Source organism: Beduini sp., from assembly GCF_047239305.1.
Classification (GTDB): Bacteria; Bacillota_I; Bacilli_A; order Erysipelotrichales; family Coprobacillaceae; genus Beduini.
Window position 1 is genome coordinate 1 of sequence record NZ_JBKTEM010000001.1, and the last position, 57,671, is coordinate 57,671.

Consider the following 57,671-nt stretch of genomic DNA (forward strand, 5'->3'; position numbering starts at 1 on the left):
CTTTTTTTGTGTTGAGGAGAGATAGATTTCTACTCATTTTAGTGTACTATTTCTCCTTTTTTCGTATAATTAAAGGCAATGGGGAGGAAATAAAAGATGGATAAAAAATATTTTTTCTTTGATATTGATGGTACATTGACAAATAAAGCAACCGGAGAAATTATTCCTAGTGCAAAAAAGACTATTCGCTTATTACAGGAGAATGGACATTTTGTTTGTATAGCGACTGGTCGTGCTTATTATAAGACAAAAGCATTTGCGAAACTGGCAGGAATCCACCATATCGTCAGTAATGGCGGTGCTGCTTTAACGATCAATGACCAGTTGATAAAGAATTGCCCATTAGAACATAAAAAGGCGGTTTCTTTATGCTGTGAGGCAGAAAAAGCAGGATTTGGTATATTAATAGCTACTGATGATAATATTGACGTGAGAATGAAAAATATGCGTTTTATAGAGCAAGTTGGATTTAGAAAGGAACCGACACGTTATTTTTTAGATTCTAATCGTTCTTATGAAGAATATGAGAACATCTATAAAATTTATATTGCGATTCCTAAAGCAAAAGAAAATGAACTGAGTTTGTTAGATACAGTGGGACATATTCGTTTTATTGAAGACTATTTAACATTTCAGCATGACAAGAAAGATCTAGGCATCATCGAGATGATCCAACTAGTAAACGGTAATTTGAATGACGTTGTAGTCTTTGGCGATGATTATAATGATTTAGTTATGTTTCAAGATGGCTGGACTAAAATTGCGATGGGGAATGCTTGTGATACATTGAAAAAGAAAGCTACGTTTGTTACAAAAGCAAACACTGAAGATGGCATTGAATTTGCCTGTCGACATTTTGGCTGGATAAAATAAAAGTCTTTGAACCTGTTTGGCTCAAAGACTCCTTTTTTTATTTTTCTTTTTTAGGATCGGTCGCGATTTCTTTAACTGAAGAAACTAATCCAGCTAATCCCTGAATTTCACTTGGAATAATAATCTTTGTGGCTTCTCCTTCAGATAATTTTTCTAATGCTTTATATCCTTGTAATTGTACATAAGCCGGCTGTGGTGATGCTTCATTGATATAAGCAATCCCTTTTGCCTGTGCTTCAAAAACTAAACGTAAGGCTTCGGCTTCACCAGTCGCTCTTGTAATCTTAGCTTCTTTATCTGCTTCGGCACGCAGGATAGTGGATTCTTTTTCCCCTTCTGCTGTTAAGATCGCTGCTGTTTTCTTACCTTCTGCCTGTAGAATAGCTTCACGTCTTTCACGTTCAGCACGCATTTGTTTTTCCATTGCCTCTTGGATGTCACGTGGCGGAATAATATTTTTAACTTCAACACGGTGTACTTTAATTCCCCATGGATCTGTGGCTTCATCAAGAATACTTCTCATCTTTGCATTGATAAGGTCACGTGATGTTAAAGTTTCATCTAATTCTAAATCCCCAATAATGTTACGCAATGTTGTTGCGGTTAAATTTTCAATTGCATTAATAGGTCGCACAACACCATAAGTAAATAATTTTGGATCGGTAATCTGGAAATAGACAACGGTATCAATCTGCATCGTAACGTTATCTTTGGTGATTACCGGCTGTGGTTCGAAATCAACCACTTGTTCTTTTAAAGAAACACGATTGGCAACACGATCAAAGAATGGAATGAGGATGTGTATTCCAACGTTGCAAGAACGATTGTAAGCCCCCAGTCTTTCTACGACATAGCAGTTTGACTGTGGAACAATACGAATCGTTTTTGCGACAATCATGAGACCAATTAAAATAACAATGGCAACTAATACAATGGTAATAATTTGTCCTGGCATATAACTCTCTCCTTTATACTTTCTTTACTACTAATTTTACACCATCTATGGCTAAGATTTCAACATGAGTTCCTGCTTCGATGAAATCTTTATCAAGCGAAATCGCACTCCAGGTACTTCCCATGACTTTGACTTCCCCTTTAGTGTCCTCTTGAATCTCTTTTGTCACTAACCCTTGTTTACCGATTAAACGATCAGTGTTAGTATGAACAATATTCCCCGTTAAATACTTTTTCGCGATCGGTCTTGTGATAATGAAAGACAGCACCGTAATCACTAAACATACAATAATCTGTACGATTAGATCAAAGCCTAAGAAATAAGCGATCAAAGCACCTAAACTACCTAAACTGATCCAAATGCTGACTAAATCGATTGTGACGATTTCAACAATGACTGATAAAATTAAAATAACTAACCAAATGGTCATTTAGACCCCTCCCTTATAACTGCACAATTAATATTTTATCCTTCTCATTGAAGCGGGCATCATATTTAATACCGTTTTGAGCAGTAAAATCAATGCTGTATAATTCTCCAATAGAGCGAATAAATGTTTTATTGCTTATTCTACCGTAACTTTTACCAATGGATATTTTATGCAATTGGCTAGGGGGATAGACCCCTAAATCGATCTCGTCTTTTGTAATAGGCTTGATGGCAACCTGCTTGAGATCTTCATCAATACCTAATAATACATATCGTATGTCAGCAAAATTTTCACAAGCGACTTTATTTAATGTCAAATTGGACTCATAAATGGTAACCGTAGGTGTTGCGATATCATTTTTAATCCATTTAAAATTCATTTTATCACCTTCTTCAGTATTATTATATTATTTAAATTATTTTTTTGCAATATATTATTTAACTAAATCTTAGTAATTTCTATTGAATTTTGGTATACTATTAATGATTAGGAGGGGGTTGCTGTGTTCAAAAAAGGATTTTTGTTGTTTTTAGTAGTGATGATTGCCGGATGCAGCCTTACAAGTAAAAAAACATATTCAGATTTTAATGTGAAATTCTTTTATCGGGATTCCTGCGGCTACTGTGAAGCCTTTAAGGAGTATGCGATTCCAGCCTTAGAGAAAGAATTTAAAGAAGCGATTCATATCGAATATTATAATATGGATGACGAAGCCGCCATGACGATCTATAATGATATTTGTGATCAGCTTTATTTTTTTGATGAATCTTATCGAGGGGATGCCCCGCTTTTTGTAATGGACAATGAGTTTGCTTTGCTGGGATATGCCTCGGGAGAAGAAAAAGAACTGATTCGAGATATTAAGCATGCTTTAAATAATGAAGAATTGGGCGATAGATTATCAGCTTACAGATGGGAGTTTACACTATGAAAAAATGGTTATTAAGCATCGTGGCTTTATGCTGTTTGGTCAGCTTAAGCGGATGCACATCGGCACCGGCTGAAGGTGAAGAGAAAATCAATATTACAGTTTTTACGGTCAGCACCTGCAGCAACTGCAAAGCGTTTAAAGAATATGCCATACCGGCATTGGAAAACGAATTTGGCGATCAGCTGGTTTTGACACTCAAGGATCTTGATGACGATGAAAACGGCGCACTCTATGATGAAATTACAAGTCAGTTAGTGGATTACGATACAGTATATTCACGCATGGTACCCTTCATTGTCGTAGAAGATTACTTTGCTGTCTTAGCCTATAACAAAGGTGAGGAAACAGCTTTAATTAGTGACATAAAGGCGGCTAGAGATGGGAAACCACTGGGGGATACATTATCTAACGGAAGATGGCTATTTAAAAAATAAGGAGGATATACAGATGGCTACACCACATAATGAAGCAAAAGAAGGAATGATTGCGAAAACAGTTTTAATGCCGGGAGATCCGCTGAGAGCGAAATTTCTGGCAGAAACCTATTTGGATGATGTCGTACAGTTTAACGGTGTACGTAATATGTTAGGGTATACAGGGAACTACAAAGGAAAACCGGTATCGATTATGGGATCCGGAATGGGAATGCCGTCAATTGGCATTTACTGTCATGAACTTTATCAATTCTATGGTGTTGAAAACATTATTCGTATCGGCTCATGCGGCGGATTAAAAGAGGATGTTCATTTGCGTGATATTATTATTGTGCAGGGAGCATGTACAGATTCAAACTTTGCTGCCCAATATCAATTAAATGGAACCTACAGTGCAATCAGTTCTTATTCTTTATTGGAAAAAGCAGTGAACTTTTCAAAAGCAAAACAGTTAAACTACCATGTAGGCAATGTCATTGCATCGGATTACTTTTATATGGCAGAGGGTGGATCTAACCTGAAATGGGCTAAAATGGGATGTCTGGGAGTCGAAATGGAATCTTATGCATTGTTTGCTACAGCGGCCTATTTAAATAAGAAAGCATTAACTTTGCTGACGGTTTCAGATTCTTTGGTAACCAGTGAAGAAACGTCTGCAGAGGAACGAGAAAAAACATTTACAGCAATGATGGAAGTTGCTTTAGAGATTGCGTGTGATGAAGCATAAAATAGCGTTCTTTGATTTTGATGACACGCTTTTGCCGCAGGATTCCATGAAACGCCTGATTTATTTTTGTTTAAAGCGTCATCCATGGACTTTTATCTATTTATTTAAAATGGCTTTTTTAGGAGTTTTGTATGGGATAAAAGTGATTTCTTTTATTCCCTTGAAACAAGCTATTTTATTTCCTTTAAATCATTTAAGTGAAAAGGAACTGGAACAGTTTTATCAGGAATGTTTGATTCCCCATTATTACTTAAATGTAGTCGATGAATTAAAACAAAAAAAATCAGAGGACTATCTGATTTATCTTGTTTCTGCTTCTCCGGAAGTCTATTTAAAATATACGGATCTTCCTGTTGATGTGATTATCGGGACAAAAACATTAAGTAAAGATGGAAAAAATACCAGCAAGATTATTGGGGAAAACTGCAAGAGTGAAGAAAAGGTAAGACGTATACATGAAATCTTAAAGGAAAAGAATATTGAGATCGATTATGACAATTCTTACGGCTATTCGGATTCACTCACGGATATGCCTATGTTAAAGCTGGTGAAGCATCGCATTCGCATAAATAAAAAAGATGGCTCAATGAGCCAATTTGAATAGGTGGTAAACACCTATTTTATTTTTGATCCAAATCAAGAAACAACAACATAATGTTGATGATCCCAGAAATACCAACAACGATATAGATCAATGAAGTTAAAAATGTACTAGTTCCAAAAATCATTTCAACTAAGTTGAAAGCAAATAATCCGATTAATCCCCAGTTGATTGCTCCGATAATAGTGAAGACTAATGCAATTTTATATAAAATATTCATTGTGTTACCTCCTTTTAAAACTATTATGGCTGTTCATTTGTATTTTATTCAGTCATAACTGCAATTTTTAAACATATAATGAACTGCATAGAAAGGTGGTTATTATGAAGAAAAAGATTATTATTGGAATTGTCATTGTCTTACTTGCCGGCGGTGGTTTCTGGTTTTATAAAAGCAAAACGGGAACATCGGATGCTAAAGCAAAAAATCAGTTAAGTGATTTAAACAGCTATCATTTAGAAGCCAATATGGAAATGACCATAAACGATGAACTAAAGACTTATAAAGTGGATGTTGATTATTTGAAAAAAGATAGCGATTTATTCAGAGTTAATATTTATGATAAAACGCTTAACCAGTCTCAAATTATTATTCGCAATGCAGATGGTGTTTTTGTTTATACACCAAGTATGAATCAGGTTTATAAGTTCAAGAGTGAATGGCCTTATAACAGTGATAAACCTTACATCTATCAAACTTTACTTTCTTATTTTGATAAAGAAAATAAAATTGAAAAAACTAAAGATGGTATGATTTTAAGAAGTGCAGTCGCTTATCCGCATGATGAAAAAATAGTATCACAGGAAATTAAATTTGATAAAAACATGGTGCCTGTTTATATTTCATTGTTTGATGAGGATGAAGCGGAACATGTAAAAGTAGAATTTACAAAAGTAAGCATCAATGAAACCGTTGATGAATCATTATTTAACGTAGAACAATTATCTGCCAGCCAAACTGCCTCAAATCTGACAGATGATTTTCCTTTAATGCCGTTAGAATTATTAGGCACACAGTTAGCAGAACAGCAGGAATGTTCCATCAATGGAACAACGACGCATATTTTGCAGTTCAGCGGCGATAAAGCATTTACTTTGATTCAGTCTTTAGATCAGCCAAGTGATACACTGCAGACGATTGATACCTCTGCTGAACTAGTGGATTTAGTAGGCGGTGTTGCTATGTTTGAAAACAATCAGCTTAAATATCTTTATCCTGGTCTGACTTGCAGTGTTTATTCAGAGACAATGTCAAAAGCTGAAATGATCGAAGTAGTCAGCAGTTTACAAAACGAAGTATTAAAATAAATTATTGCTTTGACAGGCGTTAAGCATTGGTATATCATAGTCACTGAGGTGTTAAATATGAATTTTTATCGAGACACAAGAGCGACTGTGGATTTAGATCATCTACTTCATAATATTGATGTGATATATAAAAAAAGCCAAAAACCATTGATGGCAGTATTGAAAGCCAATGCTTACGGTCATGGGGATCAGGCAGTAGCCAGTGTATTAGAAAATCATTTGGCGATTGCAATGTATGGGTTAGCAACGATTAAAGAGGCGATTGATTTAAGAATTGCCGGTGTGAAAAAAGAGATGCTGGTCATTGGACCGACACGCTGGGAGGATGCGAAATATGCTGCTGTTTATAATGTAGCATTGACCGCCTACAGCATGGATTATATTCAATCATTAGTAAAAGAAGAATTTACTAAGCCGTTAAAGCTGCATATTAAATTAGATACCGGGATGAATCGGATCGGTTTGCGAACTAGAGAAGAATTAGAGGAAGCGCTGCGTCTGATTAAGCAAAACAAAATGCTGAAAGTAACGGGGATCTTTACGCATTTTGGAGCGTCAGAAGAGGAAAATGAAACGTATGCACAACAATTGCAGCGTTTTAAAACAATGATTGAAGGGTATTCTTTTGAATATGTTCATGCGGATAATAGTGCTGGAACAATGTACCGCCATGATGATTTTACAAATTTGGATCGTCTTGGAATCGGGATGTATGGGGTGGATCCGAAAGGGAGAGAAAATAATGAACTAAAACCGGTCATGATGTTAAGCACAACTGTTTTGATGGTCAAACATATTAAAAAAGGGGAAAAGGTCGGGTATGGTTTTACTTATACTGCGGCTAAAGATGAATATGTCGCCACTTTGCCGATTGGCTATGCCGATGGCTTTATTCGTAAGAATCAAGGTCGTGAGGTGTATATTAACGGGAAAAACTATCAGATCATCGGACGTGTCTGTATGGATCAAATGATGGTTCGTGTGGACGAGACTGTGCAGGTTGGGGATTTGGTCGAAATCTTTGGACCGCATTTATCTATTGTCAAGATGGCAAAGGAGTTAGAAACAATTCCTTATGAAATTATGTGTTTGCTGACAGACCGCGTTGAACGAAGATATGAAAAAATAGAAGAATAAAGAAAAAGCAAGGAATATGATCCGATGGTCAGACTTCTTGCTTTATTTGCATTTAAGCACATCTTGACATTAGAGTCAATATGATAGGAATCCTGTTAATATAAAATGGTAGATTGTAACACAATAAGACATGGATATCCTAAAGAAGCATATTTTATCTAAATGACAAGTTTATGAATAAATAAAATGACGTGATATTTTCCAATCTTATTGTGTGTTTAAAGAAAGTGATCATACTAAAAATCCGACTGTTCAGCCGGATTTTTAGATAAACTAATTTTTACTTTTAGCATGACACTTAACACATTGACCCTCGATTGTTATATTAATCTTTTCCGCTTGGTGATCAATAGAATCGGCAATCTGTTGATAAATGTCCTCTTTAATGACGATATCATAAATTTCATTGCAAGATGAGCAAACAAAATGCACATGCGGTGTAATCGTTCCATCATAATGATAGGTTCCATCTCCGACATCTAATTTTAAGATATCCCCATTATCCGCTAAAAAGCCAAGGTTACGGTAAACAGTTCCGAGTGATAATTCAGGATACTTTTGTTTTAAAGTATAATAGACCTGATCCGCTGTTGGGTGATCGGTTCTATTCTGCAATTCTAAAAGTATCGCTTCACGCTGTTTAGAATAACGAGTTGTTTTCATAGCTTCACCACCAATCGATAATAGTTATCAATATCATAATATATAAATTTAGTGGCTTTGTCAATTCATTAGGTATATAAAGACTAAAAAGGCGGAAGCTAAAGCATGAAAACATCTAAAAAACAGATAGCTTTTAAAATGAAAAGGCGTATGATCCATTAATTGATAGACTTGTAGGAAAACGCTCAATCCACCAAAAGAAAGATAGAAAACACTCATTAAAAGTTTGATATGATATGAGTAGGCACTTCCGTTAAATAGAATAATGCCGGAGCTGAACTCCAAGGCGCCATTTAAAAATAAAATGATCTGTGAATTAAATAAATGAGATAAACTGATCAGAGAAACTTTACACACCAGCATGAAGCCGAAAATGTAAATAAAAGCAATCATGCATTCTTTTAAACTATCTTTGATGATATCAAAGATTTTATGCTGATAAATGGCTGAGGAAAACGGATACCAGGCATTACACCAGGTCATCTTTTCACTTTTTCCCTTTGAACTGATCAGAAAGTAAATAAGAGTAGGCAAAATATGGGCTAATTCTAAGATAAAGCCGATACGGATATCGTGGAAGATCGTCATCCCGACAAAATAGACAATAAAGCTAAACGAACCGTGATGAGCACATTTGACAAGCAGATCAGCTTCACGTTCATCAATCTGTTTAAGGGAATAGGCATTACTGATCATCTTCGCATTAGTAGGATATCCGCTTAAAATAGAAAAACAATAAATACTTAAAGCATTTCCTGACACTCGAAAGAAGGGACGGGAAATAAACTGCAGAAAAAAAGCAATGAGCTGGATCATCCCTACTTTTTGACAGATCGTAATGATCAGCATAAAAGGAAACAGGGTTGGAAAGAGCTGGTTAATGATCATATCTTTGACTTCTTTTGTGATGGTTACAATATCACTCATATGGAAAAAAGAAAGAAAAGATATGTAAAGGATAATGGATAAGATAAGGTAAATCTTTGTTTTTTTCATTATATCACCTATATTATAAATATGTTATAATGGGGCATATATGTATAAATGGAGAGAATATGGAAGCAATAATTATAGGCGTTAGTTATTTTGGTATGACATATGATTTAGAAGAATCAATGAGAGAATTAGAGGCATTGTGTGCGGCATGTGAGATTAAGGTTAAATATACATTAACACAGGCTTTAGACAAAATATCCGCTGCCACTTACATTGGTAAGGGAAAAGTAACGGAATTAAAAAATTTAACCGGGGATGTCGATCTCGTTATATTTAATGAGGAATTGAGTCCGATGCAGGTTAAAAATTTAACTGATATTTTAGAGATTGAAGTCAGTGATCGAACCGATTTAATCTTAAAAATCTTTGAATCACGAGCAAAAACCAATGAAGCAAAATTACAAGTTAAAATTGCTAAGTACAATTATTTATTGCCGCGTTTAGCGGGAATGAATGAAGATTTGGAAGGACAACAGGGCGGAAGCGGTTTTCGTGGAAGCGGAGAAAAGAAAATTGAATTAGATCGCCGCTTAATTCGCAATCAGCTAGTTAAAGCTAAGCACGATCTTGCTTTGATGGTCAAACAGCGTAAAACACAACGTATTTTAAGAGTACATCAGGATCAAAAAGTTGTCGCTTTAGTTGGCTATACGAATAGTGGGAAGTCATCATTAATGAATTACTTTGTTGAGCATTCAAAACTGAATGATAAAACGGTGCTGCAAAAAGATATGCTTTTTGCGACCTTGGAAACATCAACCCGCAAAGTAAAATTAAACAATAATAAGACATTCTTGCTGACAGATACAGTTGGGTTTATTAATCAATTGCCTCATCATTTGGTACAGGCATTCCGTTCTACTTTAGAAGAAGTAAAGGAAGCGGATCTGATTTTACAAGTGGTAGACAGCTCTTCTCCTTATTATCGTGAACACATTTCAGTGACAAATCAGGTATTGGAAGAGCTTGGCGTAGATCTAAATAAAATGTTGTATGTTTATAATAAGATTGACCTTAATAAATACGGCTTAGTGGAACCGTTGGATCCTTATGTTTTCATTTCTGTCAAAGAAGAAAAGAATATGGAAACATTGATGAAATCAATTGATCAGACACTCTTTGGCGATGATCATATTGTTGAGGTTATCTTGCCTTATTCATTGATGAATATCGTCTCTTACTTGCTGGATAATACACATGTATTAAATTACGAATATCTTGAAAACGGCATCTATATGAAAGCCGAGGTGTCAGCAAAAATGCAGGCATATTTAAAAAAATATTTTTTATTGAATTAAAGGTTGAAGTAAGATAGGAAATGTAATAAAATGGCATAGAAATTAGAGGGGGAATAACCATGAGACTTGCAGCAATTGAAGCGGGTGGAACAAAGTTTGTAGTCGCCATTGGAGATGAGTTTGGGAATATCATCAAACGAGATGCTTTCGCAACAACTTCACCGCAGGAAACATTTGAACATGTTTTTGAGTTTTTCGATGGCGAAGAATTTGAAGCAATGGGTATTGGGACATTTGGACCTATTGATTTAGATCCTCAGTCACCGACTTACGGATACATTACATCGACACCCAAGCCGAATTGGGGGAATGTGGATTTTGTAGGACCGTTAAAAGAACGTTATCAAGTGCCGATTGCCTTTGATACAGATGTCAACGGGGCAGCATTGGGTGAACTTTATTTTGGCAGTGCAAAAGGATTGGACAGCTGTTTATATCTTACTATCGGAACAGGGATTGGCGGCGGTGCTATTGTTGAAGGAAAATTGGTGCATGGATTGCTGCATCCGGAAATGGGACATATTTTATTAGCTAAGCATCAGGATGAAACGACGGACGGTTTCTGCCCATTCCATAAAAATTGTTTGGAAGGTTTAGCTTCTGGTCCAGCCATTGAAAAAAGATGGGGCGCTAAAGCTTATGATTTACCTGTTGATCATCCTGCATGGGAAATGGAAGGATACTATTTAGCAGAGGCACTGATGAACTTCATTCTCACATTGTCACCTCAAAAAATCATCTTAGGCGGCGGAGTCATGAAGCAAGCACAGATCTTTGGTTATATTCATCAATATGTTGTGGAAATGCTGAATGGCTATGTTCAAAAAGAAGAAATCCTGCATCATATTAAAGACTATATTGTTTATCCTAAATTGGGAGATAATGCAGGGATTTGCGGTGCGTTGGCATTAGCGATGCAAGCAGGGAAAAATGTTTAAATGAATCGACTTGAACAAGTACGCTGGAATCATCAGCATGGTTATAACTGCGCTCAGGCCGTTGCCTGTGCTTATTATGAACTGCTGGGGATTGAAGAATCTATTCTCTATCGCTTAGCTGAGGGGTTTGGCAAAGGACACGCTGTTCGCGGAACCTGTGGGGCTCTTAGTGGAGCTATCTTTGTTTTAAGTGCTTTAAACAGTGACGGTCAGGTAGGAAAAGCCAATACAAAATTATCCACTTATGACCTGGTCGAACATTATATCCATGATTTTTCTTTACAGCATGAATCCTATGTCTGTAAGGAACTTCTGGCAATACGTGCAAAAAAAGAAAGTGAGCTGCGTACGTGCACCGATGTCTGTGCCGCCGCTGCAGAATTACTAGAAAAATATATCAAGCAAGTGAATAGTTAATCAGCCGTGATTAACTATTTTTAATACGAGGGACCTATGAAAAATAAAAACGGGAATTTTTATGCACTATGTATTTTTTACTTTGTTTATTTTATGAGCAATGGGTTGCTTTTACCCTTTATCAATATCTATTTCGAAAAATTGGGTTTTAATGGGGCACAGATCGGACAGATCAATTCCGTTGCCTTGATTGGCTCTATGTTTCTTACTCCTTTATGGGGCATTATCTGTGATAAAACACGCCGCTATAAATCGATGATCGGTTTATCGATTCTTTTGACATTTGTTATTACCTATGTATTTTCTAAACAGACAGTTTACCCACTAGTTCTCATTACATCTATTTTTATGGTTTCTATTCGATCATGCACGATGCCAATCAGCGATAGTGTCTGTGTTACTTACTGCAATGAACAAGGAAGAGATTACGGTGTTTTGCGTGCAATCGGCTCATTTGGCTATGTAGTAGGCAGTGTCGTTATCACCAAAATCGCTGAAATGTTTGGAATGGATGGACCCTTATTTTTAATTTATTTGATGGCTCTATTTATTGCGATGGTGATCTTGATTCCTTATCCTAATGTGGAAATGAATAAAGAAACAAAAAGTGATAAAAAGCAAAGCAGTCTGTTTAAAGATTTAAAAAGCTTAATAAAAAATAAAAATTATATTTTCATTCTCGTTCTAGCTGTGTTTACCAATGTAGTCATGGATTCGGCAGGCGGCTATGTCGGCAATCATTTAGTCACAACACTTAAGCTGTCTTCTTCCTCAATGGGGACATATTTGCTTTTTGCGGTTGTGCCGGAAATTTTTTTTATCCTGGTTGTTTCACGTCTGATTCGTACTTATGGCTATAAAAAAGTATATGCGATCACTTGTTTGTCTCAGATTCTGCGCGGGGTTATCTATGCCCTAACCTCATCATTTCCGATCTTCCTTTTGACTTCTTTATGTCATATGTTCATGACCGGAATTGCCAGTGTCGGGCATATTCAATATATTAATCGCAGTGTGCCGGTCCGCTATGTGACAACAGCGATCACCTTCTATATGTCATTTTATATGATTGCTTCTGCAGTTTTTACTCAAATCTTTGGAATTGTCTACGATCAGCTTGGCAGCCGCTATATTTTTTGGCTGCTTGCCTTGATGAGCGTTATTGCGTTGGTAATTGTATTGACTACTAAACGTTTCAACATCGAAAGGAATGAAAGCTATGAATAGATTTAATGTCGACCAAGATAGTCCACTTTTGGCCTATCTTTTTGCCATCATGCCCAAACGTTCAAAAAAAGACGTAAAAAACTTATTATCTAAAAAAATGATCTTGGTAAATAATCAGATGCAGACCCAGTTTAATTATCCTTTAAAAAAGGGCGATGTGATTACGATAGGGCAAAGACAGGTACAGACGCATTTAGATATTCTTTATGAAGATCAGGAATTGATTGTGATAAACAAGCCTTCCGGGTTGCTTTCCATGGCATCGGAAAAGGAAAAAGAAAAGACTGCCTATCATCAGGTTCGTCAGTATTTAAAAGAAAAAGATCCCAAATCAATGATCTTCATTGTACACCGTTTGGATCAGTTTACTTCGGGTGTACTAATGTTTGCGAAAAATGAGAAAATTAAAAATATGTTACAGGAAAAATGGAATGATATTGTGACTAAGCGTGGATATCTTGCAATCGTCGAAGGAGAACTCAAGAAAAAACAGGGAACCATTCAATCGTATTTAAAAGAAACGAAAACACAGATGGTGTATTCCTCTCATGATCAAAGCGGAAAACTGGCAATTACACATTACCAAGTGAAAAAATCCAATTCACGCTACAGTTTATTGGAAATTTATTTAGACACTGGCCGCAAGAATCAGATTCGTGTTCACATGCAGGATTTGCATCATCCTATTGCCGGAGATACCAAATATAAAGCTAAAACAAATCCAATCGGACGTTTAGGTCTGCATAGTCATATTTTAGAGCTGATCCATCCGGTTACACAAAAGAAAATGACTTTTGAAGCGGCGATGCCGGAGAGCTTTAAACGTTTATTTTAGGAGGTCAGAAGATGGAAAGATTAATGTTAACATCAAGAGAAGATGAAACTAAGATTAGTATTATGTATTTGCCTGTGGAACATCCGATTGGCATTGTTCAGATCTGCCATGGCATGTGCGAACATAAAGAACGCTATATTCCTTTTATGGAATATTTAGCGAGCTTGGGCTTTGTATCTGTGATTCATGATCATCGCGGTCATGGGGAGAGTGCAGCTTCATTCAAGCAATTAGGTTATTTTGGAAAGGAGGGGGCACGTCATTTAGTAGATGATGTCTATTTAGTCACTCAGTATATTCAAAGACATTACCCTAATCTTCCGCTTTATTTGTTTGGACACAGCATGGGTTCTTTGATCGTGCGAAATTATCTGCAGTCCTATGAAAGCGTCTTATCCGGTCTGATTGTCTGCGGCAGTCCAAGTTATAATCAATATGTTGCAGTAGGAAAAATGCTGACTTCACTCATAATCAAATGGAAAGGTCCTTTTTATCGCAGTCGTTTTGTCAATCAGATGGCGTTTGGCTATTTTAATCACGGCATTAAGGGTGCTAAAAGTGAACATCAGTGGATATGTACAGATGAAAAGGTTGTCAAAAAGTATGATGAAGATCCATACTGCAACTTTATTTTTACGGTTGATGGCTTTCATGCTTTATTTACATTGATGGCACGAGCGTATAATAAAAACAATTATGCACCTAAAAATACGAAACTGCCGATTCTGTTTATCAGTGGGAAAGAAGACCCGTGTCTAGTCGATACAAAAAAGTTCTATCAAGCGGTAGAGCTATTAAGAACAGTCGGTTATCAGCATGTAGAGGCTACTTTATATGATGGCATGCGTCATGAAATATTAAATGAATTACAGCATCGAACTGTTTTTGAAGATATCGGTCAGTGGTTAAAAAGAAGCGCAAAGTAAACAGCGCTTTTTTAGTGCTTGCTTATTAGTTTAAGATAAGGAATATGCTATAATGGAAAATACGGAGGTGATCTTGTGAAGTTTATACATATAGGCGATTTACATTTAGGAAAGTGGATTTGCGGACATTCCATGATTACCATGCAAAAAGAAGTTCTGTTTGAACTTTTGACGATAATGGATCAGCAGGATATTCGCTTGCTTTTAATTGCCGGAGATGTTTACGATCGTTTGGTTCCCCCTACAGAAGCTGTGGAGTTATTTAATGATTTCTTAACGGCCGCTATTCGTCAGCATCATATTCAAGTATTGATGATCAGCGGGAATCATGACAGTGATGAACGCTTGAATTTTGCCAGTCAGCTATTGAAAGCAGAGGGGCTGTATATCGCTTCAAAATTACAGAAAAATTGGGAGACTTGTATATTAAAAGATGAATTCGGTGAAATTGAATTTCATTTATTGCCTTACATTAAGCCGTCTCAGGTTAAAGAGTTATATCCCGAAGTAAAAGTCAAGACTTATCAGGAAGCTTTGGAACATGTTATTTCTTTGCATCCCTTAGATCCGAAGCGCCGTCATGTTTTAATGACGCATCAGTTCGCTGCCGGAGGACAGCAGGTGCAAACCAGTGAGTCAGAAACCATGTTAAGTGTCGGTGGAAGTGAAGTGGTCGATGTTCATCTATTTGATAATTATGATTATGTTGCTTTAGGTCATCTGCATGCGCCTCAGGCAGTGTCACGTCAAGTTGTACGCTACTGCGGTTCATTGCTTCGCTATTCTTTTGATGAAGTTAAGCAGAAAAAAACAGTGTGCAAGGTAGAAATGAAGGAAAAAGGCAATACGGTGATTGAACAAATTACCTTGCATCCCACCTTAACCATGCAGAAATACAGCGGTTATTTTGCTGATTTCATGGATGAGACAAAAGGACTCGTCGAAAATAAACAGGATTATATTGCATTTGAATTGTTGGATCAAAGCTTAATTGCTAATGCAATGGATCATTTACGAACGTTGTATCCCAATGCTATGCAGCTTACATATAAGCAGCTGTTAAAAGAGTATGATGGCAAAAAAACGGTGGCAAATCTCCAGTTGGAAAAACAGGATGATTTTACATTGTTTAAAGAGTTTTATCAAACCATTCGTGACCATGAATTAGACGAAGAGAAAGCAAGCATCATTGAAAATATATTAGAAAAAGCAAAGGAGATAAAATGAAACCTGTACGATTAGAAATATCCGCTTTTGGACCGTATGCTTCATCAGTCACGATTGATTTTACTTTATTATATCAGGATGGATTATTTTTGATTACAGGCGCGACTGGAAGTGGAAAGACAACGATCTTTGATGCGATTACATTTGCCCTATATGGAGAAGCCAGCGGATCACTGAGGGAAGCAAAAAGTCTGCGCTGTGATTTTGCGGACCCTAAGCAGGAAACCTATGTCGATTTAACTTTTCAGTTCAAAAAACAGGTTTATCATATTCGCCGCAGTCCCCAGTATATCAAGCCGGGGCGCAAGACACCGATCAGTGCACAGGCAGAACTCACCATGCCTGACGGAAAGATTTTCAGCACAACGCGAGATGTCAACCAAGCTATTTCCACCTTGCTAGGCGTGGATGTCCTGCAATTTAAACAGATCGCTATGATCGCTCAAGGCGAATTTACACGATTGATTCATGCCAGCAGTGATGAAAAAGAAAAGATATTCAGAAGGCTTTTTGGCACTTATCACTATGATCGGTTTGAGATGTTACTGAAAGAAAAATATAATCAGTATAAACAAAAAATAGAATCGACTATGATTGCGATTGAAACTTTAAAGAAGCAAATTGATGAAGCATCTGCAGCACTTACGACAACAGCATTTATCGAAACAACAAAAGCAAAAGAGCTTGAGGTGAAAAAACAATTAGTTGTTCAAAATGAGGAATGGAATCAATTATTAAAGATTTTAGAAGAAAAACGTCAAAACTATGGCTGGATCGAAAAAAATAATACACGATTAGATCAGCTTGAAAAAGCGTTAGCTGAACAGTCTGCTTTACTCGTTTTGGAAGCAAAAATGAACCAGTGTCAACAAGAACTGACAGAGGCAAAAAAAGCCAATGAACTGATGCTTATTGAAAAGCAGCTTAATGAAGCGCAAAGACAATCGCAGACTTTACTGAATCAAGAAACCTTGCTTGAACAGGAAATAGTGCATTTAAATAAAAAAGCAGAGCAGATTGATAAGGCGTATTTGGCGGTACCGCAGCTTCAGCAGCAGGTACAGTCGTTGCATGTGGAATTAAAAAAATATCAGAATCAGCTGGAGAAGTTAACGCAGCTTAAATATCTGCAGACAAAAAGTCTGATTTTAGAAAAAGAGATTGCGCAGTGTCAGAGGATGCTTAAAGCGTTAGAGCATAAAAAAGAAAAAACTGCCCATGATGAACAGCTTTTAAAAGTATTTATTGAAGCCTCACAGGATGTAGAAATTCAATATTTTACATGTCAGCAGGATTTAAAAGAGATACAGACACAATTAGAGCGCCATAAGCATTTAGAGGAGTTAGAAAAAAAAGAAGCGGCAGCGCATCAAAACTATACAGTTCAGGCTTCGGTATATCAAAAAGAAGCCGATACCTATGCTTATTTGAATCAGCAGACTTTGCACTATGAGAATCGACTGATGTTGGAACAGGCAGGGATATTAGCACAGAATCTAAAAGAGAATGATCCGTGTCCGGTATGTGGCTCAACGCACCACCCAAAGCTGGCTGAGTTATCCGATCAAGATTTATCATCAGAGACTTTAAAGAAAATGAAAGCTGAATTAGAGATAGCGCAAAATCATTTACAGGAGACTTATCAGCAGGTTTTAAAAAAGAAGCAGGCGTTTGAAGAAATTCAGCGGCAAATTCAATTTGAGTGTGAAACGATGGAGATCTCCTTAAAAGAAAAGCAGTCTGACAAAGAGAACTTGATCGATAAGATGAAAGATTTAAACCATCAATTAGAAATCTTAGGCGAACTGAAAAAGGAAGTTAAACAAAAGGAAGTACAGCTTCAGCAGCTTTTAAAAGAAATGGAAAACATTCAGCAGGAGCAGCAGAAGACATCAGAGCAGTTACAAGAGCTGAATGCTCAAGCCGCCGCCTATAGCGGACAAATTAAAGGATTAGATATAGAAGCGGAAAAAGAAGAAACCATTTCAGAAAAAATAATAGATATCCAACAATCTATCACATCGAAAACAAAAGAAGTGGATACTTCCACACAAGCCTATAATACCTTGCATACCTCACTAAATACTTTGTTAGGTCAAAAAGCAGGATATCAAAGTGAAAAGAAAAAGTGGGAACAACAGTGCCTGCATACTCAGAAAACCTTTGATAAACAGCTTCATCTGTTGTTTAAAGACCTGTCCCACTATCAATCCGCTAAACGATCACCAAAAGAGATTAGTCAGTTAGAAAAAGCATATCAGGACTATCTGTTAGCTAAAGAACGCAATGATACACTGGTTCAGTCATTAAAAAATGAATTAACCAGTACACAAAAAATAGATTTATCTTCATTGTCTAAAGAGATTGAAGCCCTAACCGAACAAAGTATTATCATGAAAGATCAGTATCAGCAGAAACTGGGATTTTATCAGCAGAATCAGCGTCTGCTTAAGCAATTGGAAAAAGATTATCATGCGATTGCATTGATTGAACCGACTTATCAGAATTACTATGATCTGTATTCTTTAACTTCTGGAAATAACGCTTTGAAATTATCCTTTGAACGTTATATTTTGGCTGCCTATTTTGAACAGATCTTAGCATTAGCAAATATTCGTTTTCAAGAGATGACGAATCAGCGCTATAAGATGCAAAGAAAAGAAGAAAAGGGAAGCCGCCAGTCCGGATTAGATATTGTGATTCAGGATTATGAGAGCGGAACGATCCGTGATATTAAAACATTATCGGGTGGTGAAACATTTAAAGCAGCTTTATCATTGGCTTTAGGCTTATCAGATATGATTCAAAACTTTGCCGGTGGAATTGAGTTAGATACGTTGTTTATTGATGAAGGTTTCGGTTCTTTAGACAGTGATTCTTTACAGCAGGCACTCCATGTACTGCTTCATTTGCGTCAAAGTGATAAGCTGATTGGAATCATCAGTCATGTTCAGGAATTGAAAGAACAGATTGATCGACAAATTGTGATAAAAAAAGAAAATATGGATAGCTATATCGAGGTAGTATAGTGTTCATATTTCTTTTTTTATTATAAAGAAGTCATCTTGTACAGGGGGATTAAGAATGTTATAATGAAAGCAGTTAGTGGGAAAAGGATTGGGACTATAATCATGATAACTTTAGATTGGAATATTGCGCCGGAATGTATTTCAGCTGTTATACTCAGTATAATTTGGCTTTATTCAAGACGTGGAAGTTGGCTGCCGACATTGAGAAATCGTATTTTTCAATGTTGTTTTTTGGTCACCTTTTTAGCGATAACCACCAATATCCTTTCAACTGTGATGATTGCCTATTACCATGTGTTCCCGCTTTGGCTGACATGGCTGATTACTACGATCTACTTTATATTTACCCCTTTAATGGGAGCGGTTTATTGCTTATATGCTGCAACCGTTATCTATCAAAATAAAGAACGTCTGATTCGTTTTATGAAGTTAAGCATGATTCCATCGATTCTCTACACTTTGCTAGTATTAACCAATCCTTTTAATAAGGGATTGTTTGATTTAAATTATCAATCTGGCTATGTGAAAGGACCATGGATCGCAATTACTTATATTCTTTTTTATGCTTATTGTTTAGGAGCATTGTTCGTTGCCTTTATGGAAAAAGATAAGGTGGAAAAGAATGTTTTTAATATTTTATCTGCCTTTCCCATTATTGCCAGTGTAGTGATTGCGGTTCAGCAGATATTTCCAACCATTATTCTGACCGGTTCTGCCGCGACCTGTGCTTTACTGATCATTTATCTATATTTGCAAAATAAACAGATTTCAATGGATTATCTGACCGATATTCCCAACCAATTGGAGCTTTCCAATATGCTGGAGTATTTACTTAGTGAATATCCTAAACAGCACTTTAGTTTGTTCGTTATCTCTTTACGTGATTTCACACAAATCAATAGTGCATTTACGCACCAAGTAGGTGATGCCTTTTTAAAGACGATTGCCTGTTATCTGGCTTCTTTAGTCGGACAGCGGCATGTTTATCGTTTTAAAGGAGACGAGTTTGCGATATTGATTCGTCAGCCGCATGAAGTCATTAGTGTGATTTTAAAACAGATTCAAGAACGCATGCAAAAACCTTGGAGGGTTAAGGAGCATGAAGCGATTCTTTCCTATGTAATCGGAGCTGTTGATTATCCGGAGAGTACAACCGGAATTGAAAGTTTGATTAGTTCAGTTGAATATGCTGTTTCGGTAGCAAAAAAGAATTATAATGGTTATGTGTGCTACTGTGATCAGAATATGTTTGAGATGATTCAGCGCAAAAGAGAAATTGTCAAGATATTAAAAGAAAAGATTGCGAATCAAGATTTTGAAATGTATTATCAGCCTTTATACAGTGTAGCAACCCAACAGTTTGAATATGCCGAGTCATTAGTGCGCATCAATGACAGTCCGTTAGGACCGATATATCCTTCTGAATTTATTCCGATCGCAGAAGAAACCGGGTTGATTATTGAAATGACCTATATGATTTTAGATAAGGTGTGTAAATTTGCACGTATTTTATTAGATGAAGAGATTAATATTAAATGTATCCATGTTAACTTTTCAGCAATTCAGTTCCGCCAGCCTCAACTGGCACAGAAAGTCTGTGAGATTATTCATAAAAATAATATTCCTTTTTCAGTTATTAAGATTGAATTCACTGAGTCTACTTTAGCTGAAAATATGGATATCATTCATGACTTTGTCAGTGATATGGAAAAGATGGGAATTTATATGGGACTGGATGATTTTGGTGTAGGTTATTCAAATATTTCTACAGTGATACAGATTCCGTTTACGACGATTAAGTTGGATAAGAGTTTAGTGTGGGCAGTCAGCAAACAGGAAAAATCTGCCATTATGGTGAAAAATATGATTCGTACTTTTAAAGATCTTAATTTAACTGTTGTAGCCGAAGGTGTCGAAGATGATTTTCAAAATCAATTTATGATACGCAATGGAGTGGATCAGATTCAGGGGTATTATTATTCAAAACCGTTGCCAAAAGAAGAAATGATTCGTTTCATGAAAGAACATAATCAGAATATAAGAAAAGGCTAAACACGCTGAATGTTTAACCTTATTTTTATTTTAAAACTGTTCCGCAGTATTCACATACTTTTGGACTGCCGGCATAAATCTCGTTTTTAGCGCCGCAGCTTCGACAGATATAAGTTTCCATAACAGCAGATGTCTCTGTTTTTTGATCAACAGGTCGTTGAGTTAATATAATCTGATTTCTGGAATGGTCAATATATGCATTAGCCAAATAACCGTTATCAATCATATTTTGTAAGTCCACGGTCACCTGACTTGAAGATAATGACAGTGCAGAGGCAATTTTACTGATTTCGCTCAATTGATTATTGACGACTAAGTTGATATAACGTCTATATTTAATTGAATTCTTGTCAATCTTTCGCATTTTATTGAATAAAACAATTCCTCCTAATAAGAACATCGCTGAAATCAGAAGGTAAGGAATCATTTGTGCTCCAACAATTTGATGCTCGATTCCCAGATCATCTTTAGTTGTCATTTGACCGGTTAAGGTCATTGCCACAGCAATTGTGCCAAATCCCATCAGTATATAAGAAGCGATTTTTAATCCCTTGGAATGCTGAAAGGTTGCAGATTTGTCATTGTTGAAACGCCTGATCAATAAATAAATACCAATCGGCCAAAAGAAAATCAATGCAAACGTAATCACGCCCCATGAAGTGTTTTTTGTTTGTTTCATATTTTTACTTCCTTTTATAGTTTAGTCCCACATTCAGGACAGAATTTTGTATTTGGTTTCACCTTTATGCCACAATTAGGACATTTTTTATTCATTGGTTCACCACAGCTTGGACAGAAATTTGCTCCCTCTGGAACGGCTTCTTTGCAGTTTGGACATTCAACCTGTTTGGCAATTTGTACGTCAATTCCACACTCCGGACAGAATTTCGCGTCTTCACGGATCATCTGATGACATTTGGGACATTCTTTTTGCTTAGTGGTCACATCAATTTGACTGGTAATGCCGCTCATTTGCTGTCCCATAGGAACACCAAGACCAGCTCCTAGACCTAGACCTATACCAGCTCCCATCAATCCACCGCCGCTGTAGTCATTTTTTGCGGCTCCTTCTAATGTATCAAACGATCTTTCCTGCTGATAGCTGTAACCAATAATATCCATTTCCGCCCTTTTAGCTAAGGCATCTCTTAGTTTGATAACAGAGGGATCATCTTCCGGTACACTGACATCATTGACATTGAAATTAACGATCTTAATTCCGTATTCTGCCATTTCCGGACGAATCTTATCTAAAAGACAGTCAGAGATTTCTTCTAAATAAGCGCCAATCTCTAAAATTGGAACTTGTTCTTTAATTAGATAAGAAGAGATTGCATCTTTTACTTTAGTTAGGTAAATTCCTTTAAAATACTTTACAACAGATTCTTTATCAAAATAAGGAACCGTTCCCACCAATTTAGTCAGGAACGTTTTGGAATCTGAAATGGTAATCCCGAACTGCCCATAGGCTCTTACCGGGATCATGACATTATATTTAGGATCTTGCAGCTGAATAGGTGAAGGGGTTCCCCATTTTATATCTAAAACAACTGTTTTATTAATGAAATAAACTTCAGCGGTAAATGGTGAATTTCCGCCAAACGGAAGACCGATCAGCCCGGTAAGTAGCGGAATATTCTTAGTGTCTAAGACATGTCTCCCAGGTCCAAAGCGATCTAAAGCTCTCCCTTCTTTAAATAAAATTGCTTCTTGTGATTCATTGACAATTAATTGTGTCCATGTGCTTAACTCTTCATCCGGACACTTCCAAGCAAAAACATCAGGATCCCCATTATATTTGACAAAATCAATAATAGCCATCTTTATCCCTCCCAATTACTATAATAATTACAGTATATATTATACTGTATAAAGAAAAGATTTACTACTTTTTTTAAATTGCAAATGTCAAAAATTGTCACTAAAAGTGATAAAAGAAATGTTATTTCAATTAACTTATAAATAGAAACTTCATTCTATTACATGTATTCAGGATAATAAAAATATAAATTTTTAGAAAAAAGGATTGCATTTTTATTATTATAATTGTATAATCTACTAGCAACGTATTTGATTGCCCAAGTGGTGAAATTGGTAGACGCAACGGACTCAAAATCCGTCGGTAGCGATACTGTGCCGGTTCGAGTCCGGCCTTGGGCACCATTAGATAATGACGATCCGAGAGGATTGTTTTTTTTTTATTAGAAATAGTCTCTTTGATACTTCATACATGATGAAATTGCGAACCTAAGTGCGTAAGCTTTTTATCTAACAATATTTTATAAAAATTTATAATATTTATATTATTTTATCTTATAGATAAATATTGTTCAATAAATATAGAATATAAATAAATATAATGGTTAATTCTTTTGTTGTTCTATATTAAATAATAAATACTTACAGATGATGAGGAGGAGAGGCTTATGAAAAAAAAGGTTATGCTTAATTGTTTTGGGTTTAATACCAAGTGACTGCAGTGGGAATGGTGAAAAGAACGAATATCTTATTTATTCAAGCACTGGGAAGACTCAAATATTACGGCGTTCTTATTTAGCCGAAAATAATAAAATGATAGATCATACTATTATCGAAGAAATTGAGAAACGAGAAGATGTGGAGTTATTTCCTATTCATTATGGATATTATTCTTACTGGGGAGAAAGGGTGAATGATAATAGCTGGAAAATTGAAGCTGATAATGTGTTAGCCTTGGATAGTGAAACACCTAAAGCGGATGGAGAATCTTACTATTCAAATTATTATGCTATGGTGCCATACATAAAAGAAGAGACAGTTAAGGAGTTTGCAACACGTATTTTTAATGGTAAAATGGTGGATGAGGCGATTCCGGTTTATTTACCTGATCATTTTATAGAATTATTTCATTTAGATATAAGTGACGAGGAATATTCAAAACAAATTATATGAACAACCTCTACATTAATTCCGATATCTTCTAATGATCGAAAGTATAAAATGAAGGAGGTTCAATTGAAACTGCAGATTGTTGGTTTTGTGAACACTTATGGATATAGTACATCTAGTTATATTTATACATCAAATGATTTTTTTAAATCAGTTAGTAAATGAGCATAAAGAAACAGAACTTCCTAGCTTGAATTATATTGCTGTGATGAATGAATCGACAAGAAAGAAATTAGAGAAGAAATATCCGGATTTGGTTATTTTAAAAAGGACAAGCAGATCAGAAGGTTATGGCGGAAAAATAAGAGGACTATGTGAAGAAGGTTGTAATTAGGTACTGCGAGAGAGGAAGATTCAATATAATAAAGGATTTGTTATCTTTATTCTACCATCTGTCTTGATAATTATCTTAGGCGGCTATATAATAAAATAGAATAAAGGAGTCTTTCAATGGAAAAAAACAATTCAAAATCAAAAGAACTCATTAAAACCATTATAGAATTAGTTGCCGTAGCGGTTGTTACATCTTTGATATTCACAAAAGTGGTGAATCCCGTAATTGTGAATGGAAAATCGATGTATCCGACCTTAGATAATAATGATATTTCAATAATTAATGTTATTGGATTGAGTGAAGACAGTTTAGAACGTTTTGATGTCGTGGTATTGTATTCAACACAGCTGCAGGAGAAGATTGTTAAGCGATTGATCGGATTCCCTGGAGAAACGATTCAATTTAAAGATGATCGTCTTTATATTGATGGGGTTGAATATGAAGAAACTTATTTAGATAAGGAATATATGGAGGAAGCTAAGCTTAAATACAATAGTCCTTTGTTTACTGAAGACTTTGAGGTGACGGTGCCTGAAAATGAATATTTTGTGATGGGAGACAATCGTTTAGTCTCTGCGGATTCACGTGTTTTGGGAAGCTTTCCTTACGATAAGTTTATTGGTAAAGATGGTGTTATTTTATTTCCATTCAACCATGTTAAAACAATTAAATAAAAAAATAGGGATACAAAGGTATCTCTATTTTATCTTTCTAAGAAATCTGCAACGCACTGATAGACATGGTCAATATGGTGGGTTGCTTTTTGTTTGACTTCAATGGGAGACTGATGGAAAGTGTAGCTTTCATCTGCAATAGCAAACATAGGGATATCATTCCATGAATCCCCGACAGCAGCTAATTGATGGGATTTATTTGACTCATCCAAATTTGTTATAAAGTGAATAGCAAATGCTTTTGATATATTTTGTGGAACGATATCCACGTACCAGTTATTTTGGTGTACCTCACAGTTAGTAAAAGCTTCTGCTTTTTGGTAAAATGCCAAAATATCGGAAATATTTTTATTTTTAGATTCAACGCAGATATTAATAATCTTACTTAAATCCGGAATCTTTTTGGTATCCTCCTGCTTTTCTAACAGGTAAACTGTTTCTCCATCAAAAACACTGCATAATAAATCCGAATGGATATTTAAATGATGAAACAGTTTCAAACTTTGTTCGGAAATCTCTGACTTTAATGTCATTTGGAATATACAGCGGCGTTCAGAATCAAAAATTTGGGCACCGTTGCTTGTTATATAGTAGGTGTTAGGGAAATGGAGATTCAAACGATTGAATAGCTGAAATGTGCTTATTTTGTTTCTTCCTGTTGATATAATTAAAGTATGCTGCTTAGTAAATTGCTCTAATACCTGTTTATCTTCGTCTAAAATTGTCCGTTCTTGATCGCTTCCATTATTATGCTTCAAAAGTGTGCCATCAATATCACTGGCTAAATATTTTTTCATAATTTTCCTCCTTATATCTACTCACTATTTTAGATAAGAAAAGGAAGAATATCATTCCTATATTTAAGAAAATAATAGTCAATTTTTAATCTAATGTTCTTTATTAAGCGTACGAAACTGATTAGGTGATAGCTGATAGACGGTTTTAAATACTTTATTGAAAGATTTTACAGAGGAAAATCCACAGGCTTCAGATATTTGAATGATAGAAAGATCACTGTTAATCAGCAATGGAAGAGATTTATCGATTCGAATGCTGTTTAAATAAGTCAGAAAGGTCGTTCCGATATAATTTTGAAATAGAGAAGCAATATGCTGAGGTGTGTAGGCAAACTGCTGTGATAATCCATTTAAAGTTAACGCTTCATTATAGTGATCTTTAATATAATGACAGATATCTTGAATGAGAGCTTGATGCTTCAATGTGGAAATCTCGATGGAAGCATGCCGAATCTCTTTGAATTCGCGAACCAGCAGATAAGCTAATTCGAAGATTAAACTATAGATCTTTAGATGATAGCCTTCCTCTTTAAGTGAATAATGACTATAGATTTGAAATAATAATTCTTTTATTCTTTCAGGTTCAGTGATTCTTTTTTCTTTTTCCAACATCGTTTCATTTGCAATTCTAAAATGGGGATCATCACTGATATTGCTGATGAAGTCTTTAGAAATCTGTAAGACTAGAATTTCATTTTGGTCAGGGCAGGTCGTGGCATGGGGCTCCTGTGGGTTAATATAGAGATAATCATTCTTTTTTAAGTGATAGGTGGTTTCTTTAATTTTGATATCTAAACTGCCATGGACACAAAATAATAATTCTGCGTCACGATGGGTATGCAGTGGATAACCGATTGTGGATTTTTTACCATGAAAATAAAAAATGCGAAGGGGCAGGCGTTCATAGGGAACGATGATTTCTTTTAATAGTTCAATAGATGGCTGCATAACAAATTCCTTTCTATAAAAAACAAGCATGATTCATGCTTGGGATATATTTATAAAATAAACATCAGTATGCCTAATATAGTGCTAATCATAGCACCAGCAACAACGTCTTTAATAAAATGAACACCGGCAATGACTCTTGATACCCCGACATACAAAGCAATGATAAAGCAAAGCAAACCAAGTGGGTATGAGATATACAGACAGCTAAACGCAATAATGACGGCACTTCCGGTATGACGACTAGGGAACGATTCCCCTTGATGATGTTTGATCAAAGGATGAATAGAATACATGTCGGCAGGACGTGGACAATTATATAGCTTACGCATGAGGGTGATTGTCAGAAGCGCAAGAAATGGATAAAGCAGGACTTTGATTAAACGGGAGTCATGTTGGAATACTAGATAACTGATCGTTCCTAAATAAATGATAATAACACTGATGGGAGAGTAACGGCATAATAAAGTAAGCAGTTTCTCTTTTGTTTTATTTGTACGGCACCAATTTAATACAGACTGATACTGTTGTTCATTCATCTTCGTCACCTCTTTACTATATTATCAAAAATAAGTATAAAATGTAACCCAAGTCTTAATAAGATAATGATTATTTGTGTGTTTATAGATATGATTACTTATGAAAAATACAGCTTGAAAGAGAAGTATATAATAGTTTAATTTGAGTAAATCTTAAAAAAAGAAAGAATAAGTAGATAGGAGCAGGGGGAGTTGTATGAAAAAATATCCAATCTATTTGCAGGATGAGAATTACTCATGTGGAGCTTATAGTATATACATGATCTTAAAATATTTTCATATTGATGATGAAGTAGATCATATTAAAGCACTTTGCCGTCTTGATCATCATGGGATCAGCATGCAGGGGCTGATTGAATGCTTGAAATATTATCATATTGAAGCTAAGGGGTATGAGACGGATTTAGAAACTTTAAAAATGCATTTGCGCTATCCTTGCATTTTACATACCTATCATGAAAATAGATCACACTATATTGTTTTGTACCGTTATAAAGCACCTTATTTTATTTGTGGGGATCCGGCTGAGGGATTAGTTCGCTATACCTTAGCTGAATTAGGACAGCTTTATCAAAACAGAGCGATTATAATTCAGATTGTTGGACAGCCACCTCAAACTGCAGCCCTTTCCTTTTATCAGTATGCTTGGCAGAAAATGAAGCAGATGCGTTTCTTTATTATGAAAATAATGGCAATCTCCTCGTTGCTGTCCTTATTTACTTTAATAATGAATACGTATTTTAAGTATTTAATGGATATGCTCAATGAAAATATGAATACTTCATTTGTAAATGTATTGAGTATTGGTGTTCTTTTTGTTTTGATACTAAAAGCATTTTGCCAAAAGATAAAGAATGACTGGATGATTACTTTTGAACAACAACTGCAAACAAGCTTTGTCTATTCAACGATTGACCATCTATTATCATTACCGATGGATTATAAAGAACGCTATCTCCCACAGGAAAGTTTAAACAAGCTGCAGACCTTGTTTGAACTGCCGCAATATTTAATCGAATGTGTAGAAAGTCTGTGTGTGGATGCGATACAGATTATCTTGTTTTTTGCTGCACTTTATTGGCTGGCACCGGCTTTATTGAAAGGCATTGGCATTATTTTAATCTTAGTGACAGGGCTAAGTTATTTTATATTGAAGCGACTGCATAAAAAAGATAAGCAGAGCTTGGTTGACAATCAATATCTCATGACTTTGGCACATCATTATCTGATGCATGATAAGGACTATTCGGTATTTAAATTAGAGAGTGAGGAACAGCAGAATCGGGAGTCCTTCTTTACTGAATATCTAAAGCATTTTAAAGAGAAGAAAAGTGATTTAAGTCATTATCAGATCATTGTTAATGTTTTGCTTCAATTCATGAGTATTTTACTGTTTTACCAAGGTTATGGATTCATTCGTTCTAATCGTTTAACAATAGGGGAATTGATGCTGGCTTATACATTGGTTTCTTATCTGGTTGATCCATTATTTAGAGCGATTCAATTAATCATTCAAGGGAAGCGCATGGGGATGATTTTTGAGCGTTATAAAACGCTTAACATAAAAAATAATGAAGGACAAGAAACAATACAGGGACCTATTAATACAGTTGCTTTTGATCATGTCAGCTTTGCTTTTGGCTATCGAAATCCGATATTCGAGCATCAGGATGAAGTATTTTCTCATCATTTGCAGGTCATCGGCGATAATGGGAGCGGAAAAACTACTTTTCTTAAACTGATTACCGGACAGCTGAAAGATTATCGTGGAAGCATTAAATTAAATCAGGCGGAACTTCGGCATATTTCTGAAAAGGAGCTAAAAGAGAAAATTTGTTTTTTAAACGGAGAACCATTTATTGCGAGTATTAATGTTCTTCAATTTTTGACGGAAGGCATTGATCAGAGTGTTTTATATAAACTGATGGGGAAGTTTTACTTAACGGAACTCTATCCGCTGCTGACATGCTCCCTAGATGGACAGGGGCAGGGATTATCTCAAGGGCAGCTTCAGTTAATTGCTTTTGTGCGAGTGATTCTGCTTGATTATGAAATGTATGTCTTTGATGAGGCGTTTAGTCATATGAGTGATTCTTTAAAACAGAAAGTAAAACAAATATTAGAGAGTGAAAATTTTAAAAATAAATTAATTCTAGTGGTCGATCATCAAACAAATATTGTTTCTAATAGCGAAAGCTGTGTTATAATAAGCAAAGGAAGTATACATATAGGAGCGAAATAAAATGGAATTAGATATTGAGATGATTAATGAACTAGAGATGGATTTAGGTGAGTTTGAAACCTTATTTAAAGAGATCGCTTTATATACATTTGATTATTTGAAGATTGAAGATGATATTGAATTTTCTGTAAGTATTATAGACAATGAACGAATTCATGAGATTAACAGAGAATATCGTCATATCGATCGGCCAACAGACGTCATTACCTTTGCTTTGGAAGACGAGGAATCCCCTTATATAGAAGGCATGCCGCGTTTATTAGGCGATATCTTTATCTCTTATGATAAAGCGGTAGAGCAGGCACAGGAGTATGGGCATAGCATCAAACGCGAATTATGTTTCCTGTTTACGCATGGACTGCTTCATTTATTAGGCTATGATCATATGATCGAAGAAGATGAAAAAGTGATGATGGCATTACAGGATACGATATTGAATAATATGGAAATTTTAAGAAAGTAGGAGCACAGAATGGATGCAAAGAAAAGAATCGAAAGAGCTTTTGCGGCTTCAAAGAAAGCTTATATCCCATATTCCCATTTTGCCGTAGGAGCAACGATTGAGATGAAAGATGGAACATGGTTTGATGGCTGTAATATAGAAAATGCGGCATATGGATCAACGATGTGTGCGGAACGCAACGCAATATATCAAGCGTATTGTCATGGTTATCGTAAAGAGGATATCGCAACACTTACTATTGTGGCTTATGGCAAAGAAGTGGTTACGCCTTGTGGTGCCTGCCGTCAGGTCTTAGCGGAATTAATGCTGCCGGAAACACCTATTATTTTAGCTAATCCGACAAAGCATCTGATTACTAATATCAAAGCACTGCTGCCGGGAGCATTTTTAGAGGAGGATTTACATGTTTAAATCAGGATTTGTAAGTATTGTAGGAAGACCCAATGCCGGAAAATCGACTTTGCTGAATCAGATGCTAAAAACAAAACTAGCGATTATGTCCGATGTAGCACAGACAACCCGTAATACGATTCAGGGGATTTATACCGATGAAGACAGTCAGATTGTGTTTATTGATACACCGGGAGTACATAAGCCGCAGGATCGTTTAGGTTCATTTATGAATACCTCAGCGTTAAATTCAATTTATGGAGCAGACGTCATTTTATTTATTGCTCCGGCTAATGAAAAGATCGGCAAAGGGGATCATTATATCATCAATCGTTTAAAAGAAGCGGAAATTCCTGTTTATTTAGTATTAAATAAAGTTGATTTGCTGTCAAAAGAAGAATTGATACAAAAATTAATGGAATGGCAGGAGCTTTTTCCTTTCAAAGAAATTATCCCAATCAGTGCCAAAACAGGCTTGCAGGTGGATCATCTGATCAGTGTATTAAAAGATGATTTGAATGAAGGACCTAAATATTATGAAGATGATCAATTGACCGATCATCCGGAACGATTTATCATAGCTGAATTCATTCGTGAAAAAATCTTGCATTATACGCATGAAGAAGTACCGCATTCCGTCGCTATTCTCATCGATAAAATTGAAGAAGATGAAAAAGAGCATCGTTTGGATGTTATTGCTTCGATTGTCGTGACCCGCGATTCACAAAAAGGAATTATTATCGGAAAGCAAGGGGCATTAATTAAGAAAATTCGATTAGCCGCACGAAAAGATATTCGCCAGTTCTTAGGAATGGATGTGGATTTAGATCTTTTTGTTAAAGTGGAAAAAGATTGGCGTAATAAAGAAAAATATTTGAAAGAGTTAGGGTATAACGAGGACGAATATTAATGAATGAAACAACGACCCTTGCATTTATTTTAAAAACAATGCCCTATAAGGAAAAAGATCGTTTGGTTTATGCCTATACTAAAGAATTTGGACGATTAACCTTTATTGCCAAAGGGGTCAATAAAATGGAAAGCAAAAATGCAGCGGCTTTACAGGAATTGAGTTTAGTGGAAATGATGATTATTCCTAAAAAAGGAATCAGTCTTTTATTAAAGGCAACCATCGTGGATTTCTACCGTCATCTTAAAGAAGATCTGCAGCTACAGATCTACAGCAGCTATATCAATGAATATGTCTATAAACAAGAAGAAGAAAATGTACCGGATGCACAGCTGTTTAAACTCATAGAAGACAGTTTTCAAGCACTACAGGCGGGCTATCCTCCTCAAGTGGTGTATGATTTATTCAATCTGGCAATGCTGGAAAGATCGGGAACTATTTTGGAAGTAAATCGCTGTGTCAGGTGTCAGGAGACTAAACCGATCGCTTCTATCAGCATTGTTGATGGGGGATTTATCTGTGTGGATTGTCTGAATAAAAAAGATCCGGTCTACTCTAAAGAGGTATTAAAACTGTTTCGGCATATGCAGTTATTAACAATAAAAAATATAGATAAGTTAAGCTTTTCAGAAGCAACGCTGAAAGAAGTGACTCAAATTATTGAAACGTTTGTAGAAGAATACAGTGGAATCTATTTTCAAACGAAGAAATTTATGACATAATAGAAAACCGTAAAGAAAGGATGAGGGTATGAACGAATTTTTACCAATGAACGCCAAAGAAATGGAAGAACGAGGGTGGGAGCAGCCTGATTTTGTTTATATATGCGGCGATGCTTATGTGGATCATCCTTCATTTGGCGCTGCTATCATTTGCCGTACATTAGAAAGCCGAGGATTTAAAGTATGTTTTTTGGCTCAGCCGGATTGGCATTCATTAGACGAATTTAAACAGTTTGGAAAGCCTCGCCTTGGTTTTTTGATTTCATCAGGCAATATTGATTCGATGGTGAATCATTACAGTGTTTCAAAACGCAGACGTAAAAAAGATCAGTATACTCCCGGTGGAAAAATGGGGAAGCGTCCTGATCGTGCAGTGATCGTTTATTCTCAAAAAGTCCGCCAGGCTTTTAAAGATGCCACGATTATTATTGGTGGGATTGAAGCGAGTCTTCGCCGTTTGGCTCATTATGATTATTGGGATGATAAAGTGCGCAAATCAATTATTATTGATGCGAATGCTGATCTCCTTTTATATGGTATGGGAGAAAACAGCATTATCGAAGTCGCAGAAGCATTAGACAGCGGACTAGAAGCAAAATATTTAACCTATTTAGATGGGACAGTTTATAAAACAAAAGATATTTCTAGTTTAAATGATTATATCATGCTGCCTAGCTACGAAGAAATCTGTGAAGATAAGATTGCTTATGCGAAAGGATTCAATATTCAATATCAAAATACGGATCATTTCAATGCATCGATTTTGGTTGAACCTTATGATGGCTGGTATGTCGTACAAAATAGACCGAACCGTCCATTAACTACACAGGAGTTTGATGATGCCTATGCTTTGCCTTATCAGCGCGACTATCATCCTCGCTATAAAGAGAAAGGGCATGTGCCTGCGATTGAAGAAGTGAAATTCAGTCTTATTTCAAATCGAGGATGCTTTGGTTCATGTAATTTCTGTGCCTTAGCTTTTCATCAAGGAAGAATCATCCAAGCTCGCTCTCATGAATCGATCATTGAAGAAGCAAAGAAAATTACTCAGGATCCACAATTTAAAGGATATATTCATGATGTTGGCGGACCGACTGCAAATTTCAGAGCGCCGTCATGTCAAAAACAATTGGAACATGGAACCTGTGTAGCTAAGCAGTGTTTATGGCCAAACGCATGTAAAAATATGGAAGTCAGCCATCAGGATTACATCGAATTATTAGATCAGCTGCGTTTACTGCCAAACGTGAAAAAGGTTTTTGTCCGTTCGGGGATTCGCTATGATTATCTGATGTACGATAAAGATGATACCTTCTTTAGAAAGCTGGTACAGAATCATATCAGTGGGCAATTAAAAGTAGCACCGGAGCATATCAGTGATCGGGTGCTTGACAAAATGGGAAAACCACGCCGTGGTCTTTACGAAAAATTTGTAAAACGTTATGAAGATTTGAATAAAGAATATCATAAAAATCAATATTTGGTTCCTTATTTGATGTCTTCTCATCCGGGCAGTGATTTAGATGCCGCTATTGAATTAGCGGAATATCTTCGTGATATTCATCATCAGCCAGAACAGGTGCAGGATTTTTATCCGACACCGGGAACTCTGTCGACAGCGATGTATTATACAGGAGTGGATCCACGCGATATGAGCGAAGTGTATGTACCACGTGATCCTCATGAAAAAGCGATGCAGCGTGCTTTGATGCAGTATCGTAATCCGAAAAATTACGATCTGGTCTATGAAGCACTGATCAAAGCTAAGCGACAGGATTTAATCGGGACCGGTCCCAAATGTTTAATAAAGCCAAGAGGTTCTCGATTTAAGCCGAGTTATTCTAAGCGCTAAATACAGTTCTATTTTAAAACGTAATATAATATATTATGGGGACAGCCATGGAAGCATGAACTGTCCTTTGTAATGTGAAGAGGTACCCTTATAGTTGGTTGACAAAAGCATGGGTAAAAAGTATTGTAATAATTGAATTTTTATATCGTCAACCATATGCCTTTAGTAAGACTAAATGGCATTTTTTACTTAGAGGAAGGGGTAATTTTATGGCAAAAAAAGATATGGACGTATTAGTAGCACACGCAAAAAGCAGCGGATTTGTCTATCAGGGATCAGAGATCTATGATGGATTGGCGAATACTTGGGATTATGGACCACTTGGGGTACAAATGAAAAATAACATCAAGCAGGCTTGGTGGAAAAAGTTTATTCAGGAATCTCCTTATAACGTAGGGATCGATGCTGCCATTTTAATGAATCCACGTGTTTGGGAGGCAACGGGACACATTGGCGGATTTTCTGATCCTTTGATGGATTGTAAAGAATGCCATACACGTCATCGTGCAGATAAATTGATTGAGGATTATGATCCTGAAATTCATAGTGATGGATGGTCAAACGAACAGATGGAAACTTTTATTCAGGAGCATCAGATTGTTTGCCCGCACTGTGGAAAATCGAATTTCACAGAAATCAGACAATTCCAACTTATGTTTAAAACCCATATGGGAGTTGTTGAAGACGCTAAAAGCGTTGTATATTTAAGACCTGAAACGGCTCAGGGAATCTTTGTTAACTTCAAAAATGTACAAAGAACTTCACGTAAAAAAGTCCCATTCGGAATCGGACAGATCGGAAAATCATTCCGTAATGAGATCACACCGGGGAACTTTATTTTCAGAACTCGTGAATTTGAACAGATGGAAATGGAATTCTTCTGTAAACCGGATACAGATTTGGAATGGTTTGCTTACTGGAAAGACTATTGCTTTAATTTCTTGAAAAATATCGGAATCAAAGAAGAAAACCTTCGCTTTAGAGATCATGAAAAAGAAGAATTATCATTCTATTCAAAAGCAACTTCAGATATTGAATATGCTTATCCATTTGGCTGGGGAGAATTATGGGGAATTGCGGATCGTACAGATTACGATTTGACAAGACATCAGGAATACTCTAAGAAGAATTTAGAATATTTAGATCCTGAAACAAATGAAAAATATTTACCTTATGTCATTGAACCGGCAGTGGGAGTAGATCGTATGTTCTTAGCTGTTTTAGCGGATGCTTATGACGAGGAAGCTTTGGAAAATGATACACGTATTGTGATGCATCTGCACCCGGCTATTGCACCTTATAAAGTAGCCGTTCTACCATTAACAAAAAAACTTTCTGAAAAAGCCACTGAAATTTATGGAGCTTTATCAAAAGAGTTTATGTGTGAATATGATGAAGCCGGACAAATTGGTAAACGTTACCGCCGTCAGGATGCAATCGGAACACCGCTGTGCGTAACGGTTGATTTTGATACGTTGGAAGATGAATGTGTGACTGTCAGAAATCGTGATACGATGGAACAAGTGCGTATTAAAATTTCAGAATTGACGCAGTATGTGAGTGATTTTATTAAGTTTTAATTAAAAATGAGGAGGCGATGAAATGGCAAGATTGAGTGATGCGAAAATCAGTGAGATACTGCAGAGTGTTGATATCGTTGACGTTATTTCATTATACCTCCCTTTGCAAAAAAAGGGGAAAGACTATAAAGCAGTCTGTCCATTCCATAATGATACGAATCCGTCTTTGTCGATTTCACCGGCACGGCAGATCTATAAATGTTTCGTTTGTGGAGCTGGGGGAAATGCTTTTACTTTCCTACAAGAGTATTTAAATATATCATATCTTGAAGCAGTTAAAAAAGTTGCCGAAATAGGCGGGATCGATGTCAGCGAATTAAATTTTAATGCGCCGGCAAAAAAAGTGGATGAAAAACTTGTGCCGCTTTATACGATGCATGATGAAGCCAACATGATTTTTCGTCATTTGCTGCATACAAAAACAGGCTTAGCAGCGCATGAATATCTGCAAAGCCGCCATATTAATGATAGTTTGATCGAAGAATTTGATATTGGCTATGCAGGACGTGACAATCAGCTTTACAAAGCCTTTCAAAATTTAGCTTACAAAGAAGTCGATATGGTGCGCTCCGGACTGATTATTGATGGGGAGCATGGCGCCTTTGACCGCTATCGTGATCGTGTGATGTTTGCTTTGCATGATGCGGATGGAAAAGTAATAGGATTTAGCGGACGTGTGTATAAAGCCAATACCGATGAAAGCAAATATATGAATTCACCGGAGTCGGAAATCTTCATAAAATCAAAAACGCTTTATCATTATCATAAGGCGAAGGAACCGATTAAAAAAGCTGGCTTTGTCTACTTGCTGGAAGGGTTTATGGATGTCATTGCCTTAAGCCGTATTGGCATCAATAATACCCTTGCCATTATGGGAACGGCATTGACAAATGAGCATATGAATATGATACGCAAACTTAGCAATACTGTGTATCTTTGCTTGGATGGCGATCGCGCCGGACAAAGTGCGGCAATCAAGTCTGCAAGACTTTTGCTGGATCATCAGTTTAATGTGAAAATGGTCAAGCTGATGGATGGTATGGATCCTGATGAAATCTTAGAACAATTCGGTGAGGAAACATTACGTATTGCCTTAACTTCAACGATGGATCCGGTTGAATTTGAAATTCAACATCTTTATGAAAACACCAATATGGCAAATCATGAAGAAACCCGCGAATTTATTCAAAGATCTTGCCAATTGATTGCAAATATGAGTAACCCCATTGATCGGCAATACTATATTGAAATGATTGCAACGCGATCAAACAGTGATCAAAATGTGATCAAAGAATTCTGGCAGTCTCTGCAAACCAATAAAGTTGTTCGTCAGCCGGTCATCACTCCGGTTGTACGTAATGATTACAAGCGTTTAGACAAATATCAAAAAGCGGAACGTCATCTGCTGTTTTACATGCTGCACGATAAAAAAGTATGCGATCTTTATGAGCAAAAGATCGGATTCATGTTTAATGATATGAATCGCATTATTGCCAGCTATATCGTAGATTACTATCGTACAAAAGAAAAGATGATGATTGCCAGCTTTATCAGTTACATACAAAATACAAAAATGGTGGAATATGTATTAGAAATCATGGATGAAAACTTACCTGAAGAAGTCGAAATGAAAGTGATCGAGGATTATATAGAAACCATAAAAATCAATACTCAGGCTAAAGAGATAGAACAATTAAAACTACAGATGGCAAATGAATTAGATGCCTTAAAAAAAGCCGAACTCGCAGTAAAAATATTAGAGATCCAAAAAAATTAGGAGGACCAAGATGGCTAAAAAACAAGAACCTGTAACATTAGAAGATTTAAAAAAGAATATTTTAGAAACATCAAAAGTATTAGGCAAATTGACTCAGGAAGATTTAGATGCCTTTTTAACAAAATATGATCTGGATGACGAATCAGCAGAAGAGCTTTTAACGTTCTTAACCGAAAACAATATTGATATTGTCGATGACTCTTTAGATGAATTGGAAGATGCTGATATCGATCTGGAAGCATTGGAAGAAATTGATCTTAACCTAGATCTTGACTTGGACTCTGATATTGACGATTTAGCGACAGAAGAAGGTCCCGATTTAGATTTTGTTAATGATTTTGATTTAATGACCAGCGATACTTACAATATGTATACTGCTGCGACAGATACATATGATGATAACCAATTAGGAAGCAACGTTAAGATTAACGATCCGGTTAAAATGTATTTAAAGGAAATCGGGCGTGTAGAATTGTTAAGCCATGATGAAGAAATCGAACTGGCAAAACGTATCTTAGACGGAGATGAAGAAGCAAAAAAACGTTTAGCGGCAGCGAATTTACGTTTGGTAGTGTCTATTGCCAAACGTTATGTCGGGCGTGGAATGCTTTTCTTGGATTTGATTCAGGAAGGAAATATGGGACTGATCAAAGCAGTAGAAAAATTTGATTATACAAAAGGGTTCAAATTCTCAACTTATGCGACATGGTGGATTAGACAAGCGATTACCCGTGCCATTGCAGACCAAGCCAGAACAATTCGTATTCCGGTGCATATGGTAGAGACAATCAATAAATTAACACGTATTCAAAGACAGCTGATTCAGGAATTGGGACGTGAACCTTATGCTGAAGAAATCGCTGAAAAAATGGACAATATGACACCTGAAAAGGTACGTGAAATTCAGAAAATTTCTTTAGAACCGGTGTCTTTGGAAACGCCTATCGGAGAAGAAGATGACTCACATTTAGGAGATTTCATTGAAGATGAAGGGGCTATGTCTCCGGATGACTATGCGGCAAATGAATTACTGAAAGATGAATTGAATGAAGTCTTATTAGAATTGACAGATCGTGAAGAAAAAGTACTGCGTCTGCGTTTTGGATTAGATGATGGACGTACTCGTACTTTGGAAGAAGTGGGGAAAGAATTCAATGTTACTCGTGAACGTATCCGCCAAATTGAAGCAAAAGCTTTAAGAAAATTAAAACATCCATCTCGATCAAAACGTTTGAAAGATTTCTTAGATCGTTAAAATGAAATTATCAAAACGTTTGGATTGTATTGCGGCCATGATAAAAAAGCAAGCCAGCAGTGATGATCAGTTAGCCGATATTGGGACTGATCATGGCTATCTGCCTTGCTTTTTAGTCAAACAAAATATTGTCTGCACAGCATATGCCTGTGATGTGGCAGAAGGCCCTTTGAATTCCAGTAAAGAAACGATTCAGATGCTGCAATTACAAGATCAAGTAATTCCCTTGTTAGGGGATGGACTAACACCGATTATTGATAAGCCAGTCACCATGGTCTCAATCAGCGGCATGGGCGGCTTTTTAATGGTTGATATTTTAAAAGCACATTTAGATAAACTAAATCAAGTACATACTCTTATCCTGCAGGCAAATATCTGTGAGTATGCTGTAAGAGAATATCTATGCAGTAATGGATGGAAAATTATAGATGAAGCGATTGTGAAAGACCTTCATCATCTTTACGAAGTGATTGTTTTTAAAAGAACAGATAAACATATAGAATATACGATGCTGGATTATCGCTATGGTCCTATTTTAAGAAAAGATCAGCCGTTATTGTTTAAACAGAAATGGCAAAGAGAAGTGAAGATCAAAAAACAAATTCTTGACAGCATCAAAGATCAGACACACCCTAAGTTTCAGGAAACAAAAAGCGATATACTAGAGATTGAGGCGATATTAAATGATCATTAAAGAAATAACCGACTATTTGGAAACTTTTTTTCCTTTAACGGATGCCTATGACTGGGATCATTGCGGACTGCAAGTAGGCAGTACTCATGAGGAAGTAAAAAGCATTATGATTGCTCTTACTCCAGACGTTAAAGTGATGCAGGAATGCATCGATCATGGTGTTGATTTGCTGATCACACATCATCCCTTATTGTTTGATCCGCTTTATTGTATAAATACAGAAGAGGAAACAGGGAAAATCATTCAGATGGCTCTTACACATCATATGACTATCTATAGCTATCATACTTGTATGGATCGTGCATCTCATTTATCTATGAATAAGTGGCTGATGGAAGCGATACATATAGAAGATTATCAGAATTACGGGGAAGATGGTTTAATTAAAACAGCAAAGCTTGATACAACATTGAAACAGCTGATAAAACAGGTCAAACAAGATTTGAAGCTGTCAGCTGTACGCTATGTAGGTAATATCGATCAGTCTATAAAGAGTATCGCAGTTATTGGTGGCAGTGGTGCTGATTTTATTGATGAGCTTTCTGATCAGGTCGATGTTTTAATTACCGGAGACATCAAATATCATGAAGCACAAAATGCTTTAAATAAAGGCTTATGCTTAATAGATATTGGACATTTTGCAGAACGGGTGATGGTTCCGCAGGTTAGAAAGATTCTTGAAGAAAAATTTGATGTTACTGTTTACGAAAGTCAGCAGGAAGATTATTTTAAGTTTGGCTAAAGTCATCTTTTAGATGGCTTTTTTCATGTTTTTTAAATTTTTACAAAATAAAAGTGGTGAATAAATGTACAATCATTATACTTTTATGACAAGTAAAACAGAAAGCGTTTTTCATTTACAATTTATTTTGAGAAGGTATAATAAAAAGAGGTAAGGGGGAAAAACAATGAGCAAAAAAGCAAGACAGACACAAGTCTATGAACAAATGCAAGAAAATGATTTATTGATTCTTTATTCAGGAGTACAGCATCACATTAGTTTAGATGCTTATCATCCATTTGCTGTAAATACACAATTCTTTTATTTGACCGGGATTGAAAGAAAAGACGTGATATTTGTGATGCATAAAAACACAGAAATGGAACCTGTTTTATTTATTAAGCGTATCGATCCATTGGAAGAAAAGTGGCAGGGAAAACAGTTAACAGCGGCTCAGGCCAGTGAGTTATCACAGATTAAAACGATTAAATATTTAGATGAATTTGATAAATATATGAATACTTTGATGATGCAAAATAATATTCAAAACGTTTATTTTGATCTGTATCGTAATTCACCGACAGATTTACCGGACTATAATATGGTAAAAGCAGAGGAGTTTAAAAGGACCTATCCATCTGTAAGAATTAAAAACGCTTATGCCTTGATTGCACCGCTTCGTATGCAAAAAGATGAAGAAGAAATTGCTAAGGTGCAAGAAGCAATTGATATTACACAAAGCGGTTTAGAATTTGTGATGCAGACATTAAAACCGGGAATGCAGGAAAATCAGGTGCAGGCTAACTTTGAATATCGGATTCGCTATAATGGTGCAAGTGGTCCGTCTTTTGCGACCATTGCCGGTGCCGGATATAACGGAACCATGCTGCATTATTCCGAAAACTGCGGACCTTGCAGAGAAAATGAAATGATCCTTTTGGATTTAGGGGCAAAATATGATGGATATTGTGCCGATATTACACGTACGTATCCAATCAATGGAAAATTTACTGCTCGTCAAAAACAAATTTATGATATTGTCTTAAAAGCAAATCAGACCGTTGCCGCTACAGCTAAACCAGGCATGACAACAGTTGAACTAAACAATGTTTGCAAAGAAGTATTAGCTGAGGGATTAAAAGAGATTGGATTGATTAAAGAAGACAGTGAATTGATCAAGTATTATATGCATGGGGTATCCCATCATTTAGGTATTGATGTTCATGATGCGACGATTGCCAGCAATAAGGAATTACGCCCCGGAGCAATCATTACCAACGAACCGGGACTTTATATTGACGAAGAAAGCATTGGTATTCGTATTGAAGATGATTTGCTGATTACAGAAGACGGATGCGTGGTATTATCAAAAGATATTATCCGTACAACAGACGAAATCGAAGCCTATATGGCTCAGTTTAAATAAGATGATGAAATCTCATTGGATAAAGAGTAAGCGACTGGTATTGAAACCACATGGAATAAGCTACTTAGAATCCACTCATGTTTATGCCAGTGATGTAAGCAATACATTATATATGGTGCATCTTCCCAATAAAAATAGAGAAGAAACAAAATATTTTTTAGAAAACGTAAGTAAAGAATGGGAAAAGGAAACTCCGGATTTTTATGAATTTGCCGTTTTGCTGAATGACGTGCATATTGGTGCAGTTTCAGTCTATCTTGATGAAAATCATGCTGTCGGTGAACTGGGCTGGATATTAAATAAACGCTACTGGCATCATGGATATGCCACTGAGGCTGCTAAAGCAATGATTGAATTTGCTAAATCGATAGGGTTAAAACAATTGATTGCGCATTGTGATGATCAAAATACGGCATCTTATAAAGTCATGGAAAAGTTAGGGATGGAGTTTGTTTCGATTACGGATGGACGTTATAATAAAGCCAGCAAGGAAGAATCCAAAGAACGTATGTATCAGTTGATTTTAGAATAGGGAAACCTATTCTTTTTTTAACCGGACAGACAGGTGTCAAGTTATCTTTGGTATAATAAGCTTAGAAATGAAAGGAGAATGAACGATGGCATTTGATTATAAAAAAGAACAAAAGGCATTTTATCGTCCAACAGTAAAACCACAGATTATCGATATTCCTCCAATGCAGTTTCTATCCGTAGAAGGAGCAGGAAACCCGAATGATCCTGATGGGCAGTACAGGGATGCGATTGGACAGCTTTATGGAGTTGCTTATACTTTAAAGATGAGCTATAAGAAAGGCTATGATATGGAAGGCTTTTTCGAATATGTTGTCCCTCCGTTAGAAGGATTTTGGTGGATGGAAAACAAAAAGGGCGTAGATTACGCCCATAAAGAAGATTTTCATTGGATCTCACTGATTCGTCTGCCTGAATTTGTTAAAGAGAAGGATGTGGAATGGGCAAAAGAACAAGCCACTCTTAAAAAGAAGAAAGATTTTTCAAAAGTGAAGCTCATTAACTATGATGAGGGGTGCTGTGTGCAATGCCTGCATTTAGGGAGCTATAATGATGAACCGCAGACAGTAGAAAAGATGCACCATTATATCCAAGAAAACGGCTATGTCTTGGATATTACCGATCAGCGTTACCATCATGAAATCTATTTATCCGATGGACGCAAATCTGATCCAACTAAAATGAAAACGATTATTCGTCATCCTATTCGTCAATTATAACGTTTGACACAATAAAGCCCCATTCTAATAAATAGAGTGGGGCAATAGATTTATTTACTTAAATCTTCACCGTTTGTAGCAATTACTTTTTTATACCAATCAAACGAATCTTTTTTACTTCTGTCTAGGGTTCCTTTACCTTCATTATCTTTATCTACGTAAATGAAACCATAGCGTTTTTTCATTTCTCCGGTACCAGCGGAAACAAGGTCAATACATCCCCAAGGCGTATATCCCATTAAGTCGACACCATCTTCATCAACCGCTTTTTTCATTTCGGCGATATGGGCAGCTAAATAATCTATACGATATGGATCATGCACAGAACCATCAGCCTCTTTCACATCAATAGCTCCAAATCCGTTTTCAACGATAAACATTGGTAATTGATAGTGATCATAGAACCAGTTTAAGGCATAACGCAGTCCAACTGGATCGATCTGCCATCCCCAGTCACTCGCTTTAACATGAGGATTTTTTACTAAATCGATGGTTTCATCATAATCATAATGTGGGTTATCACGGGTGATTTTTGTGGCAAAAGACATGTAGTAGCTAAAACCGATGTAATCTACACAGCCATCTAATAAATCATCTTCATCTTGTTCGGTAATATCTAAATCATAGCCTTTTCTTTCAAAGAATTTCTGCATATAAGTTGGATAGTAACCACGAACATGTACATCTGTGAACCAATAACGTTTATGCATTGCTCCAACAGACATCATCATATCTTCCGGATCACAAGAATATGGATAGATCGGACACATGGCAATCATACACCCGATTTGGAATTCAGGATTAATTTCGTGACCGATTTTAACACATTGGGCACTTGCTACTAATTCATAGTGAGCTGCTTGATACATGATTTGTTCACGATCTTCGCCTTCAACGTACTTTACTCCTGAGTTAGTGAAAGGTGCAAAATCTTCTTTGTAATTTGCTTGATTGTTGATTTCGTTAAATGTCATCCAGTATTTAACTTTGTTTTTATAACGTTTGAAACATACTGTAGCAAAACGAACAAAGAATTCAATCATTTTACGATTGCGCCATCCACCATACTGTGTGACTAAATAATATGGCATTTCAAAGTGGGATAAGGTAATGACAGGTTCAATATTATGTTTGATACATTCATCAAATAAATCATCATAGAACTTTAACCCTTCTTCGTTAGGTTCTGTTTCATCCCCTTTAGGGAAAATTCTTGTCCAAGCAATACTTGTTCTAAAGCATTTAAAGCCCATTTCTGCAAATAAAGCAATATCTTCTTTGTAACGATGATAAAAATCGATCGCTTCATGATTAGGATAGTTTTCCCCTTCAATAACACCATCTGTGATTCTTCTTGGAACTCCGTTTGCTCCGACTGTCATTACATCGGCAACACTAGGTCCTTTTCCGCCTTGATCCCAGCCACCTTCAAGCTGATGAGCAGCAACGGCACCGCCCCATAAAAAGTCTTCTCTAAAACTCATTTTATAAGCCTCCTTTAATTCATCCCTATTATACACAATCTGACCATTAAAATAAATACTTTAGATAAATGTTGTTAAAAGTTTGAGGCAGTTAAATAAAGCCCGGCTAACAACACTAAATTGATAATAACAGTTATTACCACGCTTCTTACATAAGGATAGGGCTTTTCTTTTGCTTTTTTCATTTTATTATCTGTCATAAGCATCCATGCTACATTATAAATGAGATAAGGAAACAAAATCAGTAAAAGCTGCATAGCTTCAGGAGTATTATTGGAAATATTGAAATGCTCCATCACAAACCACATCATACCTACTAAACTGAAAACAGAGCCTAAAAAGACAAACAAAGGAATTTGACTGCCGGCATTATCTACTTTCTTTAAAAGCAGTTGATCTTTATAGCGATAATTTACAAGCAAGATAGAACTGATAAAATTTATAATGAAAATCAGCATGACCAGCGGAAATATCTTAGTATTGACATCAAGATAGACTAAAATCAAAAATAACAGCATGAATCCACTAATATCTATTAATACAACATGGAGTATAGAAAGGATCATCTTTTTTAATGTTGGATAATGATAAGGCAGGGAAGAATCAAAGCCGGCAATTAAGGTATAGTCTTCATTTTTGATGATATAGTTAAATATGAAATAAAGTGTTGTTGCCATTAAAAGCATGATATAAACGAAAATATCTTCACCAATTAAAGGAAGCCCTAAGTTCATACGAACGATCAAATTAATAACTGCCATTAAAACAATGCTCATATAAATGAAAGCAGAGTAATTTTTGATCGGTTTTGCGGCAATGGATAAATGGATCAGATCTGTATTGAAGATCTCACCTAAACGCTGCAGAGTTTGCAGATCAGGCGTCGTTTTCCCGTTTTCATAAGAGGAGATTGCCTGTCTGGTAATAAACAAAAGATCTGCCAGTTCTTGCTGAGTCATTCCCTTTTGCTGTCGTAAATTTTTAATTTGTTCACCGATATTATTCATAAGTTTCACCTCATAGCTATTGTATAGTTTCGTCCTGATAAAGTCACGCAACAAATCATTGCTATTGAAATTGTGTTCATAACAAGCTTATTTTTTATTATCAAAAATGACAGCTGCATATATGTATGATACGATAATTCTATAAAAAGGAGGCGATCATTATATTAAAAGCAATTCAGCTCATGAAAAAAATGTACTGGCTTGAGTGTCTTGGACTCTTAGGAACCCTTCTTGATTATCCCTATATGAATCTTTTTTACTTATTTTTTCTATTAGCTCCGATTGAGTTTATTCTGAGTTTGATATGTGTTTTAAAAAAAGAGGAGCATTCTTCAGAAATACGAGATTTAAAATTTCTTTTTCAGAATCTTGGCATGCTGATAGGGATTCCGCTTATTTATATGCGCTGTTGGTTTCGTTTGCCTAATCGTCATTATAAAGCAAAAGTTAGTTACAGACTTCCGTTTGATGGCGAATGGCTGACGGTAAATGGTGGGTTAGACAAAGAAACATCACATTCTTGGAGAATTTGCAATCAGCACTATGCCTATGATTTTTACATGGAGCAAGGTGAAAAGTCTTATCGCACAGATGGGTTGACAGTCAGTGACTATTATTGTTATGGGGAACCAGTTTTATCGCCGGCAGACGGGTTCGTTGTGGATATCAAGGATGGCTTGAGGATACCCCGATTAGTGCAAATGGAGAAATCCAATGCTTAGCTTCCGATATAAGAGGTAATTATATCGTCATTTATCATGGAGAAAAAGAATATACAACGATTGCTCATTTAAAAAAAGAGAGTATTCTTGTCAAGATAGGAGATCATGTATCACAGAGACAGCAAATTGCTTGCTGCGGCAACAGTGGGAATACCAGTGAACCACATATCCATTTCCAATTACAGCAGGGGAAAAGTTTTCTTTTTTCAGCGAGTCTGCCAATCTGCTTTGATGAAATTAAGGAGACCTCGACAGGTGCTGGCATTCACTATCTCACAAGAGGGCAGAGAGTAACAAATATAAAAAGAGTAAATTAAATAAAAGCTGATGATGATTTCATGAAGAGTTATGAGATGAATGAAGAAGAGTAAAATCTTCTTTTTTATTTGATAATGAAATCCCGATTCTATCAGCAATGGTTATTTTTTTATTAAAAGATGGGATTAAAGCATTTTGTTTAGAAGTGATTCATATAATTTCATGAGGTGATATTGTGATATATTTAGACCAAAGTAAGATCGTGATAAAGCAATATGAAAGCATCATCACATTAGAAACACATTGTATCCTATTGAAAATGCCTAAATGTATGTTAAAGCTGATTGGAGATGATTTCATCGTTGTGTACTTATCACAAGAAGAAATCCATATTCGAGGCATTATGAAAGAAGTTAAATTTATTTATGCTTAACATCGGTTTGGGCTATGATGTGTACGAAATTGAGTGTATCAATATCTCCTATTACATTGATTTATTTACTAAAAATAAAGTACAGCTGTACCATTTACGTAAGATCGATACATATACGTATAGTTTTTTAGTGCGGCGCAGAGACACTTATATCTTACAAAAAACAGATGCTCCGCTGCAATTTATTCGAAGTGTCGGTCCGCTTTACTACATTACTCGCTTTTTTAAAAGCAAGGTGAAGCTCGTCGGGGCAGCCGTTTTTATCGGTGTATTCTATTATACACAGCAGCATATTTTAAATTTAAAAATCATCGGTACGCAGTATCAGTTAAATGAAGAGATTGTCTCAAAGCTGAAAGACTATCATATTGACTTTTTTGATAAGAAAATGTCCTTGGATGACATCGCTGATTTAAAAAATCAACTGCTGAATGACTATAAAAGCAACATTGATTGGATAAATATCTATCAACAAGGGGAAACTATCTATATAGAGTACACCAATAAAAAAGAGTCACAGATCATAGAAAAAGATGTCCGTCCGATTGTTGCCTGCAAGGAAAGTGTTATTAAGGAGTTTCAGATTCAAAGTGGTTATATTATGAGCAGTATCAATCAGTATGTACAGCCGGGTGATTTATTGGTCAGCAATGCCATTGTGTCAACATTTGATGAGACAATTATGGTGTATCCTAAAGGGAAAGTGTATGGATATACATGGTATGATATTGAAAAAGAATTGCCGCTTCAAGATGAAGCTGACGATTTTAATACATTGCTGCTGCAAATCCGCAATGAACTGCAGCAGCAATTAGGCAGTGAGGCGAAGATTGACAAAGAAAAGGTTTTGCATTATAGCATTGATAATAGTAAAATAAAGTTAAAGGTACATTATACCGTAATAGAAGATATAGCATGCAAGGGAGATATGAATGAGCAAAACACTGAAACTAACTGAATATACAGTCGATCAGATTACACGTTTAGTAGGGATCGGCGAAAAAAATCTTGAATTGATTGAAAAACAGTTTGATATAAATATTATATTGCGCGGAGATGAACTGATTATTCAAAGTGAAGAGGAAACAATCGTTCAAAAAGTAGAAAGTTTAGTGATCGCCTTATTGGCATTAACAAAGAAGGGGCTAAATATTTCATCCAGAGATATTATCTATGCACTAAAACTGCAGCAGGATAATCACTTGGAAAAATTAGATGCGCTTTATGATGTTGTGATCGCTAAGACCATTACCGGGAAAGTGATTTATCCTAAAACAATAGGTCAGAAAGAATATTATTTAGCGTTGAAAAAGAATGATGTGGTTTTTGGAATCGGACCTGCCGGAACCGGAAAAACTTATCTGGCAGTTGTCTTTGCGGTAGCGGCATTAAAGAATAATGAAGTGAAGCGTATTGTATTAACTCGTCCGGCAGTAGAAGCGGGAGAGAGTTTAGGCTTTTTGCCAGGGGATTTAAAAGAAAAGGTGGATCCTTATCTGCGCCCTTTATATGATGCCCTTCATGATATGCTAGGTGTTGAGCAGACCGAGCGTCTGATTGAAAAAGGCACGATCGAGATTGCTCCGCTTGCCTACATGCGTGGGCGCACATTAGAAGATGCTTATGTGATCTTGGATGAAGCACAAAATACAACCGATGCCCAAATGAAAATGTTTTTGACTCGTTTAGGATTCAACTCCAAAATGGTCATTACCGGAGATATTACTCAAATCGATTTACCACGTGGTATCCATTCGGGATTAAAGATTGCTTCACAAATCTTACGTGGTGTTAAAGGAATTCAATTTGTTGAATTATCAGCGATGGATGTTGTTCGTCATCCCGTTGTTCAGCGTATTATCGAACGTTATGAGACACGTCCGCATGAAGAACACTATGAACAGTAGTGTTTTTCTTTTGTTTGTGTTATACTAAGCTGTATGTTTAAAGAAAGAGGAAATAAATGAAATTTAATGAATTACAATTAATCGAACCATTGCTGAAAGCGGTGGCTCATTTGAATTATGAAGAAGCGTCACCCATTCAGTCACAGGCAATTCCGCCTTTATTAGAAGGAAAGGATCTGCTGGGCTGTGCAAAGACCGGAACCGGGAAGACTGCAGCTTTTGCTTTACCTATCTTACAGAAACTTTATTTGCGTGAAGAAGCGGAGAAATATCCGCGCACGATCAAAGCTTTGATTCTAGCACCGACACGTGAATTAGCTATACAGATTAATGAGACATTCCAGTCACTGAATCCCTATGTCAACTTAAAATCAGCTGCCATCTTCGGCGGTGTGCGTCAGGGGCAGCAGGTGACGGCAATTGAACGTGGGATCGATGTCCTCATTGCAACACCGGGACGTTTATGGGACCTGTATGAACAGGGGTTATTGGATCTAAATCATATTGAATATTTTGTTTTAGATGAAGCAGACCGTATGTTAGATATGGGATTTATCCGTGATATTCGCAGGATTATGAAATTAATCCCGGTTAAAAGACAAACGATGCTTTTTTCAGCTACTTTGCCTGATGAAATACAGCACTTAGTTGATGAAATCTTACATGATCCGATTCGCATTATGATTAGCTCCGGACATATGACTGTAGAAAAGATTCAGCAGTCTTTGTATTATGTGGATAAATTAAATAAAGCTAAACTGCTGATTCGTTTGTTGGACGATCCACGCATTTATAATGCGATTGTGTTTGTACGTACAAAACGTAATGCAGATACGCTATGTAAGAAGCTTAACAAAGCAAAAATAACCGCAGAAGCGATTCACGGGGATAAATCACAGAATGCCCGTGTCCGTGCATTACAGAATTTTAAAGATAATAAAGCCCGTATTTTAGTAGCGACAGATATAGCGGCAAGAGGGATTGATATTGATGATTTGACTCATGTTATTAATTTTGATTTGCCTGAACAAGCAGAAAACTATGTGCATCGTATTGGGCGTACAGCTCGTGCAGGTGCAAGTGGAGAAGCGATCACATTTTGCTGTTATCAGGAAAAGGATTTATTAAAAGAGGTAGAAAAATTTATTCATCAGTCTATTCCAACTGTGGATAATCCTTATTACCCTATGGAAGATTTAAGTGCTCCTGTAAAAAAAGAAAAAACACAGCAAAAGAAAACCATGGCATCATCAAGAAGCCGACGCCCATCAAAAAGCGGTAAACGCCGTTAGGCAGCACTCATTTAGAGTGCTTTTATTGTATTAAATAAGCAATGTCAAAGGATTTTGACATGAAATATGATGATGTCAAAGAAGTTGGATAGACAAATAAACTTAAACATGACATGATGAGTACGAAAGGAATGAGACATTATGGAGATTGGGGATAAATTAAAAAAAGCAAGAACTGCTTCTTTGCTTACACAAGAAATGGTAGCCGACCAGCTTCAAGTTTCTCGGCAGACAATATCCAACTGGGAAAATGAGAAGTCCTATCCCGATATTATCAGTATTATTAAACTAAGTGATTTATATCAGATCAGTCTGGATGAACTATTGAAGGGGGATTCTAAAATGATTCAGCATTTAGAAGAAAGCACCGATACAGTCAACAGCAACAGAAAGCTGATCATGGCAATTGGTATTAATATATTTTTCTTAATATTATTTGTTTTATTTAATGGCTTGATCGCTAAAAATAATTATCTGATTATTGGCAGTGCTTCTATAGGAATCATCAGTACATGTTTCTTGTTTTATCAGATCATTAAAAAGTTTTAAGGAGGGATTATGATGACTTGGTATTTGATTATATTTGTGTTTATGGTATTAATGGGAGCTTTCGCATTAGCTTATCAAATTTTCCGTTTAACGGAGCTGGATGCGAAATGTCGTGGCTTAAAACATCCTAAATGGTGGGGATTGTTCTCTTTAAGCGGTAATAATGGAAGCGGCGGACTGATTCTATATTTGATCGGACGCAGAAAGTATCCGATTGCGATGAACAGCGAAGAAAGAACACTTATGAATTCACGTAAGAAAAGGGCAGGGGCTGCATTAGTTTTTATGGCAGTCGGCATGATCTGTTTAATGAGTACCTGTATCCTGTCTTTTAATTAAATAAAAAACGTTATGAATATTCATAACGCCATTAAGATCAAAGTGCTGCTTTTTCTTTTTGAAGCAGGACTTTTTTCTTTAAGTCACGGCCAATCGTCAGCCACATCGTCAAGTAACAAGCCCCACCGCCGATAAAGTTAGAGATCGGTTCCGCTAAGAAAATTCCGGTAATGCCCAGACCAAACATTTTAGGCAGGACCAGTGTTAATGGTATAACGATGAATACTTTTCTTAATAAAGAAAAGAAAACGGCTTGTTTAGACTTTCCTAAAGCGACTGCAACGGATTGCCCAGCAAATTGAAACGCCATCATAAAGAAACCAAAGAAATAAACTTTTAAAGAAGGAATGGCTACTTCGATCAGATGCGGTTCTTTATTAAAAATATGGATAAAGAAGCTTGGAAACAGCGTGATAATCAGCCACATCACAAAGGTATACGCTACACAAACAATTGTCATGAACTTAATGCCTTTTAATACGCGATCATAAGCCTGAGCGCCATAGTTATACCCTAATACCGGCTGAGAAGCATTCGTTAATCCGCTTGAAGGCATGGAGACAACTTCACGGATCGAATTGATGACGGTCATTGCCGCTACGTAAATGTCTCCGCCATAAGACTGCAAGCTGGCGTTGCAGACGATTGCCACTAAGGAATTGGTAATCGCCATAACAAATCCTGACATGCCTAAGGAAACGATTCGACGAATATACTCTAGCTTCAGTTTCATTCGCTGAAAGCGCAGTTTCAAAATCGTATTCTTACCAGTTAAAAAAAGAAGGATCCAGACCGCAGAAATAAATTGTGAAATAACAGTGGCTAAAGCAGCGCCACGTACTCCCATTTGAAAGGTAAAGATGAAGATCGGATCCAATACAATATTGGTAACAGCTCCTAATAAAACAGTCATCATCCCAATTTTAGCGAACCCCTGCGAATTGATAAAACTATTCATTCCTAGCCCGATCATCACAAATAAACTGCCTAACAGATAAATTGAAATGTAGGCATCGGCATATGGAAAGGTTGCCTCACTGGCACCAAACATGAAAAGCAATGGTTTTTTAAACAGTAAACCGATAATCGTTAAGAGAATACCGAAAATGACCATTAAAGCAAAAGAATTCCCCATGATTTCTTCTGCTTCTTTATCATTACCTTTCCCTCGAGCGATGGAACAAAGCGGTGCTCCGCCCATTCCAAATAGATTAGCAAATGCAATAATGATCGTAATCAGCGGTAGGGATAATCCTAATCCACTCATGGCTAGAGTCGCTCCATTATCGATGCGCCCAATAAAAATACGATCAACGATATTATATAAAACATTAATAAGCTGAGCGAGTGTCATAGGAATCGCAAGATTGATAATATTGCGTGCGACACTTCCCTTAGTAAAGTCGTTTTTTCTATTCTCCATAATTCCATCTCCCCTAATTTCTATAGTATAGCACCATTCAATGACCAGTGCCTGATTTTTCATGAATTGAATAAAAATAGCGCAGCAGCCAAGGCTACTACGCTCAATTATGTAAATTCTTTATCTGCTTAAAAACAGTAAGTATAAATAAATTCCTTTTTAATTTAATCTTTGTTTATGATACCTCCTCATTTTAAATTATAAATGATATGATTTTATGCCATCATTGTTTTAAACCGAATGGAAATATGGTCTCAAAGTGATTTTCTGATTATTCCCATGTTAACCTGATTTGACCGTCAGCATTCACTTCTAAAGTAAAGTATCCTGCATGACTCCATAACACAAATCCAAATTTCTTCATGGTATAATTAAAGGTCATTGACGCTCTTGCAGGTGAATATTCTTGTGACTGTTCTGTAATAATATTGAGGTCAAAGTTGTTTACAGTGGCATCCTCCCTTTTAAAAATAGGAGCATACACTTTGATGATTCTAGCAGGGTAGTTCCCTTTTACATCTGCATAAAAGCTAGCTTCTAAAACGCCGCTATGGATATGCGGACGCAACGTACTCAATCCGTCAGGAAGCGTTCCTGAACTCCAATCGGTTGTTTGCTGGGACTGCAGGGATTCATTAGAAATAGAATTCAGAATGTCTATTCGGATATCAATGTCTTGCATTTCATCATGATAAACGATGATCTCACCGGCGTGATCCAGCTTGGATAAATCAAGATCGGCATACATTTTTTCAGTTACCTTATTTTTATAAACTTTTACAGCGTTATTTTCTTCAACTAATGCGTAAGCCTTAACCCATCCCGCTGAAAATACACTAAGTCCAATGGCGGTGCATAAACTCATCGTTAACAGATATAATTTTTTTCTTCTTTTCATCGTTGTTTCTCCCTTTTGTTTTTAAAATCTGCTATTGTGTCTAGTGTCAAATATTCTATTATTTAAAAAAGGCTTTCTCTATTTAAATAGTAACACAATTATAAAAAATAGGGCTATTCTTTTTATGAAAACAGTGGTAACTTAGAAATATCATTTCTATTTTTTCATAGAGTAAAAAGTTGAACGTCAAATTCTTGCTTTTAAGTAAAATAATCAGTATACTTATTTAAGAATTGGAGGAATTTATTCATGGATAAATTATTGATTTTGGGAACTGGAAATGCCGCTGTTAAAAAGTGCTATAATACATGTTTTGCGTTAAAGAAAGATAATGAATACTTCCTTGTAGATGCCGGCGGAGGAAATGGAATCTTAGGGCGATTAGATGAGATGAACATTCCCTTAAATAGAATACATCATCTTTTTGTTACTCATGAACATACCGATCATATTTTAGGGGTAGTTTGGATCATTCGTATGATTACGACCAAAATTTTAGCGAATGACTATATGGGTACCTTTCATATTTACGCTCATACGGACTTGGTTCAGACAATTAGAACGCTTTGTGAGCTGACTTTACAAAAAAAGCTGACCGATTGTTTTGATTTGCGTGTACTCTTTCACCCCTTGCAAGATGGCGATCAATGGACAATCATGGATACACCTTTTACATTCTATGATATATTATCGACTAAGGCTAAGCAATTTGCTTTTACGTTTATCAATGATGATGGGAAAAAGATCGCCTTTGCCGGAGACGAGCCTTATAATGAAAAGTGCTTTGAATATGTAAAAGGCGCTGACTGGCTTATGCATGAAGCGTTCTGTCTATATGATCAGCGTGATATTTTTAAACCTTATGAAAAGCATCACAGTACAGCTAAAGATGCCGCTGTTTTAGCGACACAGCTGGGAGTTAAACATCTTATCCTTTGGCATACCGAAGAGGAAAATTTAAATGAACGAAAAACACTTTATACACAAGAAGCCGCAAAATATTTTAACGGCAGTATCTATGTACCCGATGATCTCGAGGTGATTGAGTTATGTCAGTAACTTTTGCGTCTATTGCTTTAGCTTGTCTTATTGTGATGGCAGTCTGCAGTATCGTGTTTCCCATTTTGTTTATTGTATCGTTCAATCGTTTTCGTAGGGAAATGAAACAAACATTTGAAAAAAGAAACTTAGAAGAGGTAGAAGATGAAATTTAAAGAACCCCGTTTGTTAAGTATCTGTGCAGTGGCTTTTATTGGTATGGTTGTTTTAGCGATTCAAGCTGCCAGTCAGCATGAAACAGCCAAATTAATTATGACTATTGTATTATCTTTAATGGCGTTAACGATGATGCTGGGACGTTTTAATATTTTAGTTAAAGAGGATTTTATGCTGGTTTACGCATTTCGCTATATCGGTATCTTGCCGGTCATGATTGATTATGCAGATTTAAAGGAAGTCAAACTGGTTTCAAAAACAAAAGTAAAAATTAAAACAACCAAACAAGACTTAACAGTCTATGTCTTAAATGCTTCAAAATTTGTCAGCTGTTTAAAAGAAAATACACAAAAATTAGAATTAGGAGTGGAATATCATTAGATATTTCATTTTTATTACCAATGATGCAATTATTGAAACTTTCATGTATAATAGAAATAGAGATGGATCAATAGAAAGGAGTATACATATGAACAGAAAAGAAAGGATCCTTAACATATCCCGTAAATCCGGTGTGGCAGTTGAAGAACTCGATGATACTTTAGATAATGAAACAGCAATGAATTGCCATAAAAAATGGCCAATCATTCTCATGCTTTTATTCTCATTTCTCTTTGTTTTTTATGGCGCTTACCGTATTTATACAGTATTCAAAAAGATTAGATAATGAAAAAAGCGGTCTTTGAGTAAGACTGCTTTTGTATTATAAGAAAGTTTATTAATTAAATTTGTGAAAAAGCTTTATTTTATATTTTATCTGTGATACTATACTATCAAGCGGAAGGTGATCATTATGAATACAAATCAAATTTCACAACAATTACATCACCATCATTGGATACAGTAGGGTTATATCAGCAAATTGATACAGCCCATTTTGTGTTATTTCAAAGGGTTGTATCTAATGACAAAAACGTGCTAAGCAAGCGAGTCATTGGACTCGCTTTTTTATTTATCTGGAGGGGGAAAATATGGAGAATTACAAATTTGTGCTTCCCGAAGAAGCGCAGGAAGCATTAAAAGGTCATGTCAGGACATTAAGAACAATAGAAACTAAGCTGAGAACGGTCTTTGATGACCAGCGATATGATGAAGTGATGATACCGACTTTTGAATACACAGATCTTTATCGGGAAATTTCTACCGGGATTGAAGTAGAACGATTATTTCAGTTTTTCAATAAAGATGGAAAGGCGATTTCATTAAGAGCTGATTTTACTTATCCGTTAGCCCGTTATCATGCATATGCCACGCAGGCAGTAGGACGTTATTGTTATTTCGGGAAGGTTTATCGAAAGCAGCTTAGCCACAAAGGACGTCAAAGCGAAATCTATCAGGCTGGAATTGAACTGATGGGTTTAGATGAAAAAACTGGAGATCAGGAATGCTTAACTGTGTTATCACAAAGCCTAAAGACAATTTTATTATCCAATGTGCAAACAGAGCTAGGCAGTGCCGCTTTTTTTAGACGCTTGGAAAGTCTTATAAAAGATGATGGACAATTAAAGATGATCCTAGATTATCGGGATATGAGTGCTATGGATTTATTTGTGAAGGAGAAAGTAAAAGACCAGATTATTGATCAAAAGATGGCAGACTTTTTGAATCAACTGATTACTTTGAATGGAAAGCAAGAGATATTTATCCAAGCTAAAACGTATTTGGAAGATGAAACGTTGCTGAAGGCGTTAAACCATTTGGAGATGCTTTATCTTGCTTTTAAAGATAAGTTTGAAGATTTAACAGTGGATTTAGCGATGGTACCAAAATTCAATTATTATACCGGATTGATGATTAAGGCATATCACTTAGAAGCCCCCGAAGCGATTATCAGTGGCGGACGTTATGATCAATTGCTTCAGGTCTTTGGACGGGATAGTCAAGCGATAGGATTGAGCTTTAATTTAGATATGCTAAGTGAACTAGCGGATAAGGAGAAACAAAATGATTAAGATCGCAGTAACAAAAGGAAGAATAGAAAAACAAGTAAGTCATTTGCTTTTAGAAGCCGGTTATGACATGCGCCCATTATTAAATAAAGATCGTGAGCTGTTAATTACCACACAGGATGATCTGCAGTTTATCTTTGCCAAAGCAAATGATGTCCTTACCTTTTTAGAGCATGGCATTGTCGATATTGGCTTTGTGGGGAAGGATACTTTGGATGAAAGTGAATTTAACGATTATTATAATCTACTGGATTTAAAGATCGGTCAATGTTACTTTGCGGTTGCCAGTTATCCGCAGTATAGAAATACACAGTTTAACCGCCGCAAGCGCATTGCTTCAAAATATACGACTGTCGCTAAACGTTATTTTCAATCTAAATTGGAGGATGTAGAGATCATTAAGCTGGAAGGATCGGTTGAATTAGGTCCGATCGTGGGTATCGCAGATGCGATCGTCGATATCGTGGAAACCGGCTCAACATTAAAAGCCAATGGTTTAGAAGTCATTGAAAAAATCAGCGATATCAGCACTCGCTGTGTCTGCAATAAAGTAAGTTTTAAATTTAAAAAAGAGGAAATATTGACGTTAATTGAACGTCTGAAGGGGGAAACAACATGTTAGAAAGAATGAAATTTACAGGAGATTATACTGCATTGGATCAATTATTCAGTGCTCGTAAGGCAACGATTAATAAAGAAGTCAATGAAACGGTAGAAAAAATCATTCAGGATATTATCGATCGTCAGGATGAGGCTTTGTTTGAATATGCCAAACGTTTTGATGGGTATGAGATTAAAAGTTCAAAGGATCTTTTGGTCACAAAAGAGGAAGTGAATGAAGCCGTAGAACGTGTCGGTGATAACTTTATTCGTATTTTAGAAAGAACGAAGAGTCAGCTCATTGATTTTCACCAGCATCAATTAAGTCAGTCTTGGTCATTATTTAAAGAAAACGGTGTTATCATGGGACAGATTGTCAGAGGATTAAGACGAGTTGCATTATATGTTCCCGGAGGAACTGCGACCTACCCTTCAACAGTTCTTATGAATGCGATTCCTGCTCAGCTTGCCGGTGTCAAAGAGTTAATAATTATTACACCCGTAAAAGCAGATGGGAAAGTAAGTGATGTCATATTAGCGGCAGCTCATGTCTGCGGTATCGAAACTATCTATAAAGTAGGGGGTGCACAAGCTGTTGCTGCCGTTGCCTATGGAACACCTTCGATTAAAAAAGTAGATAAGATTGTCGGTCCGGGAAACATCTATGTGGCAACTGCCAAAAAATGCTGCTACGGAGCTGTGGATATTGATATGATTGCCGGACCTAGTGAGGTACTGGTAATTGCCGATGCATCGGCGAATCCTAAATATATTGCTGCTGACTTAATGAGTCAGGCAGAACACGATCGTTTAGCTAGTGCTATTTTAGTAACGACTTCTCCTATGTTAGTAGAGGAAGTCGAAAAAGAGCTAACCCGTCAGTTAAATACGCTGTCACGTCGAGAAATCATCGAAGAATCTTTGCAGAATTATGGGGGAGCAGTTCTTGTAGACTCAATTCAGGAAGCCTTTGACGTATCGAATTATATAGCGCCAGAACATTTGGAAGTCCTAGTTGATCAGCCAATGAATACTTTACCTTATATCGAGAATGCCGGATCTATCTTTTTAGGTGAATATACTCCGGAA

General features: G+C 36.2%; 63 protein-coding genes and 1 tRNA gene (1 of these 64 running past the window's edge). 49 read left to right on the forward strand and 15 right to left on the reverse strand.

The window, feature by feature from the left end; translation table 11 throughout:
• Window positions 1–96 precede the first annotated feature (96 nt).
• A complete protein-coding gene (locus ACLRVU_RS00005) occupies window positions 97–873 on the forward strand; it encodes an HAD-IIB family hydrolase (protein ID WP_412890120.1) in 777 nt (258 codons plus the stop codon).
• Between the two features lie 37 nt (window positions 874–910).
• Here ACLRVU_RS00005 and ACLRVU_RS00010 read toward each other — a convergent pair whose 3' ends face one another.
• From ACLRVU_RS00010 to ACLRVU_RS00020, 3 genes are read right to left on the reverse strand one after another with little or no spacing between them, the layout of a single operon-like run.
• Entirely contained in the window at window positions 911–1,828 is a 918-nt protein-coding gene (locus ACLRVU_RS00010) for an SPFH domain-containing protein (protein WP_412890121.1), read from the reverse strand.
• Window positions 1,829–1,841: 13 nt separating this feature from the next.
• Window positions 1,842–2,258: an NfeD family protein gene (locus tag ACLRVU_RS00015; protein WP_412890122.1), complete on the reverse strand. Its 417-nt coding sequence runs from the start codon at window positions 2,256–2,258 to the stop codon at window positions 1,842–1,844.
• Between the two features lie 13 nt (window positions 2,259–2,271).
• A complete protein-coding gene (locus tag ACLRVU_RS00020; RefSeq protein WP_412890123.1) occupies window positions 2,272–2,637 on the reverse strand; it encodes a hypothetical protein in 366 nt (121 codons plus the stop codon).
• A gap of 123 nt (window positions 2,638–2,760) precedes the next feature.
• On the opposite strand from ACLRVU_RS00020, the gene ACLRVU_RS00025 reads away from it, so the two are divergent.
• Genes ACLRVU_RS00025 through ACLRVU_RS00040 form a run of 4 tightly spaced genes read left to right on the forward strand, consistent with a single transcriptional unit; the run spans window position 2,761 to window position 4,954 of the window.
• Complete coding sequence (locus tag ACLRVU_RS00025) at window positions 2,761–3,189, forward strand: hypothetical protein (RefSeq protein ID WP_412890124.1); 429 nt, start codon at window positions 2,761–2,763, stop codon at window positions 3,187–3,189.
• On the forward strand, window positions 3,186–3,623 hold the full coding sequence (locus ACLRVU_RS00030) for a hypothetical protein (protein ID WP_412890125.1): 438 nt from the start codon (window positions 3,186–3,188) through the stop codon (window positions 3,621–3,623). The genes ACLRVU_RS00025 and ACLRVU_RS00030 overlap by 4 nt, the downstream gene beginning before the upstream one ends.
• Window positions 3,624–3,636: 13 nt before the next feature.
• Window positions 3,637–4,350: a purine-nucleoside phosphorylase gene (deoD, locus tag ACLRVU_RS00035; protein ID WP_412890126.1), complete on the forward strand. Its 714-nt coding sequence runs from the start codon at window positions 3,637–3,639 to the stop codon at window positions 4,348–4,350.
• Complete coding sequence (locus ACLRVU_RS00040; protein WP_412890127.1) at window positions 4,340–4,954, forward strand: HAD family hydrolase; 615 nt, start codon at window positions 4,340–4,342, stop codon at window positions 4,952–4,954. Before deoD ends, ACLRVU_RS00040 begins: the two co-directional genes overlap by 11 nt.
• 16 nt (window positions 4,955–4,970) lie before the next feature.
• Here ACLRVU_RS00040 and ACLRVU_RS00045 read toward each other — a convergent pair whose 3' ends face one another.
• Window positions 4,971–5,171 (reverse strand): DUF378 domain-containing protein, encoded by a 201-nt coding sequence (locus ACLRVU_RS00045; RefSeq protein WP_041139625.1) that lies wholly within the window; start codon window positions 5,169–5,171, stop codon window positions 4,971–4,973.
• Between the two features lie 104 nt (window positions 5,172–5,275).
• Between ACLRVU_RS00045 and ACLRVU_RS00050 the strand changes: the two genes are divergently transcribed.
• On the forward strand, window positions 5,276–6,259 hold the full coding sequence (locus ACLRVU_RS00050; protein WP_147552691.1) for a LolA family protein: 984 nt from the start codon (window positions 5,276–5,278) through the stop codon (window positions 6,257–6,259).
• A 57-nt stretch (window positions 6,260–6,316) separates the two neighbouring features.
• Window positions 6,317–7,396, forward strand: coding sequence for an alanine racemase (gene alr, locus ACLRVU_RS00055; protein WP_412890128.1), 1,080 nt, complete (start codon window positions 6,317–6,319; stop codon window positions 7,394–7,396).
• Between the two features lie 273 nt (window positions 7,397–7,669).
• Here alr and ACLRVU_RS00060 read toward each other — a convergent pair whose 3' ends face one another.
• A complete protein-coding gene (locus ACLRVU_RS00060; protein ID WP_147552696.1) occupies window positions 7,670–8,059 on the reverse strand; it encodes a transcriptional repressor in 390 nt (129 codons plus the stop codon).
• 60 nt (window positions 8,060–8,119) lie between these two features.
• Entirely contained in the window at window positions 8,120–9,055 is a 936-nt protein-coding gene (locus ACLRVU_RS00065; RefSeq protein ID WP_412890129.1) for a hypothetical protein, read from the reverse strand.
• A gap of 59 nt (window positions 9,056–9,114) precedes the next feature.
• Here ACLRVU_RS00065 and hflX point away from each other — a divergent pair, with 59 nt between their 5' ends.
• The 9 genes from hflX to ACLRVU_RS00110 all read left to right on the forward strand — a co-directional run bounded on the left by hflX (window position 9,115) and on the right by ACLRVU_RS00110 (window position 21,004).
• Window positions 9,115–10,353 carry a GTPase HflX gene (hflX, locus tag ACLRVU_RS00070; RefSeq protein ID WP_412890130.1) on the forward strand — a complete coding sequence of 413 codons (1,239 nt, stop codon included), beginning with the start codon at window positions 9,115–9,117 and terminating at the stop codon, window positions 10,351–10,353.
• 59 nt (window positions 10,354–10,412) lie between these two features.
• Window positions 10,413–11,291, forward strand: a complete 879-nt coding sequence (locus tag ACLRVU_RS00075) for an ROK family protein (protein ID WP_412890131.1) — start codon at window positions 10,413–10,415, stop codon at window positions 11,289–11,291.
• Window positions 11,292–11,708 (forward strand): C-GCAxxG-C-C family protein, encoded by a 417-nt coding sequence (locus tag ACLRVU_RS00080; protein ID WP_412890132.1) that lies wholly within the window; start codon window positions 11,292–11,294, stop codon window positions 11,706–11,708.
• A 36-nt stretch (window positions 11,709–11,744) separates the two neighbouring features.
• Entirely contained in the window at window positions 11,745–12,935 is a 1,191-nt protein-coding gene (locus ACLRVU_RS00085; protein ID WP_412890133.1) for an MFS transporter, read from the forward strand.
• Window positions 12,928–13,770 (forward strand): RluA family pseudouridine synthase, encoded by an 843-nt coding sequence (locus ACLRVU_RS00090; RefSeq protein ID WP_412890134.1) that lies wholly within the window; start codon window positions 12,928–12,930, stop codon window positions 13,768–13,770. The genes ACLRVU_RS00085 and ACLRVU_RS00090 overlap by 8 nt, the downstream gene beginning before the upstream one ends.
• Window positions 13,771–13,781: 11 nt before the next feature.
• Window positions 13,782–14,696: an alpha/beta fold hydrolase gene (locus ACLRVU_RS00095; protein ID WP_412890135.1), complete on the forward strand. Its 915-nt coding sequence runs from the start codon at window positions 13,782–13,784 to the stop codon at window positions 14,694–14,696.
• A 75-nt stretch (window positions 14,697–14,771) separates the two neighbouring features.
• Complete coding sequence (locus ACLRVU_RS00100; protein WP_412890136.1) at window positions 14,772–15,923, forward strand: exonuclease SbcCD subunit D; 1,152 nt, start codon at window positions 14,772–14,774, stop codon at window positions 15,921–15,923.
• Complete coding sequence (locus tag ACLRVU_RS00105) at window positions 15,920–18,952, forward strand: AAA family ATPase (RefSeq protein ID WP_412890137.1); 3,033 nt, start codon at window positions 15,920–15,922, stop codon at window positions 18,950–18,952. Before ACLRVU_RS00100 ends, ACLRVU_RS00105 begins: the two co-directional genes overlap by 4 nt.
• Before the next feature lie 63 nt (window positions 18,953–19,015).
• Window positions 19,016–21,004, forward strand: a complete 1,989-nt coding sequence (locus ACLRVU_RS00110; protein ID WP_412890138.1) for an EAL domain-containing protein — start codon at window positions 19,016–19,018, stop codon at window positions 21,002–21,004.
• A 25-nt stretch (window positions 21,005–21,029) separates the two neighbouring features.
• Here the strand turns inward: ACLRVU_RS00110 and ACLRVU_RS00115 are convergent, their stop codons facing one another.
• Both ACLRVU_RS00115 and ACLRVU_RS00120 read right to left on the reverse strand, forming a co-directional pair.
• A complete protein-coding gene (locus ACLRVU_RS00115) occupies window positions 21,030–21,683 on the reverse strand; it encodes a hypothetical protein (protein ID WP_412890139.1) in 654 nt (217 codons plus the stop codon).
• Window positions 21,684–21,697: 14 nt separating this feature from the next.
• Window positions 21,698–22,825, reverse strand: coding sequence for an SPFH domain-containing protein (locus ACLRVU_RS00120; protein WP_412890140.1), 1,128 nt, complete (start codon window positions 22,823–22,825; stop codon window positions 21,698–21,700).
• 255 nt (window positions 22,826–23,080) lie between these two features.
• On the opposite strand from ACLRVU_RS00120, the gene ACLRVU_RS00125 reads away from it, so the two are divergent.
• The 4 genes from ACLRVU_RS00125 (at window position 23,081) to lepB (ending at window position 24,940) form a co-directional block, all read left to right on the forward strand.
• Window positions 23,081–23,167: transfer RNA gene (locus ACLRVU_RS00125), tRNA-Leu, on the forward strand.
• A gap of 291 nt (window positions 23,168–23,458) precedes the next feature.
• Entirely contained in the window at window positions 23,459–23,935 is a 477-nt protein-coding gene (locus tag ACLRVU_RS00130) for a hypothetical protein (protein ID WP_412890141.1), read from the forward strand.
• A 97-nt stretch (window positions 23,936–24,032) separates the two neighbouring features.
• Complete coding sequence (locus ACLRVU_RS00135) at window positions 24,033–24,266, forward strand: hypothetical protein (protein WP_412890142.1); 234 nt, start codon at window positions 24,033–24,035, stop codon at window positions 24,264–24,266.
• A gap of 116 nt (window positions 24,267–24,382) precedes the next feature.
• Window positions 24,383–24,940, forward strand: coding sequence for a signal peptidase I (gene lepB, locus ACLRVU_RS00140; protein ID WP_147552726.1), 558 nt, complete (start codon window positions 24,383–24,385; stop codon window positions 24,938–24,940).
• 29 nt (window positions 24,941–24,969) lie between these two features.
• Here lepB and ACLRVU_RS00145 read toward each other — a convergent pair whose 3' ends face one another.
• The 3 genes from ACLRVU_RS00145 to ACLRVU_RS00155 form a co-directional block, all read right to left on the reverse strand.
• The gene (locus tag ACLRVU_RS00145) at window positions 24,970–25,737 is read right to left on the reverse strand and encodes an HAD family hydrolase (RefSeq protein ID WP_412890143.1); all 768 of its coding nucleotides are present in this window, start codon (window positions 25,735–25,737) and stop codon (window positions 24,970–24,972) included.
• A gap of 90 nt (window positions 25,738–25,827) precedes the next feature.
• Window positions 25,828–26,685 (reverse strand): AraC family transcriptional regulator, encoded by an 858-nt coding sequence (locus tag ACLRVU_RS00150; RefSeq protein ID WP_412890144.1) that lies wholly within the window; start codon window positions 26,683–26,685, stop codon window positions 25,828–25,830.
• Window positions 26,686–26,735: 50 nt separating this feature from the next.
• The gene (locus tag ACLRVU_RS00155; RefSeq protein WP_412890145.1) at window positions 26,736–27,224 is read right to left on the reverse strand and encodes a phosphatase PAP2 family protein; all 489 of its coding nucleotides are present in this window, start codon (window positions 27,222–27,224) and stop codon (window positions 26,736–26,738) included.
• A gap of 196 nt (window positions 27,225–27,420) precedes the next feature.
• On the opposite strand from ACLRVU_RS00155, the gene ACLRVU_RS00160 reads away from it, so the two are divergent.
• From ACLRVU_RS00160 to ACLRVU_RS00225, 14 genes are all read left to right on the forward strand, one after another.
• Entirely contained in the window at window positions 27,421–29,466 is a 2,046-nt protein-coding gene (locus ACLRVU_RS00160; RefSeq protein WP_412890146.1) for a cysteine peptidase family C39 domain-containing protein, read from the forward strand.
• 1 nt (window position 29,467) lies between these two features.
• Window positions 29,468–29,929 carry an rRNA maturation RNase YbeY gene (ybeY, locus tag ACLRVU_RS00165; protein ID WP_412890147.1) on the forward strand — a complete coding sequence of 154 codons (462 nt, stop codon included), beginning with the start codon at window positions 29,468–29,470 and terminating at the stop codon, window positions 29,927–29,929.
• Between the two features lie 9 nt (window positions 29,930–29,938).
• Window positions 29,939–30,340, forward strand: coding sequence for a cytidine deaminase (cdd, locus tag ACLRVU_RS00170; protein WP_147552737.1), 402 nt, complete (start codon window positions 29,939–29,941; stop codon window positions 30,338–30,340).
• Window positions 30,333–31,229, forward strand: a complete 897-nt coding sequence (gene era / locus ACLRVU_RS00175) for a GTPase Era (RefSeq protein WP_412890148.1) — start codon at window positions 30,333–30,335, stop codon at window positions 31,227–31,229. Before cdd ends, era begins: the two co-directional genes overlap by 8 nt.
• On the forward strand, window positions 31,229–31,951 hold the full coding sequence (gene recO, locus ACLRVU_RS00180; RefSeq protein ID WP_412890149.1) for a DNA repair protein RecO: 723 nt from the start codon (window positions 31,229–31,231) through the stop codon (window positions 31,949–31,951). The genes era and recO overlap by 1 nt, the downstream gene beginning before the upstream one ends.
• A gap of 28 nt (window positions 31,952–31,979) precedes the next feature.
• The gene (locus tag ACLRVU_RS00185; RefSeq protein WP_412890150.1) at window positions 31,980–33,803 is read left to right on the forward strand and encodes a YgiQ family radical SAM protein; all 1,824 of its coding nucleotides are present in this window, start codon (window positions 31,980–31,982) and stop codon (window positions 33,801–33,803) included.
• 209 nt (window positions 33,804–34,012) lie between these two features.
• Complete coding sequence (locus ACLRVU_RS00190; RefSeq protein WP_412890151.1) at window positions 34,013–35,383, forward strand: glycine--tRNA ligase; 1,371 nt, start codon at window positions 34,013–34,015, stop codon at window positions 35,381–35,383.
• 22 nt (window positions 35,384–35,405) lie between these two features.
• A complete protein-coding gene (gene dnaG / locus ACLRVU_RS00195; protein ID WP_412890152.1) occupies window positions 35,406–37,160 on the forward strand; it encodes a DNA primase in 1,755 nt (584 codons plus the stop codon).
• Between the two features lie 10 nt (window positions 37,161–37,170).
• Window positions 37,171–38,415, forward strand: a complete 1,245-nt coding sequence (rpoD, locus tag ACLRVU_RS00200; protein WP_412890153.1) for an RNA polymerase sigma factor RpoD — start codon at window positions 37,171–37,173, stop codon at window positions 38,413–38,415.
• A 1-nt stretch (window position 38,416) separates the two neighbouring features.
• Window positions 38,417–39,109: a tRNA (adenine(22)-N(1))-methyltransferase gene (locus ACLRVU_RS00205; RefSeq protein ID WP_412890154.1), complete on the forward strand. Its 693-nt coding sequence runs from the start codon at window positions 38,417–38,419 to the stop codon at window positions 39,107–39,109.
• Window positions 39,099–39,851 carry a Nif3-like dinuclear metal center hexameric protein gene (locus ACLRVU_RS00210; protein WP_412890155.1) on the forward strand — a complete coding sequence of 251 codons (753 nt, stop codon included), beginning with the start codon at window positions 39,099–39,101 and terminating at the stop codon, window positions 39,849–39,851. The genes ACLRVU_RS00205 and ACLRVU_RS00210 overlap by 11 nt, the downstream gene beginning before the upstream one ends.
• A 166-nt stretch (window positions 39,852–40,017) precedes the next feature.
• Complete coding sequence (locus ACLRVU_RS00215) at window positions 40,018–41,256, forward strand: aminopeptidase P N-terminal domain-containing protein (RefSeq protein ID WP_412890156.1); 1,239 nt, start codon at window positions 40,018–40,020, stop codon at window positions 41,254–41,256.
• Between the two features lies 1 nt (window position 41,257).
• Window positions 41,258–41,788, forward strand: coding sequence for a GNAT family N-acetyltransferase (locus ACLRVU_RS00220; protein WP_412890157.1), 531 nt, complete (start codon window positions 41,258–41,260; stop codon window positions 41,786–41,788).
• Between the two features lie 85 nt (window positions 41,789–41,873).
• Window positions 41,874–42,506 carry a GyrI-like domain-containing protein gene (locus ACLRVU_RS00225; RefSeq protein ID WP_412890158.1) on the forward strand — a complete coding sequence of 211 codons (633 nt, stop codon included), beginning with the start codon at window positions 41,874–41,876 and terminating at the stop codon, window positions 42,504–42,506.
• A gap of 50 nt (window positions 42,507–42,556) precedes the next feature.
• On the opposite strand, the gene ACLRVU_RS00230 is transcribed toward ACLRVU_RS00225, so the two are convergent.
• Together ACLRVU_RS00230 and ACLRVU_RS00235 are read right to left on the reverse strand one after the other, a co-directional pair.
• Window positions 42,557–43,990: a 6-phospho-beta-glucosidase gene (locus ACLRVU_RS00230; RefSeq protein WP_147552764.1), complete on the reverse strand. Its 1,434-nt coding sequence runs from the start codon at window positions 43,988–43,990 to the stop codon at window positions 42,557–42,559.
• A gap of 74 nt (window positions 43,991–44,064) precedes the next feature.
• Complete coding sequence (locus ACLRVU_RS00235; protein ID WP_412890159.1) at window positions 44,065–44,997, reverse strand: helix-turn-helix domain-containing protein; 933 nt, start codon at window positions 44,995–44,997, stop codon at window positions 44,065–44,067.
• A 374-nt stretch (window positions 44,998–45,371) separates the two neighbouring features.
• Between ACLRVU_RS00235 and ACLRVU_RS00240 the strand changes: the two genes are divergently transcribed.
• The 8 genes from ACLRVU_RS00240 to ACLRVU_RS00275 all read left to right on the forward strand — a co-directional run bounded on the left by ACLRVU_RS00240 (window position 45,372) and on the right by ACLRVU_RS00275 (window position 50,497).
• Window positions 45,372–45,719: a hypothetical protein gene (locus ACLRVU_RS00240; protein WP_412890160.1), complete on the forward strand. Its 348-nt coding sequence runs from the start codon at window positions 45,372–45,374 to the stop codon at window positions 45,717–45,719.
• A complete protein-coding gene (locus ACLRVU_RS00245) occupies window positions 45,614–46,036 on the forward strand; it encodes a M23 family metallopeptidase (protein ID WP_412890161.1) in 423 nt (140 codons plus the stop codon). Before ACLRVU_RS00240 ends, ACLRVU_RS00245 begins: the two co-directional genes overlap by 106 nt.
• A gap of 176 nt (window positions 46,037–46,212) precedes the next feature.
• Window positions 46,213–46,410: a YabP/YqfC family sporulation protein gene (locus ACLRVU_RS00250; RefSeq protein ID WP_412096728.1), complete on the forward strand. Its 198-nt coding sequence runs from the start codon at window positions 46,213–46,215 to the stop codon at window positions 46,408–46,410.
• Window positions 46,403–47,368: a sporulation protein YqfD gene (locus ACLRVU_RS00255; protein WP_412890162.1), complete on the forward strand. Its 966-nt coding sequence runs from the start codon at window positions 46,403–46,405 to the stop codon at window positions 47,366–47,368. The genes ACLRVU_RS00250 and ACLRVU_RS00255 overlap by 8 nt, the downstream gene beginning before the upstream one ends.
• Complete coding sequence (locus ACLRVU_RS00260; RefSeq protein WP_412890163.1) at window positions 47,343–48,317, forward strand: PhoH family protein; 975 nt, start codon at window positions 47,343–47,345, stop codon at window positions 48,315–48,317. Before ACLRVU_RS00255 ends, ACLRVU_RS00260 begins: the two co-directional genes overlap by 26 nt.
• A 56-nt stretch (window positions 48,318–48,373) precedes the next feature.
• Window positions 48,374–49,609 (forward strand): DEAD/DEAH box helicase, encoded by a 1,236-nt coding sequence (locus ACLRVU_RS00265; protein WP_412890164.1) that lies wholly within the window; start codon window positions 48,374–48,376, stop codon window positions 49,607–49,609.
• Between the two features lie 141 nt (window positions 49,610–49,750).
• Window positions 49,751–50,158: a helix-turn-helix domain-containing protein gene (locus ACLRVU_RS00270; protein WP_147552782.1), complete on the forward strand. Its 408-nt coding sequence runs from the start codon at window positions 49,751–49,753 to the stop codon at window positions 50,156–50,158.
• 9 nt (window positions 50,159–50,167) lie between these two features.
• Window positions 50,168–50,497: a hypothetical protein gene (locus tag ACLRVU_RS00275; protein WP_412890165.1), complete on the forward strand. Its 330-nt coding sequence runs from the start codon at window positions 50,168–50,170 to the stop codon at window positions 50,495–50,497.
• A gap of 37 nt (window positions 50,498–50,534) precedes the next feature.
• Here ACLRVU_RS00275 and ACLRVU_RS00280 read toward each other — a convergent pair whose 3' ends face one another.
• Window positions 50,535–51,920: an MATE family efflux transporter gene (locus tag ACLRVU_RS00280; protein WP_412890166.1), complete on the reverse strand. Its 1,386-nt coding sequence runs from the start codon at window positions 51,918–51,920 to the stop codon at window positions 50,535–50,537.
• Window positions 51,921–52,191: 271 nt separating this feature from the next.
• Window positions 52,192–52,818 (reverse strand): hypothetical protein, encoded by a 627-nt coding sequence (locus ACLRVU_RS00285; protein ID WP_412890167.1) that lies wholly within the window; start codon window positions 52,816–52,818, stop codon window positions 52,192–52,194.
• A gap of 249 nt (window positions 52,819–53,067) precedes the next feature.
• On the opposite strand from ACLRVU_RS00285, the gene ACLRVU_RS00290 reads away from it, so the two are divergent.
• From ACLRVU_RS00290 to hisD, 7 genes are all read left to right on the forward strand, one after another.
• Window positions 53,068–53,877, forward strand: coding sequence for an MBL fold metallo-hydrolase (locus tag ACLRVU_RS00290; RefSeq protein WP_412890168.1), 810 nt, complete (start codon window positions 53,068–53,070; stop codon window positions 53,875–53,877).
• Window positions 53,868–54,032: a hypothetical protein gene (locus ACLRVU_RS00295; protein ID WP_412890169.1), complete on the forward strand. Its 165-nt coding sequence runs from the start codon at window positions 53,868–53,870 to the stop codon at window positions 54,030–54,032. The genes ACLRVU_RS00290 and ACLRVU_RS00295 overlap by 10 nt, the downstream gene beginning before the upstream one ends.
• Complete coding sequence (locus ACLRVU_RS00300) at window positions 54,022–54,414, forward strand: hypothetical protein (RefSeq protein ID WP_412890170.1); 393 nt, start codon at window positions 54,022–54,024, stop codon at window positions 54,412–54,414. Before ACLRVU_RS00295 ends, ACLRVU_RS00300 begins: the two co-directional genes overlap by 11 nt.
• 88 nt (window positions 54,415–54,502) lie before the next feature.
• A complete protein-coding gene (locus ACLRVU_RS00305) occupies window positions 54,503–54,700 on the forward strand; it encodes a hypothetical protein (RefSeq protein ID WP_412890171.1) in 198 nt (65 codons plus the stop codon).
• 304 nt (window positions 54,701–55,004) lie between these two features.
• The gene (locus ACLRVU_RS00310) at window positions 55,005–55,985 is read left to right on the forward strand and encodes an ATP phosphoribosyltransferase regulatory subunit (RefSeq protein ID WP_412890172.1); all 981 of its coding nucleotides are present in this window, start codon (window positions 55,005–55,007) and stop codon (window positions 55,983–55,985) included.
• Entirely contained in the window at window positions 55,978–56,604 is a 627-nt protein-coding gene (gene hisG, locus ACLRVU_RS00315) for an ATP phosphoribosyltransferase (protein WP_412890173.1), read from the forward strand. Before ACLRVU_RS00310 ends, hisG begins: the two co-directional genes overlap by 8 nt.
• Window positions 56,598–57,671, forward strand: partial view of a histidinol dehydrogenase gene (hisD, locus tag ACLRVU_RS00320; protein WP_412890174.1) — the 5' portion only. 228 nt of this gene lie beyond the right edge of the window; 1,074 of the gene's 1,302 nt are visible here — the first part of the coding sequence; its start codon is at window positions 56,598–56,600; its stop codon lies off the right edge, out of view. The genes hisG and hisD overlap by 7 nt, the downstream gene beginning before the upstream one ends.

Bases quoted from the DNA above. Each gene is read 5' to 3' on its own strand.
- ACLRVU_RS00005 (WP_412890120.1), top strand. From the start codon at position 97: ATGGATAAAAAATATTTTTTCTTTGATATTGATGGTACATTGACAAAT.
- ACLRVU_RS00010 (WP_412890121.1), bottom strand. From the start codon at position 1,828: ATGCCAGGACAAATTATTACCATTGTATTAGTTGCCATTGTTATTTTA.
- ACLRVU_RS00015 (WP_412890122.1), bottom strand. From the start codon at position 2,258: ATGACCATTTGGTTAGTTATTTTAATTTTATCAGTCATTGTTGAAATC.
- ACLRVU_RS00020 (WP_412890123.1), bottom strand. From the start codon at position 2,637: ATGAATTTTAAATGGATTAAAAATGATATCGCAACACCTACGGTTACC.
- ACLRVU_RS00030 (WP_412890125.1), top strand. From the start codon at position 3,186: ATGAAAAAATGGTTATTAAGCATCGTGGCTTTATGCTGTTTGGTCAGC.
- deoD (WP_412890126.1), top strand. From the start codon at position 3,637: ATGGCTACACCACATAATGAAGCAAAAGAAGGAATGATTGCGAAAACA.
- ACLRVU_RS00040 (WP_412890127.1), top strand. From the start codon at position 4,340: ATGAAGCATAAAATAGCGTTCTTTGATTTTGATGACACGCTTTTGCCG.
- ACLRVU_RS00045 (WP_041139625.1), bottom strand. From the start codon at position 5,171: ATGAATATTTTATATAAAATTGCATTAGTCTTCACTATTATCGGAGCA.
- ACLRVU_RS00050 (WP_147552691.1), top strand. From the start codon at position 5,276: ATGAAGAAAAAGATTATTATTGGAATTGTCATTGTCTTACTTGCCGGC.
- alr (WP_412890128.1), top strand. From the start codon at position 6,317: ATGAATTTTTATCGAGACACAAGAGCGACTGTGGATTTAGATCATCTA.
- ACLRVU_RS00060 (WP_147552696.1), bottom strand. From the start codon at position 8,059: ATGAAAACAACTCGTTATTCTAAACAGCGTGAAGCGATACTTTTAGAA.
- ACLRVU_RS00065 (WP_412890129.1), bottom strand. From the start codon at position 9,055: ATGAAAAAAACAAAGATTTACCTTATCTTATCCATTATCCTTTACATA.
- hflX (WP_412890130.1), top strand. From the start codon at position 9,115: ATGGAAGCAATAATTATAGGCGTTAGTTATTTTGGTATGACATATGAT.
- ACLRVU_RS00075 (WP_412890131.1), top strand. From the start codon at position 10,413: ATGAGACTTGCAGCAATTGAAGCGGGTGGAACAAAGTTTGTAGTCGCC.
- ACLRVU_RS00080 (WP_412890132.1), top strand. From the start codon at position 11,292: ATGAATCGACTTGAACAAGTACGCTGGAATCATCAGCATGGTTATAAC.
- ACLRVU_RS00085 (WP_412890133.1), top strand. From the start codon at position 11,745: ATGAAAAATAAAAACGGGAATTTTTATGCACTATGTATTTTTTACTTT.
- ACLRVU_RS00090 (WP_412890134.1), top strand. From the start codon at position 12,928: ATGAATAGATTTAATGTCGACCAAGATAGTCCACTTTTGGCCTATCTT.
- ACLRVU_RS00095 (WP_412890135.1), top strand. From the start codon at position 13,782: ATGGAAAGATTAATGTTAACATCAAGAGAAGATGAAACTAAGATTAGT.
- ACLRVU_RS00105 (WP_412890137.1), top strand. From the start codon at position 15,920: ATGAAACCTGTACGATTAGAAATATCCGCTTTTGGACCGTATGCTTCA.
- ACLRVU_RS00110 (WP_412890138.1), top strand. From the start codon at position 19,016: ATGAAAGCAGTTAGTGGGAAAAGGATTGGGACTATAATCATGATAACT.
- ACLRVU_RS00115 (WP_412890139.1), bottom strand. From the start codon at position 21,683: ATGAAACAAACAAAAAACACTTCATGGGGCGTGATTACGTTTGCATTG.
- ACLRVU_RS00120 (WP_412890140.1), bottom strand. From the start codon at position 22,825: ATGGCTATTATTGATTTTGTCAAATATAATGGGGATCCTGATGTTTTT.
- ACLRVU_RS00135 (WP_412890142.1), top strand. From the start codon at position 24,033: ATGGATATAGTACATCTAGTTATATTTATACATCAAATGATTTTTTTA.
- lepB (WP_147552726.1), top strand. From the start codon at position 24,383: ATGGAAAAAAACAATTCAAAATCAAAAGAACTCATTAAAACCATTATA.
- ACLRVU_RS00145 (WP_412890143.1), bottom strand. From the start codon at position 25,737: ATGAAAAAATATTTAGCCAGTGATATTGATGGCACACTTTTGAAGCAT.
- ACLRVU_RS00150 (WP_412890144.1), bottom strand. From the start codon at position 26,685: ATGCAGCCATCTATTGAACTATTAAAAGAAATCATCGTTCCCTATGAA.
- ACLRVU_RS00155 (WP_412890145.1), bottom strand. From the start codon at position 27,224: ATGAATGAACAACAGTATCAGTCTGTATTAAATTGGTGCCGTACAAAT.
- ACLRVU_RS00160 (WP_412890146.1), top strand. From the start codon at position 27,421: ATGAAAAAATATCCAATCTATTTGCAGGATGAGAATTACTCATGTGGA.
- ybeY (WP_412890147.1), top strand. From the start codon at position 29,468: ATGGAATTAGATATTGAGATGATTAATGAACTAGAGATGGATTTAGGT.
- cdd (WP_147552737.1), top strand. From the start codon at position 29,939: ATGGATGCAAAGAAAAGAATCGAAAGAGCTTTTGCGGCTTCAAAGAAA.
- era (WP_412890148.1), top strand. From the start codon at position 30,333: ATGTTTAAATCAGGATTTGTAAGTATTGTAGGAAGACCCAATGCCGGA.
- recO (WP_412890149.1), top strand. From the start codon at position 31,229: ATGAATGAAACAACGACCCTTGCATTTATTTTAAAAACAATGCCCTAT.
- ACLRVU_RS00185 (WP_412890150.1), top strand. From the start codon at position 31,980: ATGAACGAATTTTTACCAATGAACGCCAAAGAAATGGAAGAACGAGGG.
- ACLRVU_RS00190 (WP_412890151.1), top strand. From the start codon at position 34,013: ATGGCAAAAAAAGATATGGACGTATTAGTAGCACACGCAAAAAGCAGC.
- dnaG (WP_412890152.1), top strand. From the start codon at position 35,406: ATGGCAAGATTGAGTGATGCGAAAATCAGTGAGATACTGCAGAGTGTT.
- rpoD (WP_412890153.1), top strand. From the start codon at position 37,171: ATGGCTAAAAAACAAGAACCTGTAACATTAGAAGATTTAAAAAAGAAT.
- ACLRVU_RS00205 (WP_412890154.1), top strand. From the start codon at position 38,417: ATGAAATTATCAAAACGTTTGGATTGTATTGCGGCCATGATAAAAAAG.
- ACLRVU_RS00210 (WP_412890155.1), top strand. From the start codon at position 39,099: ATGATCATTAAAGAAATAACCGACTATTTGGAAACTTTTTTTCCTTTA.
- ACLRVU_RS00215 (WP_412890156.1), top strand. From the start codon at position 40,018: ATGAGCAAAAAAGCAAGACAGACACAAGTCTATGAACAAATGCAAGAA.
- ACLRVU_RS00220 (WP_412890157.1), top strand. From the start codon at position 41,258: ATGATGAAATCTCATTGGATAAAGAGTAAGCGACTGGTATTGAAACCA.
- ACLRVU_RS00225 (WP_412890158.1), top strand. From the start codon at position 41,874: ATGGCATTTGATTATAAAAAAGAACAAAAGGCATTTTATCGTCCAACA.
- ACLRVU_RS00230 (WP_147552764.1), bottom strand. From the start codon at position 43,990: ATGAGTTTTAGAGAAGACTTTTTATGGGGCGGTGCCGTTGCTGCTCAT.
- ACLRVU_RS00235 (WP_412890159.1), bottom strand. From the start codon at position 44,997: ATGAATAATATCGGTGAACAAATTAAAAATTTACGACAGCAAAAGGGA.
- ACLRVU_RS00240 (WP_412890160.1), top strand. From the start codon at position 45,372: ATGCTGATAGGGATTCCGCTTATTTATATGCGCTGTTGGTTTCGTTTG.
- ACLRVU_RS00255 (WP_412890162.1), top strand. From the start codon at position 46,403: ATGCTTAACATCGGTTTGGGCTATGATGTGTACGAAATTGAGTGTATC.
- ACLRVU_RS00260 (WP_412890163.1), top strand. From the start codon at position 47,343: ATGAGCAAAACACTGAAACTAACTGAATATACAGTCGATCAGATTACA.
- ACLRVU_RS00265 (WP_412890164.1), top strand. From the start codon at position 48,374: ATGAAATTTAATGAATTACAATTAATCGAACCATTGCTGAAAGCGGTG.
- ACLRVU_RS00270 (WP_147552782.1), top strand. From the start codon at position 49,751: ATGGAGATTGGGGATAAATTAAAAAAAGCAAGAACTGCTTCTTTGCTT.
- ACLRVU_RS00275 (WP_412890165.1), top strand. From the start codon at position 50,168: ATGATGACTTGGTATTTGATTATATTTGTGTTTATGGTATTAATGGGA.
- ACLRVU_RS00280 (WP_412890166.1), bottom strand. From the start codon at position 51,920: ATGGAGAATAGAAAAAACGACTTTACTAAGGGAAGTGTCGCACGCAAT.
- ACLRVU_RS00285 (WP_412890167.1), bottom strand. From the start codon at position 52,818: ATGAAAAGAAGAAAAAAATTATATCTGTTAACGATGAGTTTATGCACC.
- ACLRVU_RS00290 (WP_412890168.1), top strand. From the start codon at position 53,068: ATGGATAAATTATTGATTTTGGGAACTGGAAATGCCGCTGTTAAAAAG.
- ACLRVU_RS00295 (WP_412890169.1), top strand. From the start codon at position 53,868: ATGTCAGTAACTTTTGCGTCTATTGCTTTAGCTTGTCTTATTGTGATG.
- ACLRVU_RS00300 (WP_412890170.1), top strand. From the start codon at position 54,022: ATGAAATTTAAAGAACCCCGTTTGTTAAGTATCTGTGCAGTGGCTTTT.
- ACLRVU_RS00305 (WP_412890171.1), top strand. From the start codon at position 54,503: ATGAACAGAAAAGAAAGGATCCTTAACATATCCCGTAAATCCGGTGTG.
- ACLRVU_RS00310 (WP_412890172.1), top strand. From the start codon at position 55,005: ATGGAGAATTACAAATTTGTGCTTCCCGAAGAAGCGCAGGAAGCATTA.
- hisG (WP_412890173.1), top strand. From the start codon at position 55,978: ATGATTAAGATCGCAGTAACAAAAGGAAGAATAGAAAAACAAGTAAGT.